A 56,792-nucleotide genomic window follows, 5' to 3' on the forward strand; every position below is an offset into this window, starting at 1 on the left:
CGGCGTCGCGGTCCCCATCGGCCCCGGCCCCCGGGTGTCCGACGCCCGCGCCGCCGCCCTCCAGGCGCCGCCCCCGGAGGCCGCCCTGGTCGCCTCCTGGTCCAGACCGCGCCCCGGTGTGAACGGCGCCGACCCGGCCGTCCCGGCCCCGCCGCCGGCCGCCCCGGAGCCGTCGGCCGGCTGGCGGCCCTGGCGTTTTCGCATGTCGAACGATGTCTGGGGGACCCCGGCCGTCGCCGACGACCTCGTCTACGTCACCTCCTTCGAGGTGCACGCCCTGGACGTGGCCACCGGCCGCCGCCGCTTCAAGACCCGGGACGTGGCCTGGTCGATGGCGGTCGCGGACGGCCGTATCCACGCCTCCGACGGCCCCACCCTGTTCGCCCTGGACCACCGCGAGGGCGCGGACCTGTGGCGGTTGCAGACCGACGCCTGGGTGTACGCGCTGCGGGCCGAGCGGGGCACCGTCGTCACCGGCACGCGCGGGGGCGGCGTCCAGGCGTGGGAGGCGTCCACCGGCCAGAAGCTGTGGGAGACCAGCGGCGCGCAGAGCGACTTCGAGACCCCGGAGGCCGGACCCGCGCTGTACGACGGCACGGTGTACGTGTGGCAGGACGCCCGGCTGCGCGCCCTGGACGCCCGCGGCGGCGAGGAGCGCTGGTCCTACCCGATCGGTGACGCCGCCTCCTGCGGCGGGGTGCCGGTGCGGGTGGCGCAGGCCCACGACGGCCACGTGTACGTCTCCGCCGGGACGCGCGTCGTCGCGCTCGACGTGATGAGCGGCCGGGTGCGCTGGCACTTCGAGGCCCCGGCGGTCTTCCTGTGCCCGCCCGCCTTCGTGCCCGGACCGGCGGTGGCCGGGGGCGGGGTCTACCTCGCCGACTACCTCGGCACGGTGTACGCGCTCGACGCCACCGACGGCCGCGACCGCTGGCGCATCGCCACCGAGGCCCGCTCCTCGGTCGAGCCGGTGCTGGTGGCGGGCGGGCATGTGCACGTGGGCAGCGGCAAGGGGCTCTACACCCTGGACGCGGTCACGGGCACGCCCAAGTGGCGCTTCCAGGCGGGCGGGGACATCGTCGGCGCCCCGTCGGTGGCGGAGGGCCGCATCCACTTCGGCTCCACGGACCATCTGCTGTACACGCTCAAGGCCGATGACGGCAGGCTCCGGTGGAAGCTCGCCACCGGCGGCGAGATCACCGGGTCGCCCGTCGTGCGCGACGGCGTGGTGTACGCGTGCAGCAAGGACCGGTGCGTGTACGCGCTCGACGCGGAGAAGGGCACCGGCACGGCACGCACCGCGTAGCCGGTCCGGTGCCGCGGGACGGCGCACGCCCGGCGGTCGAAGCCCCGTACGCCCGCGACGCCGACCGGCGGCACACGGTCGTGCCCTCGCGGTCGCCGTGCCCTCGCGGTCACCGCGTCCGGAAGTCGCGGCGGCGCCCCCGGAACAGCTCCGCCTGCCGGTCCCCCGGCAGGTTGCCCAGCGCGATCAGATGCGGCGCCTGCGCGAACGCCTGGGCGAGGGCGGCCTCCTTGGCCGCCCACAGCGCCCGTACGGTCCCCTGCACCCCCCGCGGCGGATACCCGGCGAGCACGGTGGCGCAGCCGACCGCGGCGGCCAGCGCGGCCCCCGGCTCGGTTACTTCGCTGACCAGGCCGATCTCCAGGGCCCGCCGCGCGGACAGCCGCTCGGCGCTGCCCATCAGCGCCATCCGTGCCGCCTCCCCGGGGGGCATCCGCAGCGCCATCAGCATCGACTCGTACGCGCTGACCATGCCGTAGGTGGTGTGCGGGTCGAAGAAGGCGGCGGTCGGGTCGGCGACGACGAAGTCCGCCTCGCCGAGCAGGTGGAAGGCGCCCCCGCAGGCCATGCCCCGCACGGCGGCGATCACCGGTTTCCACAGGTCGTTGGACTTGGGGCCGACCCGCAGCAGCGGATCGTCGGTCATGTAGGGCGAGTCGGGCTGCGGGACGACCGCGTCGCGGTCCAGCCCGGTGCAGAAGGCCCGCTCCCCGGCGCCGGTCAGGACGACGGCCCGTACCGTGTCGTCGAACCGTAACGCGCCCCAGACGGCGACGAGTCGGTCGCGCGTCGCGAGGTCGACGGCGTTCAGGCGGCCGGGCCGGTCGAGGGTGACGACCGCGACACCGGTCTCCTCGTCGGTGCTGACGGCGACGCTCACGGGCGCTCCAGCGTCCAGCGCGGCAGCCCGTCGGAGCAGAAGACGGCCTGCACCCGGGCGCCGATGCGGATGCGGTCCGGCGGCACGGAGTCCAGGGCGGCGTCGGGTCCGGTGACGACGTTGCCGACGAGGCGGACGCGGGGGTGGTCGGCCAGCTCCACGACCACCACGTTGTACGGCGCCCGCTCGGCGTAGCCGGGCAGCAGGGGCGGGTGCGGGACGACGTAGGACCAGACGCGGCCCGCTCCCGAGGTCCGGCGCCAGGTGCTCGCGAAGGACTGGCAGTGCGGGCAGCACGGGCGGGGCGGGAAGCGGGCCTCGCCGCAGTCGGCGCAGCACTGGACGCGCAGTTCGCCCCGGGCGGCGTACTCCCAGAACGGGGCGCCGTCGGCGTCGGTGACGGGTGAGAGCATGGGTCAACTCCTCAGGAGCAGCGCGGAGGTGGGGACGCCCTCACCGGCGGTGACGAGGCAGGTGGCGGCGCCGGGGACCTGGGCGGTGCTGGTGCCGCGCAGTTGCCTGACGCCTTCGTTGATGAGGTTGAACCCGTGCACGTAGGCTTCGCTGAGCCCGCCGCCGCCGGTGTTCAGGGGCAGCCGGCCGCCGATCTCCAGCGCCCCGCCCTCCGTGAACGCCCCGCCCTCGCCGCGGCCGCAGAAGCCGTAGCCCTCCAGCGACAGCGGTACGAGCGCGGTGAAGGCGTCGTAGATCTGGGCGACGTCCACGTCCTGCGGGGTGAGGTCGGCGTGCTTCCACAGATGCCGGGCGGCGGCCCAGGCGGGCCCGGTGAGCGGGTCGTCGTTCCAGTAGTTGACCATGCCGTGGTGCTGGGCGGGCAGGCCCTGGGCGGCGGAGTGGACCCAGACGGGCGGGCGTCGGCAGTCACGGGCGCGTTCGCGGCCGACGATCACGCAGGCCAGGGCGCCGTCCGTCTCCAGGCAGTTGTCGAACAGGCACAGCGGTTCGCTGATCCAGCGCGAGGTCATGTACATCTCGCGGGTGAGCGGCCGGTCGTACATGACCGCGTCCGGGTTCTGGTTGGCGCGGTTGCGGCAGGCGAGCGCCACGTTGAACAGGTGGTCGCGCGTCCCGCCGTACTCGTGCAGATAGCGGCGGGCGAGCATGGCGATCTCGTCGACCGGCCGCAGCAGGCCGTAGGGCCGCGTCCACTGGGCGGGGGTGGGCAGTTGGGCGGTGGTGTCGCGCCAGGGCCGGGGGCCGCTGCCCCGCTTGCGCGAGCGCCAGGCGACGCCGACCGACGCCTGTCCCGCGGCGATCGCGGTGGCCAGATGCCCGACGGTGGCGCACGAACCGCCGCCGCCGTAGCCGACCTTGCTGAAGAAGGTGAGGTCACCGAAGCCGACCGCCTTGGCCAGCTCGACCTCGTCGGTCTCCTCCATGGTGTACGAGGCGAGGGCGTCGACCTCGCCGGGCGTGATCCCGGCGTCGTCGAGGGCGGCGACCACGGCACGGCAGGCGAGGGTCCGTTCGTCCTCGCCGAGCCGTCGGGCGAAGGGGGTCTGGCCGATGCCGACGATCGCGGTGGCGTCCTTGAACCCGGGGACTCCGGACATGCTGCGCGCACCTCCGCTGGATGGAGCGGCTGCTGACAGGTCGTCAGACTACCGCTAATCTGACGGTCAGTCAGCTGACGGGTCAGGGGAGGCCGTGGTGCGCGGTGACGTGGAGTGGGGCAGCATTGCGGAACTCGTCCGGTCCGCCGTCGAGCGGTACGGCGACACCGAGGCGGTGGTGGAGGGCCGCACCAGGATCACCTACGCCGAACTGGGCGCCCGCGTCGAGCGGTCGGCGGCGGCCTGCGTCGCGAGCGGCGTCGGCCCCGGCGACCGGGTCGCCCTGTGGGCCCCCAACTCGCTGGACTGGATCGTGGCCGCGCTCGGCGCCGTGTCGGCCGGGGCGGTGCTGGTGCCGCTGAACACCCGCTTCAAGGGCGGTGAGGCGGCCGACGTGCTGCGCCGGAGCGGGGCGCGGCTGCTCTTCGTGACCGGCACGTTCCTCGGCACCTCCTACGTGGCCGCGCTGCGCCGGGCCGTCGCGGAGGGGGCGCGGCTGCCGGACCTGGAGCAGGTGGTCGTCCTCTCCGGCGACGCCCCCGCCGGCCACCGCACCTGGAAGGACTTCCTGGCGGGCGGGGACGCGGTGGACCCGGCACGGGTGCGCGGGCGCGCGCGGGCGGTGAGCGGCGCCTCGCCCTCGGACATCGTGTTCACCTCGGGCACCACCGGCCGCCCCAAGGGCGTGGTCATCACCCACGCGCAGACCCTGCGCGCCTACGAGGTGTGGAGCGACCTGGCGGGGCTGCGCCGCGGCGACCGCTACCTGATCGTGAACCCCTTCTTCCACACCTTCGGCTACAAGGCCGGTGTGATCGCGTGCCTGATGCGGGGCGCCACGATGATCCCCCAGCCGGTCTTCGACGCCGACACCGCGCTGGCGAACATCGCGGCGGAGCGGGTGTCGGTGCTGCCGGGCCCGCCCACCCTGCACCAGTCGCTGCTGGACCACCCCGCCCTGGGCGCCCACGACCTCTCCGCGCTGCGGCTGGTGGTGACCGGCGCGGCCGTGGTGCCGCTGCGGCTGGTGGAGCGGCTGCGGAGGGAACTGGGCGTGGAGACGGTCCTCACGGCGTACGGCCTCTCGGAGGCCGGCGGCATCGTCACGATGTGCCGGCGCGGCGACGACCCGGCGGTCGTCGCGTCGACGTCCGGCCGGGCGATCCCCGGCACCGAGGTGCGCGTCGAGGCGCCGCCGGGCGAGCCGGGCGAGGTCCTGGTGCGCGGCTTCCACGTGATGGGGGGCTACTACGAGGACGCGGCGGCGACGGCGGAGGTGCTGACGCCGGACGGCTGGCTGCGCACCGGGGACGTGGGGGTCCTGGACGCGGCGGGCCGTCTGCGGATCACCGACCGGATCAAGGACATGTTCATCGTCGGCGGCTTCAACGCCTACCCGGCGGAGATAGAGCAGGTCCTCGGCCTCCACCCGGACGTGGCCGACGTCGCGGTGGTCGGGGTGGCCGACGCGCGGCTCGGCGAGGTCGGCAAGGCGTTCGTGGTGCGCCGCCGGGGCGCGGTGCTCACCGGGGACGACCTCATGGCCTGGGCCCGGCGGGAGATGGCCAACTACAAGGTGCCGCGGGCGGTGGAGTTCCTGGCGGACCTCCCGCGCAACGCCTCCGGCAAGGTGGTCAAGGGCCGCCTGCGCCACCGCCCGCACTGAGCCCCCGCGCCCGGCCCGCGCCCCGGCCGCAGTGCCCCCGGGCGTCCGCACGCCGGCCGCGGCAGCCCCCCTCCGCGCCGCCGCGGCCGGATACCCGTGCGACGGGCCCTACTTCTTGGGCTTCGCGGGCTCCGACGTGGCGTGGATGTCCTTGGCCACCACCGGCTCGCCGGTGGCGTGGATGTCGCCCTGCACGGTGGCGCCGCCCTGCGCCGCCCCCGCGGCGGCGGCCTCGACCGGCTCGGACGTGGCGTGGATGTCCTCCGTCTTGAGGGGCTTCTCGTCACTCATGATCGCTCGTTCTCCAGTCGGTCGTGTGTGTCCGTGCGCTGGCGCGGCCCGCCCGGTCGCTCCCCCGTGGGCGGCCGGGCGGGCCGTGGGACCGTCACCCTGGGGCGTGTTCCGAAAGTCCCGTCTGCCCGGCGGCGTCTGGCACGCACGCTCGCCGCGTAGCCGGGAACACCCCGACCAGTATCGGGGCTACCCTCCGCCTTGCGAGCGCACGCACCAGACGCCGCCGGGCCTGCCCTTCGGGCAGACGACGCTCCGTTCGGAACACGCCCCGGTCCGCAGGGGCGCGGCCCGCTCCGCGACCCGCCTGCCCCCCGGCGCGACGGATCGACAGTCCCGAGCATGGGTCCCCGGGATAAACGAACGATGAACGCCGTCCGGGCGGCCCTCAGGCGGCCCGGACGGGGGCCAGCAGAAGCCGCACGGCCGCCGCCTCGGGTGCGTCCAGGTCGTCGTAGATGCCCACGGCCTCCTCCCAGCAGACGCGGGCGCGCCCCGTGTGCCCGACGGCGGTCAGGGCGTGCCCCAGCACGGTGAGGACGTTGCCGCGCCGCCACTGCCCGCCGATGCCGCGCAGCACGGTCAGCGCCATCTCGGCGTTGGCCGCGGCCTGCGCGTAGCGGTGGGCCGCGATGTCGACCTCGGCCAGCCGGAACAGGGTCATGCCCTCCCACAGCCGCTGCCTGCTGTCGCGGAACACCTCCAGCGCCTCCGTCAGCCGCTCCGCGGCCGGGGCGAGCCGCCCGCTCTGGGTGAGGGCCATGCCCAGGGCGTAGCGGCCGTTGGCCCCGCGCAGGGAGTTGCCCATGGCGTCGTAGATCTCCATGCCCTCCCGCGCCAGGGAGACGGCGCTGTCCGTGCGGCCCGTCGCCAGGTGGATGCGGGAGAGGTTGCACAGGGCGCTGGCCTCGCCCGGCCGGTCGGCCAGCGTACGGAAGTGGCGGGCGCCCTCGGTCAGATGCTGCTCCCCGTCCGCGTTGCGGCCCTGGTAGAGCGCGATGACGCCCCGGGCGTTGTGCGCCCAGCACACCGGCAGCAGGTCGCCGGCCCGGTGGGCGAGGGCGATGGCCTGCTCGGCCTCCTCGTCCGCCAGGTCGAAGCGGCCGCTGTCGAGGTGCGCGTGCGACAGCGTCATCAGCGCCCGCGCCTCCACCCGCTCCACGCCGACCCGCCGCGCGGCCTCCCGCAGGGTGCGGGCCGTGGCCTCGTACTCCTTGGAGTTGGCCCCCGACTCCGATATGTCGACCGCGGCCCACAGCAGGTCGACGGCGCGCGGGAGGGCACCGGGGCGCTCGGCGCACTGGCGGGCGAAGGCCAGCAGGCAGTGCGCCTCGGTGTAGAGCCAGTCCCGCGCGCGGTCGCGGTCCGCGAGCACCGCCCCGGGGTGGGTGGTGGCGCAGAGGTGGTCCACCAGCCGGTCCCCCGGCCGCTCGATCGCGTAGACCCGCGCGGCCGTCGCCAGGTAGAAGTCCAGCAGCCGCGACATCGCCGCCGCGCGCTCCCCGGGCGGGCGCTCGTCGCGTTCGGCGCACGCACGCGCGTAGAGGCGGACCAGGTCGTGGTAGCGGTAGCGGCCCGGGGCCGCCGACTCCAGCAGGGAGGTGTCGACCAGCGACTCGAGGAGGTCCTCGGTGTCCTCCGCCGCAAGGTCCAGCACCGCGGCCGCCGCGGCCAGCGAGATGTCGGGGCCGTCCGCGAGGCCCAGCAGCCGGAACGCCCGCGCCTGGGCGGGCTCCAGGGCGCCGTAGCCCAGCTCGAAGGTCGCCTTCACGGCCAGGTCCCCGGCCTGGAGCTCGTCCAGCCGGCGCCGCTCGTCGGCCAGCTTGGCGGCGAGCACCGACACCGTCCAGGTGCGCCGCGCCGCCAGCCGGGACGCCGCGATGCGGATCGCCAGCGGCAGGAAGCCGCACGCCGCGACGACGTCGAGCGCGGCCTCCCGCTCGGCGGCCACCCGCTCCTCGCCCACGATCCGGGTGAACAGCGACAGCGCCTCGTCCGGCGACATCACGTCCAGGTCGACCAGATGGGCGCCCGCGAGGCCGACCATGCGCACCCGGGAGGTCACCAGCGCCGCGCAGCCGTCCGCGCCCGGCAGCAGCGGCCGCACCTGGGCGGCGTCGCGGGCGTTGTCCAGCAGGACCAGCACCCGCCGGCCGTCCAGCACCGAGCGGTACAGGGCCGCGCGCTCCTCCAGCGAGTCGGGGACCGCCGAGTCCGGCGTGCCGAGCGCGCGCAGGAAGGAGCCGAGGACCGTCTCCGGCTCGGCCGCGCGCGGTCCCGCACCCTGGAGGTCGACGTAGAGCTGTCCGTCGGGGAAGGCCGCGCGCGCCCGGTGTGCCACGTGCACCGCGAGCGTCGTCTTGCCCACGCCGCCGATGCCGGCCAGCGCCGACACCGCCATCACCCGGCCCTCGGCCGAGGCCAGCACCGCGCCCAGTTCGCTCACGCTGGCGGTACGCCCGGTGAAGTCGGGGACAGTGGCGGGCAGTTGGGCGGGCCGCACCGGTGCCGGTGCGGGCTCGGACGCGGGGGAGGAGGGCTCCGCGAGTGCCGGGTCGGCCCGCAGGATGCGCTGCTGGAGCTCGCCGAGCACGGGGCCCGGGTCCACGCCGAGTTCGTCCGCCAGCAGCCGGCGGGTGTCGGCGTACACCGCGAGCGCCTCGGCCTGCCGGCCGCTGCGGTACAGCGCGAGCATCAGCAGCTCCCGCAGCCGCTCGCGCAGCGGGTGCGCGGCGGTCAGGGCGGTCAGCTCGGACACGGCCTCCGCGTGGCAGCCCTGCTCCAGGTCCATGTCCAGCCGGGATTCGAGGAGTTGCAGACGCCACTCCTCCAGGCGCACCCGCTGGGCCTGCGCGTACGGACCCGGCACCCCCGCCAGTGTCTCGCCGTCCCACAGCGCCAGCGCCCGCCCCAGCGCCTCGCGCGCCCGGCGCGGATCGCCCGCGCCCCGCGCCTTCTCGGCCCGCGCCGCCAGTTCCCGGGCGGTGGCCAGGTCCAGCGCGCCCTCGCGCAGACCGCGCACCGCGTAGCCGCCGGACTCGCTCACCAGGACCCCGGCGCCGAGGATCTTGCGCAGCCGGGAGGCGTAGGTGCGCAGCGCGGCCAGCGCCCGGGAGGGCGGCTCCTGGCCCCACAGGGCGTCGATCAGCTCCGCCGCCGTGGCCGTGCGGCCCTCGCGCAGCAGCAGGGCGGCGAGCAGGGCGCGCTGCTGGGGCGATCCGGTGGGCAGCTGCTCCGCTCCGCGCCAGGCCCGTACGGGACCGAGCACGCCGAAGCGCGGCGCCGCCGCCCGGTCCGCCGCGTCTGCCGAGGAGTCCGGATGCCTCTGCTCCGGCACTCGCGGTGCCCTGTCCATCGCCGTCCCCCTAGGGCCCGATTGCAACGTGGCCAGTCTGCCTTGTTCCGGACGCCGCGTCAGCCGTGGAGAGCCGCATCACAGACCGGCGCGCGGGATGTCACAAGGTCCTCACCCGCCCTTCGCGCGGAGTCCCGCACCCCGCGTAGCTGACGGGTCGTCAGATCGGCGCTACGGTGACGGACATGGACACCGAGACGACGTTTCCGCTGATCATCTCCGTGGACGACCACACGGTCGAGCCGCCCACCGTCTGGCAGGACCGGCTTCCGAAGAAGCACCTCGACACCGCCCCGCGCATCGTGCGCGCCCCCCTGCGCGAGATGACCTTCCTGGGCGGCCGGTTCAAGCCCGTCATGGGCCGCCCCGGCGAGGACGGCCCCGTCGGCGACTGGTGGGTGTACGAGGACCTGCAACGCCCCCTGACCCGCCTCGACACCGCCGTCGGCTGCGGCAGGGACGAGATCCGGCTGGAGGTCATCACCTACGAGCAGATGCGGCCCGGCTCCCACGACGTCCCCGCCCGCCTCGCCGACATGGACGTCAACCACGTCCAGTCCGCCCTGTGCTTCCCGACCTTCCCGCGCTTCTGCGGCCAGACCTTCACCGAGGCCGCCGACCACGAGCTGGGCCTGCTGTGCGTGCGGGCCTACAACGACTGGATGGTGGAGGAGTGGTGCGGCCCCGACGCCCGGGGCCGGCTCATCCCCCTGACGCTCGTCCCGCTCTGGGACGCCGAGCTGGCCGCGGCCGAGGTGCGCCGCAACGCGGCCCGCGGGGTGCGGGCCGTCGCCTTCTCCGAGATACCCCCGCACCTCGGCCTGCCGTCCGTGCACACCGACGCCTGGGACCCCTTTCTCGCCGCCTGCGACGAGACCGGCACGGTCATCGCCATGCACATCGGCTCCAGCAGCCGGATGCCCTCCACCTCCGCCGACGCGCCGCCCGCCGTCGGCTCCACCATCACCTTCGCCAACTGCTGCTTCTCGATGGTCGACTGGCTGATGAGCGGCAAGTTCGAGCGCTTCCCGAACCTCAGGGTCATGTACGCGGAGGGCCAGATCGGCTGGATCCCCTACATCCTGGAGCGCGCCGACGTCGTCTGGGAGGAGAACCGCGGCTGGGGCGGGGTCGCCGACAAGGTGCACCGCCCGCCGTCCGAGCTGTTCGCCGGGCACGTCCACGGCTGCTTCTTCGACGACGCCTTCGGGCTGCGCAACCTCGACTCCATCGGCGTCGGCAACGTCCTCTACGAGACCGACTACCCCCACTCCGACTCCACCTGGCCGAAGTCGCGCGAGGTCGGCGAGGCGCAGATGGGCCACCTCGACCCGGACACCGTCGAGCGGATCGTGCGGGGCAACGCCATCGAGCTGCTGGGGCTGACGCGCGAGGGGCTGTGGCCGGGCGGCGGTGCCCGGTGAGCCTGCGCTACGGCATCCAGCTCCCCGTCCAGTCCCAGAGCACCCTGTACGCCGAGCCCTGGGAGGCCGCGGCCGGACCGGCCGACCTCGTCGCGGTCGCCCGCGCCGCCGAGGACGCCCGCTTCGCGTACGTCGCGAGCTGCGACCACGTCGCCGTGCCGCGCCGGCTCGCGCGGGCGATGAGCACGGTCTGGTACGACCCCGTCGCCACCCTGGCCTTCCTCGCCGCCAGCACCGAGCGGACCCTGCTGCTCAGCCATGTGGCCGTGGTGGGACTGCGCCACCCCCTGCTGAGCGCCAAGCAGTACGCCACCCTCGACCACCTCAGCGGCGGCCGGCTCGTCCTCGGGGTCGGCGCCGGGCACGTGCGCGAGGAGTTCGAGGTGCTCGGGGCCGACTTCGCGCGGCGCGGCCCCGTGCTGGACGAGACGATCGACGCCCTGCGCGCCGCGCTCGGGCCCGAGGAGTTCCCCGAACACCACGGCAAGCTCTTCGACTTCGCGGATCTGGGCCAGCTGCCCAGGCCCGCCCAGGAGCGGGTGCCGGTGTGGGTCGGCGGCTCGTCGCCCGCCGCCGTGCGCCGGGCCGCGCTCAAGGGGGACGGCTGGCTGCCGCAGGGCGACCCGCGCGAGCGCCTGCCCGCGCAGATCGCCCGCATCCGCGCGCTGCGCCAGGAGGCGGGCGTGCGGGGGCCGTTCACGGTCGGGGCCATCGCCGAGCCGCTGTACGTCGGCCCGCCCGGCTGGGACGTGGGGCGCCGCACGCTCAGCGGGCCGCCGCAGCGGCTCGCCGCGTCGCTGCGGGCGTACCGCGCGATGGGCGTGGACCAGGTCCAGGTGCGCTTCCGCAGCCGCGGCCGGGACGAACTCGTGGACCAGATAGCCGCCTTCGGGGCCGAGGTCGCCCCGCATCTCGACTGAGGGGGAGCCATGGGCAAGCTGGAGGGCCGGGTCGTGATCGTCACCGGCGCGGCACGCGGGCAGGGCGAGCAGGAGGCGCGGCTGTTCCGGGCCGAGGGCGCGGAGGTCGTCGTCGCGGACGTGCTCGACGAGCAGGGCGGGGCGCTGGCGGAGGAACTCGGCGCGCGGTACGTGCACCTGGACGTCGGCAGCGAGGACGACTGGCGTGCGGCGGTCGCGGCCGTCAGGGCGGCCCACGGGCGGGTGGACGGCCTCGTCAACAACGCGGGCATCCTGCGCTTCAACTCCCTCGTCGACACCCCGCTCGACGAGTTCATGCGGGTCGTGCGGGTCAACCAGGTCGGCTGCTTCCTCGGCATCAAGGCGGTGGCGCCCGAGCTGGCGGACGGCGGGACCATCGTCAACACCGCCTCCTGCACCGGCATGACCGGCATGGCGGCCGTCGGCAGCTACGCGGCGACCAAGCACGCCGTCCTCGGCCTCACCCGGGTCGCCGCGCTGGAGCTCGCGCCCCGCGGCATCCGGGTCAACGCGATCTGTCCGGGCGCCGTGGACACCGCGATGTCCAACCCCGCGCTGCTGGACCCCGGCGCCGGCGCGGACGCCGGGGCGCTGGACGGGTACTACCGCAAGCTCGTGCCGCTGGGCCGGATGGGCCGGCCCGAGGAGGTGGCCCGCCTCGCCCTGTTCCTGACGTCCGAGGACTCCTCGTACATCACCGGCCAGCCCTTCGTGATCGACGGCGGCTGGCTGGCCGGAGTACGTATCTGACGCACCGTCAGCTATTGACGCTCCGGGCGCACGGTGCCACAGTCGGCGGCAAGCAGATCTGACGGAATGTCAGAAACGATGTGGGGACGGTGAACCTCCTTGGAATTCGGGCTCTTTGTACAGGGATACGTGGGCAAGCGCGGCGAGACCGACCCGCTCGCCGAGCACAAGGCGCTGATGGAGGAGACCGAGTACGTCATCCAGGCCGACAGGTCCGGCTTCAAGTACGCCTGGGCCTCGGAGCACCACTTCCTGGAGGAGTACTCGCACCTGTCCGCCAACGAGGTCTTCCTCGGCTACCTCGCGCACGCCACCGAACGCATCCACCTGGGCTCCGGCATCTTCAACCCGCTCGCCCAGGTCAACCACCCGGTGAAGGTCGCCGAGAAGGTCGCCATGCTCGACCATCTCAGCGAGAACCGCTTCGAGTTCGGCAGCGGACGCGGCGCCGGGTCGCACGAGATCCTCGGCTTCATCCCCGGTGTGACCGACATGAACTTCACCAAGGAGATCTGGGAGGAGACGATCGCCGAGTTCCCCAAGATGTGGCTCCAGGACGAGTACGCGGGCTTCCAGGGCAAGCACTGGCAGCTGCCCCCGCGCAAGGTCCTGCCGAAGCCGTACGGGAAGTCGCACCCGGCGATGTGGTACGCGGCCGGCTCGCCCCCCTCGTACGCCATGGCCGCGCGCAAGGGGCTCGGGGTGCTCGGCTTCAGCGTCCAGAAGGTCTCCGACATGGAGTGGGTGCTGGAGCAGTACAAGACGGCGATCGTGGACGCCGAGCCGGTCGGCGACTTCGTCAACGACAACGTCATGGTCACCACCACCGCGATCTGCGCGCCCACGCACGCCGAGGCGGTCGAGACCGCGGTGAACGGCGGGCTGCACTACCTCCCCTCGCTGGTCTTCCGCTACCACGACACCTTCCCGCGGCCCGAGGGCTTCCCCGAGTGGCCCCAGACGCTGCCGGAGTACACCGCGGAGTTCGTGGAGCTGCTCATCGAGGAGGAGCTGCTGATCTGCGGCGACCCCGACGAGGTGCTCACCCAGTGCAAGCGGTGGGAGCAGGCCGGCGCCGACCAGCTGAGCTTCGGGCTGCCGGTGGGGGTGCCGAAGGAGGACACGCTGCGCACGATCCGGCTGATCGGCGAGCACGTCGTCCCGAAGATCGACACCGACCCCGTGCACCGCACGACCCGCTTCCGGCAGTCCGCCTGACCGGCCCCGGGCCCGCGCGGGGCCCGCGGCACGGTCCGGCCCCGCGCCGCCCGCACCCAGGAACGAGGAGGAACCGTCATGCTCGATCACGTCGTCCGGGGCGCGACCGTCGTCGACGGGACGGGCGCGCCGGGCCGGGTCGCCGACGTGGGGACGCGCGACGGCCGGATCGCCGTCGTCGGCACCGTCACCGAGGACGCCCGCACCACCGAGGACGCCCGCGGGCTCGTCCTCGCCCCCGGCTTCGTCGACCCGCACACCCACTACGACGCCCAGCTCTTCTGGGACCCCTGCGCCACCCCCTCCCTCCACCACGGGGTGACCACCGTCGTCGGCGGCAACTGCGGCTTCACCCTGGCCCCGCTGAACCCGGCCCGGCCCGAGGACGCCGACTACACCCGCCGCATGATGTCCAGGGTCGAGGGCATGTCCCTGGTCGCGCTGGAGGAGGGCGCGCCCTGGAACTGGCACTCCTTCGGGGAGTACCTGGACGCCCTCGAAGGGCGTGTCGCGGTCAACGCCGGTTTCATGGTGGGACATTGCGCGCTGCGGCGCCACGTGATGGGCGCGGACGCGGTCGGCGGCCGGCCCGACGAGCGGCAACTGGCCGAGATCGTCCGGCTGCTGCACGACGCCATGGACGCGGGCGCCTGGGGCTTCTCCACCACCCAGTCCGCCACCCACTCCGACGGCGACGGCAGGCCGGTGGCCTCCCGGCACGCGGACCCGGCCGAACTGCTGGCGCTCTCCCGGGCCGTGGGGGAGCACGAGGGCACGCAGATCGAGGCGATCGTCGCGGGCTGCCTGGACCAGTTCAGCGACGCCGAGATCGACCTGTTGGCCGGGATGAGCGCCGCCGCCGGGCGCCCCCTGAACTGGAACGTCCTCACCGTCGACGCCGCGGTCCCCGAGCGGGTGCCCCGCCAGCTGCTGGCCAGTGAGCGGGCCCGCGGGGCCGGGGGCCGGGTCGTGGCGCTGACCATGCCGATCCTCACCCCGATGAACATGTCGCTGGGCACCTTCTGTGCGCTCAACCTCATCCCGGGGTGGGGGCCGGTCCTCGCCCTGCCCGTGCCCGAGCGGATCGAGCGGCTGCGCGACCCCGGCGTCAGGGCCGGCCTCCTCGCGCACGCCGCGTCCAGGGAGGCGGGCGTCTTCCGCCGGCTCACGAACTTCGCCCGCTACGTCGTCGGCGACACCTACAGCGCGGCCAACCGCGCGCTGAGCGGCCGGGTCGTCGGCGACATCGCCGCCGAACGCGGCCAGGAACCCTTCGCGTGCCTGGCGGAGATCTGCGCGGCGGACGATCTGCGCACGGTCCTGTGGCCCATGCCCACCGACGACGACCCCGCCTCCTGGGCCCTGCGCGCCCAGACCTGGCAGCACGAGGACGTCCTGCTGGGCGGCTCGGACGCCGGGGCGCACCTGGACCGGATGTGCGGGGCGCCGTACACCACCCGCTTCCTCGGGGACTGCCTGCGCGGGCGCGGGCTCATGGGCCTGGAGAAGGCCGTGAAGATGCTGACCGACGACCCCGCGCGGCTGTTCGGGCTGCGCGAGCGCGGCCGGATCCGGGAGGGCTTCCACGCGGACCTGGTGCTCTTCGACCCCGAGCGCGTCGACGCCGGCCCGGCCACCCTGGTGCACGACCTGCCGGGCGACAGCCCGCGCCTGGACTCCAAGGCCCTCGGCATACGGTCCGTCCGCGTCAACGGCGTCGAGGCGATCCGGGACGACGTGGTGAGCGGTGCCGTCGCCGGGCGCGTGCTGCGCTCGGGGCGCGACACCCGGACGGTGGCCACCCGGTGAACGGCGGCGAGGAGGGGCAGCGGCTCTTCGTCGGCGGCTCCTGGGTCGAGCCGGACGGCGGCCACTACGCCGTGCCCGACCCGGCGACCGAGGAGAGGGTCGGCCTGGCCCCGGAGGCGTCCCGGGACCAGGTGGACGCGGCCTGCGCCGCGGCCCGCGAGGCGTTCGGGCCGTGGTCGCGCACCGCGCCCGGGGAGCGGGCCGCCGTCCTCGCGCGGGCCGCGGACATCGTCCGGGCCCACCTCGTGCCCTACGCCGAGCTGGCCCAGGCCGAGACGGGGGCCACCACCGCGACGGCCCGGGGCATGCAGGTCGGCGTCGCGGCGGCCCGCTTCCGGCGCTACGCGCGCGTGGAGAGCGCCGAGTGGGCGATCCCGCCCCAGGTCAACGAGGCCGGACCGTTCGGGCGGGCGGCCGTGATGGGCGCGCTGGCCGTGCGCCAGCCCGTCGGGGTGGTCACCTGCGTCACGTCGTACAACAACCCCTGGGCCAACGCGGCGGGCAAGGTCGCGCCCGCGCTCGCCATGGGCAACACCGTGGTCGTGAAGCCGGCGCCGCAGGACCCGCTCTCCGTCTACCGGATGGCCGAGGCGCTGGAGGCGGCCGGGGTGCCCCCGGGGGTCGTCAACGTCGTCTCGGGCCGGTCCGCGGCGGTCGGCGAGGCCGCCGTGTCCTCGCCGGACGTCGACATGGTGAGCTTCACCGGCTCCACCGCCGTCGGGCGGCGCATCGCCGAGGTGTGCGGACGGGACATGAAACGGCAGCTGATGGAACTCGGCGGGAAGGGCGCCGCCCTCGTCTTCGACGACGCGGACCTCGCCTCGGCCGTCGCCGGGATCGGCACGACGTTCTCCTTCTACAGCGGCCAGATCTGCACCGCGCCCACCCGGGTGCTCGCCCAGCGCGGGGTCTACGGCCGACTGGTCGAGCAACTGGCGGCGTATGCAGGGAGGTTGAAGGTCGGCGATCCGCGCGCGGCCGACACCGCGGTCGGACCGGTGATCTCCGCACAGCACCGGGACCGGGTGGAGGCGTACGTGGAGACGGGCCGCAAGGAGGGCGCGGTCGTGGTGGCGGGCGGTGAACGGCCGCCGTACGAGAAGGGCTTCTACGTCGCGCCCGCCCTGCTCGCCGACTGCGCCGCCGACATGAAGGTCGTCCGGGAGGAGATCTTCGGGCCGGTCGTGTGCGTGCTGCCCTTCGACGACGAGGAGGAGGGCATCGCCCTCGCCGGCGACAGCGACTACGGCCTCATCGACTACGTCTGGTCCGGCGACGTCGCCCGCGCCTTCCGGGTCGCGCGGCGGCTGCGGGCCGGCGGGGTCGGGGTGAACACCGTGGGCCGCAACATGGAGGCGCCGTTCGGCGGGTTCCGGCTCAGCGGGGTCGGCCGGGACGCCGGCTCCCACGCGCTGCACGCCTACAGCGAGGTCCAGTCCCTCGTCTGGCCGGGATGACGCGCGGGCGGTGAGGGCGGGGCCGGTCAGCCGGCCAGGTCCACCCGCACGGTCATGAGGTCCGTGCCCAGCGCCCGCACGGCCGCGCTGTTCATCCGCGGCAGCCCGCGCAGCCGCGCCACCGGGTCGTCGCCGGGCAGCGGGTGTGCCGTGCCGGTGTGCCACCGCCCCCGTATCCGCACCCGCACCCGCGGGTCGGCCCTGATGTTGCGGATGTACTGGGACCGCTCCCCGAACTCCGAGACCAGCCAGAAGGAGTCCCCCTCCCGGCGGCCGCCCACCGGGGTGCGCCGGGGCAGGCCGGAGACGCGGCCCGTGGTTTCCAGCAGCGTCTGTCCGGGCAGGCGGCGCAGCACCGGGTTGATCACCCGGCGCTGGAGGGCGGTGGTGGTGCGGAACCTGAGATCTGCGGGGCGGGACATCACGGGCGGCTCTCCTGTTTCCCGCCGGGAGTCGGGGCGCGGCGGTCGCACTGTTGCTTCAATGGTCCCCCACGCGGCGTGACGAGAGCGGGTGGCTGCGGATGAGGGTCGTGACCTGGAACCTGTGGTGGCGCTTCGGCCCCTGGGAGGCCCGGCAGAAGGCCGTCCTGGGGGAGCTGAGGGAGCTGCGCCCCGACGTCGTGGGCCTCCAGGAGGTGTGGGCCGCCGACGGCGAGAACCAGGCCGAGTGGCTGGCCGGCGAACTCGGCATGCACTGGGCGTGGGCGCCCTCGCCCGCCCCCGAGCGCTGGCGCCGGCGCATCGGCGGTGCCCCGGTCGACATCGGCAACGCCGTGCTGAGCCGCTGGCCCGTCACCGACCGGCGGACGCTGCGCCTGCCCGCGCCCGCCGACATCGACGACGGCCGCCTCGCCCTCTACACCCGGCTCGCGACGCCCGCGTACGACGTCCCGTTCTTCACCACCCACCTCACCTCGGTGCCGCACGCCTCGGCGGTGCGCTGCGAACAGGTCCGGGCGCTCGCCGCGTTCGTCGCCGAGCACCGGGGCGACTCGCCCTTCCCGCCGGTGGTCACCGGCGACTTCAACGCCTGGCCGGACTCCGACGAGGTCCGCCTCTTCGGCGGCTGCCTCACCGCGCCGGCCGTCCCGGGCCAGATCTTCCTGGACGCCTGGCGGTACGCCGCCCCGGACGCCCCCGCGGCGACCTGGGACCCCGCCAACCCCCACGCCGCCAGGAGCCTGCATCCCGGCGCGCGCATCGACTACATCCACGTCGCCCCGCCCGGCCCGGACGGCCTCGGCCACGTACGCGCCGCGCACCGCGCGGGCGACGCCCCGGTCGGGGGCGTGTGGCCCTCCGACCACGCGGCGGTGGTCGCCGACCTGGCGGACGGCCCGGCTGCCTGAGCGGGCCGCCCCGCGGCCCTCAGGCCCGGCCCAGGAAGATCGGGTTCGTCAGGGCCGCCGCCGCGCCCGGCAGGGGGCCCGCCGCCGTCTCGTGGCGCAACTCCGCGCGGACGTAGGCCGCGTGGGCGGGGGTCGTGCGCCACTCCACGGTTCCCCCGCCCGACACCGGCAGGGGCGGGCTGGTCAGCAGGACGCCCTGGTCCGTGACGAGGCGGACCGTGCAGCGCGGGGCGCCCGAGACCTCCAGGCGGACCGTGACCGGGGTGTCGCGGGCGACCGCCAGCCGGCCGCCGATGCCCGCCTGCTCGCCCCGGCCGCCGGAGGCGGTGAAGGCCAGGGAGACGGTGGCGGACTCGGCGATGTAGGAGCGGCCCGCGCGGATGCCCTCCTGGACGGCCTCGCGGCTCAGGTCGTCGGCGAGGACCACCGTCTGCGGCAGCCCGACCGGGTCGGGGGCGCGGTGGGCGTCGCTGCTGCCCATCGCCGGGACCCAGCCGCGGCCCTCCTCGCGCACGGACGCCACCAGCATGCTGTCCCAGTCGGCCAGGGCCGTCTCGTCGTCCGGCGTCCACGGCCCGTTCCAGACCTCGATCGCGTCCGCCTCGCCGAAGCCGAACTTCCAGTTGCAGCCCACACAGGTGGCGTGCGGGTGGGCGGGCACGACCAGTCCGCCCGCGCGGCGGATCTGGCGGGCGTACCTGCCGAAGCGGTTGTCGCGGGCCCGGTAGCGCCAGTCGACGAAGGTGCCCGGATCGACGCCGAGCGCCACCACGTGGCCGTTGCGGGTGGTGATCTCCTCGCCCAGCATCACCAGCAGGTCCCCGCCCGCCGCGTCGGCCCAGTGCGCATGCGAGGAACTGGTGTTGTGGTCCGAGCTGTTGATGAAGTCCAGCCCCGCCGCCCGCGCCAGGTCCGCGATCTCGGCCGGGGTGCGCCGGCCGTCGGAGTGCCAGGAGTGCAGATGGCAGTCGCCCCGGTACCAGGCGCGCCCCCGCCCCCGGGCCCGCTCCGGCGGGTACACCGGCTCCGGGCGCTCACCGGCCTCGCCGCGCAGCAGCGTGACCGTGATCTCGTACGGCAGCCCCTGTGGCGCCACCGTGTAGGGGCCGAGCGCGATCCACCAGGTGCCCTCGCGGACCGGGCCCGGCAGATAGCCGGGTGTCGCCTCGTCCGCCCGGATGAAGAACTCGGTGCGCGCGCCGCCCGACCAGCCCCGGAAGCCGCGGCCGCCCGGCTCGGTGCCGCGCTGGTCGAAGAGGCCGATGTCCAGGGCGTTGCCCGGGGTGCCCGCCGGGACGGACGGCTTCCCGTAGGTGTAGGAGACCCGGAGTTCGCGCACCCCGGACGGCACCTCGACCGGCACGTACACGAAGTCGGGCGACCCGGGCGGCAGGGTGCCCCGTACCGTGCGGGTCTCGGGCTCCTGGCCGGCGTCGGCGCCTCTCGCGAAGGTCACGCTCCCCAACGTAAGCGCCGCGGCGGCACCCGTCACGAACAGGGCGCGCCGGCCCGGACCTGCGTGGTCGTCCTCGCACATGCTGCTGCTCCCCCAGGTCGTCGTGGATGACAAGGCGTGGGTGGTGCGGTGATGGTGCGTGCAACCCTGGTATTCAGTCGTGAACCGCCGTGCAAGGGAAGGCGATCGGCGGACGATCGGCAGATGTCCGGGCGGCCGGCCCGGACGGGACCCGTCAGGTGCCGACCGGTCGGTATGGACATCGCGGTACGCGCACGGTACAGATGCAGACATGCGTATCGCCGCCACGATCTTCCTCACCGACGAGACGATCACCCCGACCCGGCTGGCCCGTGAGCTGGAGCAGCGCGGATTCGCCGGGCTGTATCTGCCCGAGCACACCCACATCCCCGTGGAGCGGACCACCCCGTACCCGGCCGGCGGCGACCTGCCGCGCGAGTACGGCCGCACCCTCGACCCCTTCGTCGCCCTCGGCCAGGCCGCCGCGGTCACCGAGCGGCTGGAACTGGGCACCGGCATCACCCTGGTCGCCCAGCACGACCCGATCGCCCTGGCCAAGCAGATCGCCACCCTGGACCATCTGTCCGGCGGGCGCTTCACCCTCGGCCTCGGCTTCGGCTGGAACGTGGAGGAGGCCGCCGACCACGGCGTCGACTGGTCCGGCCGCCGCGACCTGGTCCGGGACCGGATGGCCCTGATGCGCGCGCTGTGGGCGGAGGAACCCACGGCCCACGAGGGCGAGTTCGGCTCGGTGCGGGCCAGCCACGCCTACCCCAAGCCGGTGCGCGAGCCGCGCGCGCCGAAGGTCAGCGGCCCGCGCACCCTGATCGGCGGGGCCGCCGGCCCCAAGCTGTTCGCGCACATCGCCGAGTACGCCGACGGATGGCTGCCGATCGGCGGCGGCGGACTGTCCGAGACCCTGCCCAGGCTGCGGCGGGTGTGGGCCGACGCCGGACGCGACACGGACGCCCTCCAGGTCGTGCCGTACGCCGTCTTCCCGAGCCCCGGCAAGCTCACCCACTACGCGGACCTCGGGATCGGGGAGGTCGTCGCGCAGCTGCCGCCCGCCGGGGAGGCGGAGGTGCTGCGGACGCTGGACGAGTACGCGCGCTTCCTCTAGGGCGGGTTTCGGGGCGGGTTGCGAAAGCAGCGTCGTCCGCCCGCCGGGCAGGCGGGACTTTCGCAACCCGCCCTGGTCGCGGTGACCGTGAGGGGTTGCCGGCGCGCCTTCCCGGCCGCCCGCACCGGGGCCCGCGGCGGGCGGCCGGGCCGGGCGGGCCCCCGGTCCCGCCGCACCGGCCGGGCCCGATCGTATGCTCGACGGATGACGACCTCCGCGCCCTTTGGCACCGGCTCGACGCCCGGCCCGACCGAGAACTCCCTGCGGCGCGCCCTCAAGCGCGCCCGGGACGGCGTCGCCCTCGACGTCGCCGAGGCCGCCGTGCTGCTCCAGGCCCGCGGCGCGGCCCTCGACGACCTCGCCGCGACCGCCGGCCGGGTGCGGGACGCGGGCCTGGAAGCCGCCGGGCGGCCCGGCGTCATCACGTACTCCAAGAGCGTCTTCGTCCCGCTGACGCGGCTGTGCCGGGACAAGTGCCACTACTGCACGTTCGTCACCGTGCCCGGCAGGCTGCGCCGGGCCGGGCACGGCATGTTCATGTCCCCCGACGAGGTCCTGGACATCGCCCGCAAGGGCGCCGCCCTCGGCTGCAAGGAAGCCCTCATCACCCTCGGCGACAAGCCGGAGGACCGCTGGCCCGAGGCCCGCGAGTGGCTCGACGCGCACGGCTACGACGACACCGTCGCCTACGTCCGCGCGATCTCCGTGCGCATCCTGGAGGAGACGGGGCTGCTGCCCCACCTCAACCCCGGGGTGCTGTCCTGGACCGACTTCCAGCGGCTCAAGCCGGTCGCCCCGTCGATGGGCATGATGCTGGAGACCACCGCGACCCGGCTGTGGTCCGAGCCCGGCGGCCCGCACCACGGCTCGCCGGACAAGGAGCCCGCGGTCCGGCTGCGCGTGCTGGAGGACGCCGGGCGCTCCTCCGTCCCCTTCACCTCCGGAATCCTCATCGGCATCGGCGAGACGTACGAGGAGCGCGCGGAGTCCCTCTTCGCGCTGCGCCGGGTCGCGCGCTCCTACCACGGCGTCCAGGAACTGATCATCCAGAACTTCCGCGCCAAGCCGGACACCGCGATGCGCGCGATGCCCGACGCCGAACTGGACGAACTGGTCGCGGCGGTGGCCGTCGCCCGCCTGGTCATGGGCCCGTCCGGCAACATCCAGGCCCCGCCCAACCTGGTCGCCGGCGAGTACGCCCGCCTGATCGCGGCCGGCGTCGACGACTGGGGCGGCGTCTCCCCGCTCACCATCGACCACGTCAACCCCGAACGCCCCTGGCCGCGGATCGAGGAACTGGCCCGCCACTCCGCCGAGTCCGGCTTCGACCTGCGGGAACGGCTGTGCGTGTACCCCGAGTTCGTGCGGCGCGGCGAACCCTGGCTGGACCCGCGGCTGCTTCCGCACGTCCGGGCGCTGGCGGACCCGCGGACCGGCCTCGCCCTCCCGGACGCCGTGGTCGAGGGCCGCCCGTGGCAGGAGCCCGAGGAGGCGTTCGTCTCCTCCGGCCGCACCGATCTGCACACCGCCGTCGACACCGAGGGCCGCACCGGCGACCGCCGCGCCGACTTCGACGAGGTCTACGGCGACTGGGGCGCCCTGCGCGAGGCCGCCGCGCCCGGCATGGCGCCGCAGCGCATCGACACCGACGTCCGCCAGGCGCTGCGGACGGCCGCCGACGACCCGACCCGGCTCGGTGACGACGAGGCGCTGGCGCTGCTGCACGCGGACGGCCCGGCGCTGGACGCGCTCTGCCGGATCGCCGACGACGTCCGCAGGTCGGCGGTCGGCGACGACGTGACGTACATCGTCACCCGGAACATCAACTTCACCAACGTCTGCTACACCGGCTGCCGCTTCTGCGCCTTCGCGCAGCGCAGGACGGACGCCGACGCCTACACCCTCTCCCTGGACCAGGTCGCCGACCGCGCCCAACAGGCGTGGGACGTCGGCGCGGTCGAGGTGTGCATGCAGGGCGGCATCCACCCGGACCTGCCCGGCACGGCCTACTTCGACATCGCGCGGGCGGTCAAGGAGCGGGTGCCGGGCATGCACGTGCACGCCTTCTCCCCGATGGAGGTCGTCAACGGCGCCACCCGTACCGGCCTGTCGATCCGCGAGTGGCTGACGGCCGCGAAGGAGGCGGGCCTCGACTCGGTGCCCGGCACCGCGGCCGAGATCCTCGACGACGAGGTGCGCTGGGTGCTGACCAAGGGCAAGCTCCCCGCGGCGACCTGGATCGAGGTGATCACGACCGCGCACGAACTGGGCATCCGCTCGTCCTCGACCATGATGTACGGCCATGTCGACCAGCCCCGGCACTGGCTCGGGCATCTGCGCACCCTGGCCGGCATCCAGGAGCGCACCGGAGGCTTCACGGAGTTCGTCACCCTGCCGTTCATCCACACCAACGCCCCGGTCTACCTGGCGGGCATCGCCCGCCCCGGCCCGAGCGTCCGCGACAACCGCGCGGTCACCGCCATGGCCCGGCTGCTGCTCCACCCCCACATCCCCAACATCCAGACGAGCTGGGTCAAACTGGGCGCCGAGGGGGCGGCGGAGATGCTGCGCTCCGGGGCCAACGACCTCGGCGGCACCCTGATGGAGGAGACCATCTCGCGCATGGCGGGCTCCTCGTACGGCTCCTACAAGTCGGTGCGCGACCTGGTGGCCGTCGCCGAGGCGGCGGGCCGCCCGGCCAGGCCCCGCACGACCCTGTACGGCGAGGTGCCCCAGGAGCGGCAGCGGGCGGCGGCGGCCTCCGACGGGCACCTGCCCGAGCTGCTGCCGGTGCTGGACTGAGCAGGAACCCCTCCCGGGGGTCGGTACGATGATCCGACCCCCGTACGGAGGGGTTCCCTGCTGTCCGTAGCCGAGGAGATGTGTGCCCGTGCCTGCTTCCAAGGTCTGGGTGACCACTCTGACGGTGGGAGCGATAGCCGCCGTCACCGTCCTCGCCGTACAGGCGGGCAAGGGACCGCACCCGACGGCCGCGTCGTCCCGCCCCAGCGCGTCCCCGTCCGCCGGGGCGAGCCCCGCCCCGACGAAGTCCGCCCGGCCCGCCGCCGTCCCCGAGTCCTCGGGCACGGGGCGCCGGATCGTGTACGCCCTCGGCCAGAAGCGGGTCTGGCTGGTCGACGCCGGCGAGGCCGCCCGCCGCACCTTCGCCGTCTGGCCGGGCACGGTGAGCCCCGACCCCGGCACGTACACCGTGTCCTCCCGGAACATGGCCACGACCGGCTCGGACGGGGTGCAGATCGAGAACATCGTCTACTTCACGGCGAAGGACGGCATCAACATCGCCTTCTCCAACGCCGTGGACGGCGCCTCACCCCCGCCCGCCGAAGGCAAGCGGACCGGCGGGGTCCGGATGCGCGCGGCGGACGGGGCGGCGCTGTGGACGTTCGCGGAGACCGGCACCAGGGTGACCGTGGTCGAGTAGGCCGCGTGGTCCGGCCGACGCCGGTCAGGCAGCGGTCCGCCGCGTCCCCGCCGGGAGATGGTTGACGATCAGCACGACCCCGCTGACGAGGAACACCCGCGTCGCGGCGTCGAGCCCGTTCCAGTCCGAGGACTGCCACATCGAGAACCACTCGCCGCCGATCGCGATGAACCCGGCGCCGAACAGCAGCATCAGCATGAGCAGACCGATCGTGGAGAAGCGCCGGGCGCGTTCGTCGTCACGCCGGAACCACAGCCAGGTGCCGTATATGAGGACGAGGGCCGCGACCGTCTCCCAGACGATGATCGCGACGTACGCCGCGTCCTGAAGTCCCTTGCTGGTGACGGCTCTCCACATCAGGTCGTCGTCCTTGAACGTGGTGTCCATCGCGAGCACATGCCGCACGAACTGCTGGTTCGTACCGAAGTCCGTGATGTTCCCGAAGGCGACCAGAGCGATGTAGAGGGCGACGGCCGCGGTGAGCAGCGCGGCGGCGAGGTGAAGGGGAGTGCGCGGGGGTGTCGTAGGCATGGCCGCCATCCTCCCCGCAAAACCGCCGCGCCCGAAGGCAATTGAGCCAGAACAGTGGCTCCCGGGGAGAGCGCGCCTGCGCCCGGATCACGCCCTGGCGCAGCTCCACGGCCCGGGCCTCTCGCGGATCGCTGACCACTCGGCTGTGCGGCTCCGCTGCCGAGTGCCCCAGTCGTCCCGCCGTCCCGCAGCCTCAGCGCCCGGAACGGACCCGCTGGCGACACGAGTCCGAGAACACCCGTCCAAGTCACCCCCGTCGCCCACCACTTCGCGGTGCGGTCGTCCGCGGCGCGAAGAGGTGCCCGACGGGCCCGGCTGCCCGCTGAGCGTTTGCTGGACGACTGGGGGGCTCCGGCACGAGGGGGCCGCGTACGTCGTGGCCGAGCCGGCGTCCGACGCCGTGCGGCACGAGCGCGTTCCCGGTCGCGACGTCAGGCCGGGGCTACGGCTGCGGGCCGGCGGCGTGCCGCGCGTCGAGGCCACCGACGCCCGGGGCGACCGCCTCCCGCGGGCGCGGGACGCGGGCGGCGGCGAGCCGAGTCGGGCCGGGGGCTGCTGATCGTGGCGGCGTACGCGGACCGCTGGGGCGTCGAGGCGGCGCCGGTCCGCGGCAAGACCGTGTGGGCCGCGCTCGCTCCGCGGGCACCCGCCCCGGACCGGGGATGACCGCCGCTGTCCATTCCGGGCACACCTCGCAGACTTTTCCGCCCCCTGAACCGACCGTCCCCGGTCGATTACAGTGGCGAACTGTCGTACGGACGGACGCGTGCACGGGAGGTCTCGATGGGGGCGACTGTCGGGCCCGTCTGGGGCCGGACCGAGCAGCAGGACTTTCGCAGCAGGGTGCGCGGCACGCTGCTCGGTGTCGCGCTCGGGGACGCCCTCGGCGCGCCGGTCGACGCGCTCGGCCTGGCGGAGATCCAGGAGCGGTACGGGCCCGAGGGCCTGCTGGACCCGGGGCAGGCGTACGGGCGGCGCGGTGCGGTGACCCATCTCACACAGCTCAGCCTCTTCACCGTGGACGGGCTGATCCGGGCCCAGGTGCGCCGGGACACCGGCGCCTGGCACCCGCCGACCGACGTGCACCGGGCGTACCGGCGCTGGGCGGCCACCCAGCGCGACTGGGGGCCCGACGAGCGCCGCAAGGAGGACGGGTGGCTCGCGCGCGAGGAGTGGCTGTACGCCCGCCGCGACCCCGGCCGCGCGCTCCTGCTCGGCCTCGGCGACGACACCATGGGCACGCTGGAGTCGCCCAAGAACACCGGTGAGCCGGGCCCCGAGGCCGCCGCGCGCTCCGCGCCGTTCGGACTGCTCGTCGGCTGGGAGCCGCAGCTCGTCGTCCAGCTCGCCATGGAGTGCGCGGCGCAGACCCACGGCCACCCCGTCGCCTGCCTCTCGGCGGGGGCGTACGCCGTCGTCGTGCACGGGCTCGCCTGCGGGGAGAGCCTGGACGGGGCCGTGCAGCGGGCCCTCGCGCTGCTGTCCCGGCGCCCCGGCCACGAGCCGGTGACCGACGCGCTCCAGCACGCCCTGGGTGCCGTACGGCAGGGCATGCCCACTCCGGCCCGGGTGCGCGAACTGGCCGCCGACGGCTCGGCCGACGGGCTGCTCGCGGCCGCCGTGTACTGCGCCCTGGTCGGCGAGGACATCCGGCACGGGCTGGGGCTCGCCGTCAACCACGACGGCCCCTCGGCCGCCGCGGCCGCCCTCACCGGCGGACTGCTGGGCGCGCTGCACGGCGAGACGGCGCTGCCCCCGGCGTGGCTGGCCGAGCTGGAGGGGCGCCCCACCATCCTCGAACTCGCCGACGACTTCGCCATGGAGATGACCCAGGGCCCGGCCCTGCACGGCCCGACCACCTCCTCCCCGGCCTGGCTGACCCGCTACCCGCGCGCCTGACGCCGCTGAGGAACACACGCCGCCCCGGAGCGCGTTCACCCGCCTCGGGACCGAACCGCCCCACCCCCCGCGCCGGGACGGCGGCCCCCGGTGTGCGGGGAGCCGCCGTCCCGGCGCGGGCCGGCGGGCCGGCCGCGCTGGCGTCAGTCCTTGGCGCGCACCGCGTCCTCCGGCGGGCCGGCCGGTGCCGGTACCGCCACGGCCGCGGAGTCGTCGCCGTCGGTGTTGATCCGCTCGACGACCGCGAGGCGCTCCGGGGTGTCCTCGGGCTTCGCGAAGCCGATGGCGATGTACAGCACCAGCGACACGGCCAGCGGGATGGAGACCTGGTACTGGAGCGGCACCCCGCCCTCGACGTTCCAGTTGATCGGGTAGTTGACCAGCCAGAAGGCGAGCAGGCCCATCGCCCAGCTGGTCAGCGCCGCGGTCGGGCCGGAGCGGCGGAAGGGGCGCAGCAGGCCCAGCATCATGGGGATGGCGATCGGGCCCATCAGACCGGCGACCCACTTGATCACGACGGTGATGATGTCCTTGAAGGTGGGGGAGTTGACCTGGGTGGCCACCGCCATCGACAGCGCCAGGAAGACCACCGTGGTCACCCGGGCCGCCATCAGACCGGACCGCTCGTTCCACGCCCGTGCCTGCTTGGACAGCACCGGCGCCACGTCCCGGGTGAACACCGCCGCGATGGCGTTGGCGTCGGAGGAGCACATCGCCATGGTGTGCGAGAAGAAGCCGACGATGACCAGGCCCAGCAGACCGTGCGGCAGGAGCTGTTCGGTCATCAGGGCGTAGGAGTCGGAGCCGTCCGGCTTCTGCGACTCCACCAGCAGCGGCGACATCCACATCGGGAAGAACAGCACCAGCGGCCAGACCAGCCAGAGCGCCGCCGACAGCCGCGCGGAGCGCGCGGCCTCGCGCGGGGTGGCCGTGGCCATGTACCGCTGGGCCTGGTTGAGCATCCCGCCGTTGTACTCGAAGAGCTTGATGAAGAGGAACGCCAGCAGGAAGACCGTGCCGTACGGACCCACCAACGGCTGTCCGTGGCCCTGGAGTTCCGGCTCGTCCCAGGCGCCGAAGAAGCCGATGCCCTTGTCGTTCAGCTTCATCACGACGGCGAAGAACATCGCGAGCCCGGCGAGCAACTGGATGACGAACTGGCCGAGTTCGGTGAGGGCGTCCGCCCACAGCCCGCCGATGGTGCAGTAGATGGCGGTGATGACGCCGGTGATGAGGATGCCCTGGTTGAGGGAGACACCCGTGAACACCGACAACAGGGTCGCGATCGCGGCCCACTTGGCGCCGACGTCCACGATCTTCAGCAGCATGCCGGACCAGGCCAGCGCCTGCTGGGTCTTGAGGTCGTAGCGGTTCTTCAGGTACTCCAGCGGCGAGGCCACATGGAGTCGTGAGCGAAGTCGGTTGATGCGCGGCGCGAACAGCTTCGACCCGATGGCGATGCCGAGCGCGATGGGGAAGGACCAGGTGACGAAGGACGTGACGCCGTAGGTGTAGGCGATGCCCGCGTACCCGGTGAACATCACCGCGCTGTATCCGGACATGTGGTGCGAGATGCCGGACAGCCACCACGGCATCTTGCCGCCCGCGGTGAAGAAGTCGCTGACATTGTCGACCCGCTTGTGGGACCAGACGCCGATCGCGACCATCACGCCGAAGTACGCGATGAGCACGGCCCAGTCGAGACTGTTCATGTGACCCCTTCCAGGGTTCCGCCCTGTGAACGGCTCGCCCATGTTCGATGCGCTGGCGCGGGCACGACAAGCGCATGAAGGGTCAACAGACAGTAAAATCGTTCTGAGCAGTGACCTGCATTCAGATCTATGAACTACGAAACCCGTGGGAACCCGTACGTCAGCGCATCAACTCCCCCGCGTTGACGAGCAGCGACTGCCCCGTGACGGCCCGCGCCCGGTCCGACGCCAGGAACACCGCCGCGTCGGCCACGTCCCCGTCGGTGGCCAGCTCGGGCAGCGCCATGCGCTCGGCCAGCCGCCCCAGCACCGCCTCCTCCGACGTCCCCTCGGCGTGCGCGGTGAACCGGACGAACGCACGCACCGGCGGACCCCACATCCAGCCCGGCAGCACGGTGTTGACCCGGATGCGATGCGGCCCCAGCTCGCGCGCGAGGGAGTACATGGCGCTGGTGAGCGCGCCCTTGGAGGCGGCGTAGGCGGCCTGGCGCACCTGGGAGGGCGCGGCGACGGCGGACTGCGTCCCGATGAACACGACCGCCCCGCCCCGCTCCTTCAGCGCCGGCAGGCAGGCGCGCGTCATCCGCAGCGCGCCCAGCAGGTTGACGTCCACGACCGAGAGCCAGGTCGCGAAGTCCGCGTCCTCCAGCCCGCCGAAGTGGGAGTCCCAGGCGGCGACATGGACCACGCCGTCGATCCCCCCGAACCGCTCGCGGGCCAGCGCCGCCAGCGCCTCGCACTGGCCCTCGTCGGTGACGTCGGTCGCCCGGTACGCGGTCCGGGACCCGCCCGGGTCCACCTCGCCGGCGCTCCTGGCGAGGTTGGCCTCCGTACGGGCGCCGAGCACGGCGTTCCCGCCGTCCCGTACGACCGCCGCCGCGACCTGGTGCCCCAGTCCGGCACCCACTCCCGAGACGACCACGGTCTTGCCGTCGAGCAGTGACATCAGGGCCTCCTGGCTTCGTCCCGACTCCGGCGCATCATCTGACGGAGCGTCAGAGTAGGGGCGTCCGGGGGAGGAGGGAAGGGAGGCGCCATGAGCGAGGACACCAGGAGCGAGGACACCGCGGGCGAGCGCACCGGGAGCGAGCGCACCGGGAGCGAGCACCCCCCGGCGTCGAGGTCGCCCCGGCCGGCCTGCTGTCCGCGCGCAAGATCAGCGGCCCGCCCGCACTGCCGGAAGGGTGGGCATCCCGCGCGGCACGACGAGGAAAGGGCGGGAGGCGCGAGTGCGGCGCTTCCCGCCCTTCACTTGCCTGTTCCGTCACGTTCCCGCTCACCTTCCGGAGTCTGGACGGCCCCCTGTCATTCGTGGCGCCACCCCGTAGGGCGTTGCATACCTGCACATGACTCCAGCTGTGACCCCCTGTCGCGCAGATCAGCCAGCGTTCACACCCTCGACATCCCGCCCGCCGGCCTGGCGTACGCGATCCCCGGACTCCGGGCAGAGTCGGGCGGAACACCCCTCCCCATCTGATGCCATGTCAGCTAAACCGGACCCATGACGGATGACGCGACGCACACGGGCGAAACCCGCAGCCACCTGTACGCCGAACTGGCCGCCGTCGGCCCCTACGGAGCCGACCTCGGGCACGCGCTGATCACCATGGTCGAGCCGCATCCAGGCCGGGAGCGCGAATACAATCGCTGGTACGAAGACGACCACTTCATCGCCGGTGCGATGGCCATGCCCTGGATGTTCGCCGGACGGCGCTGGGTCGCCACCCGTGACCTGCAACTCCTGCGCTACCCCGAGAAGTCCGCCGTCGCGCGGCCGGTGACGGCTGGGTGCTATATCTCCGTCTACTGGATGACCGCCGGTCGCTACGACGACCACATGCGGTGGACGGTCGGCATCAACAAGCGCCTCAACCGCGACCGCCGGGTCTTCCAGGACCGTACGCACGTCTTCACCGCGTTCCAGGACCGTGTGGCAACCGTCTATCGCGACGGCGACCAGGGTCCGCGCGACATCCATGCCCTTGATCATCCCTACGCCGGGCTCGTCGTCCAGGTCGTCGACGCCGACTCCCCCGCCAGACTCCCGGAGTTGCTCGCGTGGCTGCGGGACGACCACATCCCGAAGCAGCTGGCCGGCTCGCCTGCGGCCCTGGTGACCGTCTTCGCGTCGACCCCGCTGCCCCTGGACCGGATGACCTACGTCAAGCAGGTCGAGGGGGTCGGGATCCGGCTGACCCTGCTGTGGTTCCTCGAAGCCGATCCCCGCGAGGTCTGGCAGGACCACTTCGCGGACCTGGACACGGCGGCGGCCGCCTCCGGCCTCGGCGACGTGCAGTTCGTCGCTCCGTTCGTGCCCACGGTCCCGGGCACCGACCGCTACGTGGACGAGCTGAGATGAGCACATCAGAAGCCGGCGCGTCCACGGAGGCCGGCGTCACTTCGCGGGTGAAGGGAGGCGCGCTCGCCGTCGCGCCGATGACGGCGACGCAGCGGAACTCCAGTCCCTTCACGGCGTGCACGGTCGCCGGTCGTACGCCGCCCGTGTCCTGCCCCGGACCGTGTCGGCGGCAGGTGCCGAAAACCCCGCGTACGGCGGGGTGCCGGAACGCGAACCAGGAGTGCGTCCCGTACGGTGCGTCAGCTGACGGACAGGGCGGCGGCGGCCGGGCCGGCCGAGGCGCTCGGAGACCCGTTGCCGCTTCGGCGCCGATAGTCTGTGGAGATGTCGGAGCGTGTCATACCCGGTCGCACGGACGGCCTGATCACCCTGGGCGCCGCGGACGCTCTGTGGGTCGATCTGACGGCCGGCAGCGCGGTACCGACGGCTTCCGGGGCATTCACCTGCTCACCCGCCCACGCCCGGCTGGGGTACGTCCTGCTCGGCGGCCACGCGGTGGCGACGGTGAGGGCGAGCGGCGGTCAGTGGTGTGTCCTGCAGGCTGAGGTACGCCGGGCGGCCGTGGAACTGAACGCGGTGGGGTTGGATCGGCGGGACCTGGTTCGCATCGGTCCGTTTCGTGGGACGCCGCGGCAGGAGTACGCCGAGGAAACGCCACTGCGTTGGCGCCGGCGCATCACGGGGGAACGTGGGGAGCCGGGCGGACCCGAGACGGCAGCGCGACGCGAAGCCGGCCGGCCGCACCATCTGGCGGGGATCGACTGGCGGCGGATGCTCGTGGAGCGGACCCGAGACGGGACGCGGCGGACGTGGTGGCTGCCGCGCGCCGCGGTCATGCTGCTGGACGCGGCCGAGTATGCCGAGACGCAGTGGGTGCGGGCCGCCCGGACCCGCCAGGCGAGCGCGGTCGTCACCGAACCGCCCTCCCACCCCCGGCCGGCCCGGGAAGCCGGCAGTCGTCGCACCACGGGCGCCGAGGGCACCGCCTCACCGCGCCCATACCGCGCGGAGCTGGAAGGCCAGTTGTACTCGGTGCTCACCCGGAAGCCCGGTATGTCCCACAGGGTGACCGGGTGGGCGTGCGCCGTCTGCCGCATCGCGCCCGCGACCGTGCTCGACCACTGCCACGAACACGGCTACGTCCGTGCCCCCGTCTGCCAGTCCTGCAACACCCTGGAACGCCCCGACCACCTGTACAGCAACGACATCCGCGTGGCGAACCGCTACACACGCCTCTTCGGCACCGACACCGACGACTGGCTCCGCCACTGGCACCGCTGCCCCGGCTGCCGCGCACGCACCACCCTGCCCCTGCCGCACCTCGCCGCATGGACCGCCCACACAGCCTGCCGATCGCTGCGCCCGACCCACCGCGCCGCGCGCGGGCGCACGCCCTGCGGAATCCTGCGCGTGTCCTGGACGGGGAGCCAGAACGCGCCCCGCTCCTGCCTGCTCACGGTCGCCGTGGACTGCTGCCCCTCCGGCGAGCACCGCGTCCTGGCGCGAGTGCCCTACCGCGAAGCCGTCGACCGGTTTCGCGTCTGGCTGGCCGAGACGGCCCCCGCCGTGGCCGCCGCGGCCGGTCCCGACCGCCTGGACGGCCTCCCCGCCCAGCCCCGGCCGGTCGTCGCGGACACCAGCGGCGAGGGTCTGGCACTGTTCTGAGCGGACGGATCACTCACGTCGGTCGGCCGACGACGACCGGTGGGACTCCGCCGGAGACTCGCCGATCCTGGTGAGGACCTCCTGGGCCAGTGCCCGGAACTCCTTGAAGCACGTCTTCACGTACTGCTGGGTGCTGCCCAGGGCGCCGTCGGCCGCTCTCAGGTCGAACATGGGCTTGCGTGCGTCGTGGGCCAGGGGCATCAGGCTCCGGTAGTTCCGCAGCGTGGCGATGCGGTGGCGGTCGTCCGCGCGGGAGGGCGGCGATTCGTCGAGGACCGCCGAGGAGTAGACCCGAGGGATCCGCTGGAGCCAGCGCTCGTATGCCTTGACCGGCCGGTCCAGTCGCATCTCCGGCTGCATGATGACGTACCCGAGCGGTCGCATGTCGGCCCGGGGCGCGGAGATGTTCGGGGGCACTCTGGGGAGCACCAGTCCCTGCCAGTCGGCGCGCCACTGCCGCAGCGTCGGCCCCAGGTTGCTGAGGCCCTTGAGGGAGAACAGGTCGGCGGCCAGCGGCATCAGCACGGTGTCGGCCGAGATCAGGGCGGCGCGGTTGATGGCACCGAGGTTGGGGCCGACGTCGATGAGGACAACCTCGGCCTCGACGGACCGCGTCGCCTGCTCGATGATCCGGTGGAACGACGTCGAGGTACGGACGGCCGCGATGTCGCCCGCGTAGGCACGCGACCACTCGTTGGACAGCTTGTCCTCGAAGCGGCTGAGGTCGAGGCTGCCCGGCAGCAGCCAGAGCCCCGGCTGGAGCCTGGCCGGCTCGACGGTCGCGATGTCGCCGGTGCCCTCCAGGATGGGGCGGACGGCGTCGGCGATGGTCTGGCCGCTGCGCACCCGTCCGGCGCCCGGCAGTCCTGCCGCCGCAGCGCCCTGGTCGATGAGCTCGGAAGGGTTCTCCCACAGCTCTTCGATCTCCGTCTCCTCCAGGCACATCGAGGTGAGGTTCGCCTGAGGGTCCAGGTCGACGGCCAGCACGCTCAGGCCGAGCCGCTGGATCATGTGGGCGAGATGGTAGGTGAGGGTGGTCTTGCCCACGCCGCCCTTGTTGTTGAACAGCGCGATCGACGTCATGCGGCCCTCCGGAGGACGACGGCCCAGGACGAGGAGTCGACCTGGAACTCGGGCGGCGGGTTTCCGTTGGTCTCCAGCGCCTTCCTCACGCGCCCGATGCCGCGTCCGAACCGGTTCACATAACCCAGGCCCTTCATCGCGGCGGCCAGGGACGGGTTGCGGTAGTCGGTGACCCGATCGAAGTTGTCGTCCCGGACCTGTCCGAACGGGCCACCGGGATTCGTGATCTCGATGCGGTCGTCGAACCACACGATGCGGGTCGGCGCGTAGGACGTCTCGTAGTTGCGGTGCATGAGGGCGTTCATGCAGAGCTCGCGCAGGGCTTCGAGCGGGTAGTCCGGCTGAGGCGTCTCACGGAAACCGTGCTCCACGAGACGGGTACGCAGATTGCTGCGCAGCAGGGGTTCGAGTCTCGCGGCGAGTCCGACCAGGTTCTGGCGGAGCTCCTGCTCGTCGGAGATCGGAGCGTCGAGATCGGTGCCCTGGTAGCGGACGAACTGAACGTATGCGCCCGGTACTTGACTGCCGGGGTCGAGACCGATGGCGAGCACGCCGAGTGTGGTCGGTGAGCCTTCCGGCGTGAGGAGGCGGAGGGAGGCGAGCTGGAGCTCGGTCGGGCGGCCGTTCTCCTCGATGACGTCGGGCGCGACCATGGACGGCAGGTAGGACTGCCGGAACATGTCGAGATCCAGGTCGTCGAGGCGCGCGAGGGGCAGCGGCCGCGTGTCGTACGGGATGTCCTTGGCGCGGCGACGCTCCGAGAGTACGCGTTCGTCCTCACGGCTCGCCTTGCGTGTGGTGGGGCCGGGACGGACCCAGATGACTCCTTCGAACCTGACCGGCGGGGTCGCGGAGGCGGCGACACGGAGGCGGATGACGGGCTTGCCCTGGTAGACGGCTCGTTCGACGGTCAGGGACGGGCGGTCGAGGATCCTGCCGTCGTCCCGCAGGTCGGTGAGCTGGAGAAGCGCCCGGTCGCTCAGGTCGACGTCGTCGACAGGGCGACCGTTGTCGTCCACTCCGATGAGGATGTCGCCGCCACCGTGATCACACAGATCGTTGGCCATCGCGCACACCGCGTTGCCGATGGCGTCGCCGCGCCGGCCCTCCCGCTTGGCACTGCGCTTGAACTCCAGGCAGGCCGATTCCTGGGTACCCAGGAGATCGGCGAGGTCCTCGTCGTTGTCGCTCACGGGGCCATTCTGCCGTGCGGCGGGGCGGCTCACAGAGCCGTGTTCCCGGAGCCGTGGTCCGTGTCCCGCCGACCGGAGGTGGATACGACGGCCGCCGAACGCGGACTCGGCGTAGGCGTCCCACAGTTCGGTCTGGGCGGCGATGCCGTGCGGTACGGGCACAGCTGTTCCTCCGGTCGTCGGGATGCGGGAGCCCCCTCCCTCGGGGAACCGCGAGGACGGGGGCGGCGGTAGCCGGGATCAGCGACCAGCGACCGTCGGGAACCCTGGCGTCGCACGGTGAGCAGTGGGCGAGCTGGAAGCTACGTGTGCAAGCGACTGGCAGGTAGGGCAACGGGGCTCACCTCGGCCCAGACGGTCTTGCCGCCCGGTGGACGCGGTTCGGTGCCCCAGCGGTCGGCCAGCGCGCCGACCAGGAGCAGACCGCGGCCCGTCTCGTCGTACGTCGCCGAGCCGGTGGGTACGACGGGGAGCCGCCCGCCCTTCGCGTCGGTGACCGCGATCCGGAGGAGGCCGGTCGTGGTGTCGAGGGTGAGGGCGAGCCGGAAGTCGCGGCCCTGGACGCGGCCGTGCAGCGCCGAGTTGGCGGCGAGTTCGGCGACGATCTGCTTGGCTCGCCCGGTCACGTCGGGTGACAGGTCCCAGGCGCGGAGCTGGGCGGCGGCGAGGAGGCGGGCGAGGCGGGCTCCTCGGCGGGTGGAGGACAGGAGCTGGGCGAACGTCGCCATGGTGCCGGGTGATGGGGGAAGGGATGCGCTCATGGGACCACCGTGGCGGGCGCGCGGGGCGCGTTCCAGGAGTGACTCTCGTACGGTGCGTCAGCGTACGGACACATTCCGTGGACGGTACGTGGTGTCGTCCGTCACGCTGGGTGCTGTCAAGTGTGGGGCGACGGACAGCGCGTGTCGCGGGTACGGAAGGAAAGGTGGCCGCGTATGACGGGCGGCATCGACATCACGGTCGAGGACGGTTGCGACGGGGAGTCGGCCGGCGGTGAGCCGGATCGTGAACCCGACCCCTCGGACAGTCTGCGGACCTGGGGCGCCGTCCAGCAGGCGCTGCGCGAGCACGCGGGCTTCAGCAGGGCCGAGTTCGCGGACTTGGTGCGCTTCTCCAAGCACACCGTGGAGTCGGTGGAGCTGGGGCGGAGGATGCCCGACGACTCGTACGTGGTGCGGTCGGAGGAACTCCTGGGGAACACCGGGGCGTTGCGGAAGTCGTCGCGGTACGTGACGCGGGGGCGGGGGGATGTGGGGCTTGCGGCTTGGTTCCGGCAGTGGGCGAAGCTGGAGCGGGTGGCGGTGAGTCTGTGCACGTACGAGTGCAGGCTGGTGCCGGGGTTGTTGCAGTCGGAGGGGTATGCGCGGGCGGTGTTCGAAGGGACCGTTCCGGTGGCACCGGACGACCAGTTGGACGAGTTCATGGCCAGGCGCATGGAACGGCAGCGGATGCTGATCGAGCGGCCGACCATCCCGTTCAGCTTCATCGTCGAGGAGCACGTCTTCCGGCGCCGGTTCGGGGACGCGGACCAGATGCGGGAGATGTTCGATCGAGTGCTGGAGCTGAGCGCGCCGCGCAACGTGACGCTCCAGATCGTGCCGCTTGAGGCCGGGCTGCACGCGTGCCTGGACGGCCCTGTGCGGCTTCTGGAGACCCCGAAGGGGCAGCGGCTCGCGTACTCGGAAGGGCAGCAGAACGGCCGTCTGATCTCCGGCCCGAAAGAGGTGAGCCTCCTCTGCCAGCGCTATGGCACACTGCGCTCGCAGGCCCTCAACTCCAAAGATTCCAAGGGCCTGTTGGAGCGACTCCGAGGAGAGCTATGAGCGCGACGGAACTGGCCTGGTTCAAGTCCAGCTACAGCGGCAGCCAGGGTGACGACTGTGTGGAGGTCGCCCGCACCGAACAGGCCGTCTGCGTACGGGACTCCAAGGACGTGACTCGCCCGCACTTCGCCGTGGGGCGAGATCACTGGACGGAGTTCGTGGCGTTCGTGGGTTCGTGACCGAGTCCTGATCCCCACCGCACCTGGCAGGTCAGGGTGTTGCGCAGATGGGGACCGAGGTACCCCACGTACACCAGCCCTGTCTGCGGTCCGTCGTTGTACGGGGGTGCCGATCAGGTCGTCGGCGCCCCCTCGCCCGAGCGGCGCCCCGAGCTGCTGGAGTGGCTGCGCGCCCGCCACCTCCCCGGGCACCTCGCCGACACCCCGGCGGCCCTGGTCACCGTCTTCCGCCCGACGCCCGCCGTGCGTAATGGGCCGCTCGCCCTGCCGGGGTCCCTGTACGCGGTCGCCCCCGGCCGCCATCGAGGTGCGTACGGGGGCGCCGACGAACTGCGCCGAGCCTCAGCGCAGTTCCTCCGGGCAGGGCGTGCCGCGCGGCACCCCGTACGGGGCACCCAGCCGGTACACGCCCGCTCGCGGCGCGATCAGCGTCGTCCACGTGTCGCCCCGCGCGTCCTTCTCCGTCTCCATCAGGCAGCCGTTGACGTTGTCGTACGACTTCGGCTCGCCCTCGGGCCGGGCCCGCGACTCCCGCGTCTCCACCGGCGGGCCGAGCTTCTTGCCGTCGGCGTCGATGATGCTCAGCCAGGGCGAGTAGGGGATGCGCACGAGGATCCGGCCCGGCTTGCTCACCCGCATCGTCATCTCGCCCTGCTCCGCCCGCTCGACCGTGGCGTTCGGCTCGGCCAGCGGGGCGGGGTCGGTCACCTCGAACAGCTGCCAGTTGGCGTCGCCCCACACCTGCTTCAGATACGGCAGGCCCCGCTGCACCAGCTCCCGCTCGCGCTGCGCCCCCGTGCCGTCCGGCTCGTCCTTGGGCAGCACCACGAAGTGCACGGCCCAGCGGTTGAGCCACTCGTGGTAGTTCGCGGAGTTCAGGGTGCCGTCGTAGAAGAGCGGGTTGCGCTCCATGTCGGCCTGCCGGTTCCAGCCGCGGGCCAGGTTGACGTACGGCGCGAGCGCGGACGCCTCGCGGTGCGAACGCGCCGGTACGACCTCCACCCGGCCCTTCTCGGCGCCGACCTTCTGGAGCTCGTTGACCAGGGGGGCCAGCTCACGCGCCCAGGACGCGGCCGGGGCGGAGTGGATGACGTCGTCGACCGTCTTGAAGCCGATCCATCCGGTGAACCCCAGCAGCGCCACCACGATCGCGTACCACGCGCGCGAGCGCCGCACGGTGAACGGCAGGGCCGCCACCAGGACGACGCCCGCGAACAGCATCGCGAGCCGCGTGATGTTGGAGCCGATCTGCGAGCTGACGACCCAGACCAGCACGACCGCCAGGCCGTAGACCGCGGCCACCATGCGGACCGTGCGCCACTCGGCCGGGACGACGAAGTACACGACGGCCGACAGCAGCAGCGGCATGACCACCGAGCCGAAGCCCATCGGCTGCGTGCCCGAGAACGGGAACAGCAGCGCCGAGACCGCGACCACGGCCGTCGGCGCGATCCCCAGGGCCCAGGCGCCGGGCCTGCGCTTCTGGAAGAACAGCGCCACCGCCACGAACCCGACGAAGAGCCCGGCGACCGGGGAGGACATCGTCGCGAGCGCGGCCAGCGGAGCCGCGCACAGCGCCTTCGCCCAGCGCTTGTAGCGCCAGCGGTGCGGCCAGCAGAACACCACGGCGACGGCACCCAGCGCGAACATCGTGCCCAGGCCGAAGGTGACCCGACCGGAGATCGCGTTGGCCGCCAGCCCGAGGACCCCGGCGAACGCCGCCCACAGGGGGTTGCGCACCGACCGGCTGCGCAGCAGGACCAGCGTCAGCAGGCCCGCGGAGATCGTCCCCGCGATCATCATGGTCGTACGGACGCCCAGGAGCGACATCAGATACGGCGAGACCACGCTGTAGGACACCGGGTGCATGCCGCCGTACCAGGCGAGGTTGTACGCCGAGTCGGGATGCCGGCCGACGAACTCGGCCCAGGCGTCCTGGGCCGCGAGGTCACCGCCGCTGCTCGCGAACATGAAGAACCAGATGATGTGCAGGAGGCCGGCCAGGACCGTCATCGACAGCACCGGGCGCCGCAGCAGACGCGCACGCAGGGCGTGGACGGCGGCCGTCAGCCGGGACGGCGGTGTCTTCTCCGGTCGGCCCGGCCCCTCTCCCCGGCGTGGCGCGGGCACGCGTATTCGCGGACCGGCCCCCCGTCCGGGATCGGCGTCGTCGGCGCGTGTCGGCTCCGCTGTGGCCACGTCTGAGGCACTCCCCGTGCTGTCCTGTCCCGACTTCATGTTCCGGCCGCGGACCGGTTCCCGCGTGTCGCCCGCCCGGTCCGCGGAGGTTCACCGGCCCTGTCCCGTGCGCGGAGACCTGCCCGTTTCGTGACGCTAGCACGCGGCCCGCCGACGGGTGGTGTCGGCGGACCGCGGTGCCTGGGCGCCACACCGCCCCGGCGTCAGCCGAGACGGGTCAGCTTGTCCGAGAAGCCCGGCTCGACGAGGTCGTCCTTCAGGGCGACCGGCACCTTGACCGCACCGCTGCTGCCGTCGCCCACGGTGAGCGTGCCCACCTTGGTGCCGGCCTTCGCGGTCCGCGGGACCTCGTCGGAGGCGAAGGTCAGCCGCACCTTGAGCCCGGACCAGCCGACCGCCGTGACGTCCTTCGTGACCACGACCGGGGTGCGGCCGCCGAGCCCGTCGTCGACAGAGCCCACGACGTCGCCCTTCTTCAGGATCGTCGCCGTCTTCAGGGCGCCCTGGGCCGCCCGGATGAGCCGGTCGCCGCCGGAGAGCGCGGCGCTCAGGATGGTGTTCTCCGGACCGCCGGCGGGCTGGCGGACCACCGCGCCGACGATCATGCGCGTCTCGCCGCCGATCTCCTTCTTCGCCGCGAAGACCAGGTTGCCCAGGGCGGAGGTGGTGGTGCCGGTCTTGATGCCGACGACGCCGTTCCTGCCGACCAGCTGGTTCCAGTTGGAGTGGTTGAGGCCCTTGTAGTCGTCGTACGACATCATCCCGGCGACCTCGCGGAAGGCCGGCTCCTTCATCGCGGCCCTGGCCAGCTTCACCTGGTCCACGGCCGTGCTCACGGTGGTGTCGTTCAGACCGGAGGGGTCGGTGTACTTCGTGTCGGTCATGCCGAGGTCGTCGGCGGCGGCGTTCATCTTGGCGACGAACGCCTTCTCCGAACCGGCGTTCCAACGGGCCAGCAGCCGGGCCACGTTGTTCGCGGACGCGATCAGGATGCTCTCCAGCGCCTCGCGCTGGCTGATGCTGTCGCCCTCGGTCACCTTGACGGTGGACTCCTGGCCGGCGTCCGACTGGTCCTCGGCGGCCCGGTCGATCTTGATCTTCGGGCCCTCGGCGCCGCTCTTGAGCGGGCGGTCGCGCAGGACGACGTACGCCGTCATGACCTTGGCGACACTGGCGATCGGCACGGGCTTCCGCTCGCCCGAGGAGCCGAAGGTGCCGATGCCGTCCACGTCGAGCGCGGCCTGCCCGGCGGCGGGCCAGGGGATGTCGGCCCTGCCGCCGCCGAAGCGGTACGTCTCCCCGGCGGTCAGGTCGAGGGTGGGCGCCGGCAGCGGGCGTACGGACTGCGCGATCGCGAAGACCACCGCGAGCAGCAGGACCAGCGGCGTCCAGATCTTCACCCGCCGGACCAGGGTGCGCACCGGCGTCTCCGGCGGCGGCGGGGTGTTCGTCAGCTCGGCGAGCAGGTCCAGCGGGGGCTTGGGCGGCAGCGGCTGCTGCGTGGTGCGCTCGGGACCCACCTGCGGTACGGCGGTGGTGACGTCCGGCGGCGTCGCGGGCTGCGGGGCCCGCGCCGCCCGAGGGTCCCCGGGGGGGTCCTGCGGGAGGTCCGGCTTGAGCGCGACGAACTTGCTGGTGCGCTCGGCGGGCGCCTCGGGCCGGGAGTCCCCGGGCGGGGAGTCGTCGGACCGGGAGTCGTCCGGCCGGGGCGCGTCCGCCGGGGGAGCGTCCGGCCTGGGGGCCTTCAGCATGGTGGTCGGCTGATCCGCCGTGGGCGCGGCCGGCGGCGCGGTCCGGAAGACGGCGGTGGGCTGGTCGACCACGGGCTTCCCGGGCCCGTCGGGCTTCTTGTCGTCGCGGTCACCGCCGCCGCCGTCGCCGCTGCCTGCCTCGGCGTCGGTGGCGCTGTCGGTTCCGGCCCCGGTGGGCTCGTCCGCGGGGTCCGGCCCGGCGGTCGCGTCGGCGTCGGTGCCCTCCGGGGCCGCGTCGGCGTCGTCGGTGTCGTCGGTGTCGGTGTCCTGGGCCGCGTGCTGCTCGGCGTCCGCGGCTTCCGGAGCCTGGACGTCGTCCTGCGGGTCCTCCGCGGGGCGCTCGGCGTCCCGGTCCGCGTCCGCGGCTTGCGGGGCCCGGGTGCCGTCCTGCGGGTCCTCCGCCGGACTCCCGGCGTCCTCGGCGTCCTCGGCCCGGTCGGCAGCGGCGGCGCCCTCGTCCGCGCTCTCGTCCGCGACCGCGTCCTCCGGCTCGCTCCCGGCGGCCCCAACCTCGTCGGCGTCCGGGGCCGCAAGGGCTGACGGGGCCGGGACGGACGTGTCCTCGGCGTCGGCGTCGGCGGTCCGGGCGACCGCCGCCTTCGCCTCCCGCGCCTTGGCGTCGGCGTCCTCGGCCGCGTCCTCGGCGTCCTCGGCCTTCGCGTCCGCGCCCCGCGCCGCGGCCTCCGCCCTCACCGCGGTGCCGGGACGGGCGTCGGTGTCCGCACTCGCGTCGGTGTCCGTGTCCGTGTCCGCACCCGCGTCCTCGCGGGCGTCCGGGCCGCCGGTCGCGGACTCCTCCGCGTCGGCCCCGGCCGCCCCTTGAGCCGCCGCACCGGCTTCCGCCGCGGTCTCGGCCGCAGCCCCGCTCCCGGCCCCGGTGCCGCCCTCCGCGGGCCCCGCAGGCTCCGAGGGCCCCGCAGGCTCCGTCCGCGCCGCCTCCAGGTCCTGGCGGGACAGCACCCGCGTGGCCGTGTCGACGCCGCCCCGCGGCCCTGCGGCGTCCTCGCGGGCCATCGCCAGACGGGGGTCGCGGGCCGCGCCCGTGCCCGCCCCGGAGGTGTCCTCCGGCTCGGGCCTGGATTCGGGAACCGGTACCGCGCTCCCCGACGTCGCTTCTGCCGACGACTCGCGCTGCTTCGACCTGTCGGGGGACTCGCCCGCCACCGATGCCTCCTCCATGTGCCGCCGCACGCCCCGCGTGCGTCTGCCGAACCAAGGGCCGCCGTCCGGGCTCCGTGCCCGCACGACCCACCCCGTGCCGCTGCCCGAACCTTTTACCAGTGTCCTGTGCGCGGGCCCCTGCTGACGCGGTAGACGAGAACGACATACCTACCGGTTCCCTTACGAACCGGTCACGTCCTCTCGACAGACCAATGTGAGAGGGGTCACCCTGTCTGTCATCCACGCGGGGAGGCATGGATGGGCAGGAGCCGCAGAACAATTCCGGAGGAGCTGCTGTTGCTGGCGCTGGACCCGACCACGGGTACCACCGCACAGCCGCAGTCGCTCGATCTCGGTCTGGCCGGAGCGCAGCTAGTGGAGCTGGCGCTGGCCGGACGGATAGCCCCAGACGGGGATCGTATCGCCGTGGTGGCACCACGGCCGACAGGAGATCCAACCCTGGACTGCGCGTTGGAGTTGCTGCGAAGGCGCGGCGCTCCGGTACGGGCCGTCCACTGGATCGGCGGGCCCCGCCTGGGGCTGCGCCAGACCTACCTTTCGCATCTGGAGAGGTGCGGCATGGTCGCCGCCGTGCCGGGCCAGATGTGCGGGGTGCTGCCGACCACTCGCTATCAGGCGACGGAGACGGCCATCAGCCGGGAGATCAAGGCCCGGCTGGACGCCGCGATCCGGACCGGTGTGCCACCGGACCCACGGACCGCGGCGCTCGCCGCCCTGGCCCACGCGGTCGGTCTCGGCAAGCACCTGTACCCGGGGAACGAGGGGCGCTCCTCTCGGTCCCGGCTCAGGGACCTGATCAGGCACGACCCCATGGGCGGTCTCGTCGCGCACGCCGTGATGGACGTCCAGAACGGCGCGGGCGCACAGCCACGCCGCAGCCAGGCCCCGGCCGGCCGCCAGGCCGCCCCCGGCGGCAGGGCCGCAGCGGAACCCGCCCGCGGTGTTCCGACGCAGCAGCGCCGCGGATCCATGGCGCGCGTCGTGGCGCACTGAGCCGCAGCCCACGACCCGCTCCTGACGAACCGTCGCACGCACCATCCGATCGGCACCTCCCGATCGGTAACGCTCGACACGCTCGGCACGTTCCCTGTGCACACCACGTGCGGCGCCGCACCGCGGTCCCCGGGGCCGGTACGGGAGCCGCAGGTCCGCGCGGGGCGACGGAACCACGGGTCCGCACGGCGGACCGGCACGGGGGTTCCGTCGCCCCGCGCGGCCGCAGGTGCGCCCCCTCGTGTCCCCAACCAGCCCGTACGCAGCGCATATCCGTCGTTTGCCAGCGGTGGAAAGCACCTTGGTGGCAGTCTGCTCAACAGCAGATACGCAAAGTGGCAGCAACAAGGCGGCCAGCCGGAGGTGCACGTCCCGTGGCGTCCAATGTCAATCCCACCGTCAGGCGACGCCGGCTGGGCCAGGAGCTGCGCAGGCTCTGCGAGCTCAAGGGCATGACGGCGGAGGAGGTGGCCGAGCGGCTGCTGGTGTCCCAGTCGAAGATCAGCCGCCTGGAGAACGGGCGGCGCAGCATCAGCCAGCGCGACGTCCGCGACCTGTGCGGGGTCTACGAGGTGGAGGACCACCGGATGGTGGACTCGCTGATGCAGATGGCCAAGGACTCTCGCCAGCAGGGCTGGTGGCACTCCTTCGGCGACATCCCGTACAGCGTCTACATCGGCCTGGAGACCGACGCGGCGTCCTTGCGCGTGTACGACCCGCAGGTCGTCCCGGGCCTGCTCCAGACGAAGCAGTACGCCGAGGCCCTGATCGCCGGAGCGCTGCCCGAGACCGCGCAGGCCGAGATCGAGAAGCGCGTCCAGGTGCGGATGCGCCGACAGGAACGAATCTCCGCCGAGGAGAACCCGCTGCGGCTGTGGACCGTGCTGGACGAGGCGGCCCTGCGCCGGGTCGTCGGCAACCGCTCCCTGATGCGCGACCAGCTGGAGCGGCTCGTCGAGCAGTCCCAACTCCCGCACGTCACCGTGCAGGTGATCCCCTTCGACATGGGGGCGCACCCCGGCCTCAACGGGCAGTACGCGATCCTGGAGTTCCCGGACGCGGCGGACTCCAGCGTCGTCTACATCGAGGGCGTCACGAGCGACCTGTACCTGGAGAAGGCCAACGACGTCCAGAAGTACAGCGTGATGTACGAGCACCTGCGGGCCCAGGCGCTGAACGTCGAGCAGTCACGGCAGTTCATCGCCGACATCTCCAAGCAATACGCGCGCTGACCCACCCGCCCCGCGTCCGCCGGCGCTCGTCGCGCGGACGCACCCGGCCGGAGAAGTCGCGTACGGTACACCGTCCTCCGGTCTGGGCGGAAGACTCCAATGGAATATGCCATCCGGTCGAGTGAATAGTCGCTTCGCGCACCGATGAGGGCGAGTAGCGTCGATCACGCCACCGAGTACCACAGGTTGGCGCGAATCGCCCCGCGGATCCCGTCGGACCCGCAGGGCGGTGACAGCAACTCACCATCTGGCAATGCGGAGCGAACATGGCAATTCGTCAGGGTGCCACGGACACGTGGACCAAGTCCTCCTACTCGACGGGGAACGGCGCGTGCGTCGAGGTCAGGTCGCCGCTCGCGGCGGCCATGGCGGTGCGGGACTCCAAGGTTCCCGCGGGCCCGGTCCTGGCGTTCCCCGCGAACGCGTGGAACACCTTCGTGGCGTCGGTCAAGGCGTAAGGAGCGGGGCTGTCTGAACCGCACCCCCGGCCGGCCCGACGGCCGACAACTGCACAAGCACCACCGGAAGAGCCCTCTCGACCAGCCGCCGTCCTCGCCGAGAGGGCTCGGCCATGCCCACGGCCGGCCGGCCCCGCGCGCCGCCCGCCCCGGATCACCGCACGGGGAACGCCACGTCGCCACCGCGCGGACCGTTCCGCCCGGTGGCGACGACGCTCGGCCCCGCCCCGGGGCACGGCCGACCGCTCAGCCGAGCTGGCGCTCGACGGCCGCCACGACCCGGGCGTCGTCCGGCTCGGTCTGCGGCGAGAAGCGCGCGACGACCGCGCCGTCCCGGCCGATCAGGAACTTCTCGAAGTTCCAGCGGATGTCCCCGCTGTGGCCCTCGTCGTCGGCGAAGCCCACCAGGCGCTCGTACAGCGCGTGCCGGCCCTCCCCGTTCACCTCGACCTTCTCGGTCAGCGGGAACGTCACGCCGTACGTCGCCGAGCAGAACTCGGCGATCTCCTCGGCGGTGCCGGGCTCCTGGCCGAGGAACTGGTTGCAGGGCACGCCGAGCACGGTGAAGCCGCGGCCCGCGTACTGCTCCTGGAGCTTCTCCAGCGCCGTGTACTGCGGGGTCAGGCCGCACTTGGAGGCGACGTTCACCACGAGGACCGCCTGCCCGGCGTACTGGCCGAGGTCCGCGGAGCCGCCCTTCAGGGCGCCGATCTCGATGTCGAGGGGGGATGCGTTGCTGTCAGCAGTCATGCCCGGATGCTAGCCCCGCCCATCCCCGCCCCCTTCACCCGCACTCCGCCCCCGGCCTCGCCGTCCGCCCCCGCCGCCCGCACCAGCACCTCCCCGGCCGCCGTACGCGAGTACAGCACCGTACGCCCCGCCCGCCGCCGCTCCACCAGCCCCGCGTCCCGCAGCACCCGCAGATGGCGGCCGGCCGAGCCGAGCCCCTGCCCGGTGACCGCGACCAGCTGGGTCGTGCTGAGCGGGGCCTCCAGCAGCACCAGGACGGCGGCGCGGGCGGCCCCGAGCAGGGCGGCGAGCCCCGCCGGCACCGGCCGCGCCCCGGGATCGGTGAGCGCGCCCGCGCACGGGTACACCAGCGCGTAGCGGCCGGGGTCCTCCCAGGAGACCCAGCCGCGCCGCGGCGTCACCGGCACGAACAGCAGCTCGGCACCGGCGACCTCGCGCGGCGGATACTCGTACGGATTGACCTGGAGCCGGCTGCCGCCGAGCCAGCGGGTGCGCCCCGGCCGCAGCCCGTCCAGCGCGGCGGCCCACCCCTCCCGGCCGACCTGCGCCGTCCGCGCGACCACGTCCGCCTCCAGCACCCGCCGGCGCCGCGCCCAGTCCGGCCGTACCGTCTCCGCCCACACCCGGCGCAGCAGCGCCGCCGCCCGCGCGGGCAGGTCGTCCCGGTCCAGTACGGCGGGCAGCGGCCCGGCGAGGGACACGGTGAGCTGGGCGCGCGCCCGGAGCGGGTCGGCCGAGCGCACCCGCGCCACGGCCTCCTCGAAGCTCTCGCCCGGCCGCGGGGTCGGGGTGAGGAAGTCGGCGATCCAGTCCTTCCCGAGCCCGGCCCGCACCAGGTGCGCGGTGACCGGATCGGCGGCCAGCCGGGCCAGGTGGCGCGGCCGGTGGGCGTCGAGCCACGCCCGCTCACCGGGGTGCGCCGGCCGGCCCGAGTGCAGCAGCTTCAGCGCCGCGAACGTCTCGGCGAGCGGCGACAGCACGAACCTGCTTGCGGCCAGGGTGTCGGCGTTGACCTGCCACCAGCCCATGCCACGCCCCCCCGCACCTTTCGCCGCCCCGCGAAACAGTATCGGGCCGCCCCGCCCCCCTTCAGACTCCGCCGCATGCGCAGCTACCGCCTGCTCCTCCGCACCCCCGAGTTCACCCCGCTCCTCGCCTCCTTCGCGCTGCAGTCGGCCGCCGGCACGGTCGGCGGCCTGTCCCTCGGCACCCTGGTGTACGCGGCGACCGGCTCACCGCTGCTGTCGGCCGTCAGCATGTTCGGCCCGCAACTCGCCCAGGTGGCGGGCGCCACGACCCTGCTGTCGGCCGCGGACCGGATCGCGCCCCGCGCCGCCCTCACCGGCATCGCGCTGGCCCACGCGCTCGGCACCGCGGCCGTCGCCGTGCCCGGTCTGCCGCTCGGGGCGCTGTTCGCGCTGGTCCTGCTGCTCGGACTGATCGCCTCCCTCGGCGGCGGCGTCCGCTGGGGACTGCTGCACGAGATCCTCACCAAGGACGGCTACCTGCTGGGCCGCTCGGTCCTCAACATGGCGAACGGCCTGACGCAGATCGCCGGGTACGCAGTGGGCGGCGCCCTCCTCGCGCTGCTGTCCCCGCGCGCCGCCCTGCTGGTCTCCGCGGTCCTGTACGCGACGGCGGCCCTGGTCACCCGGGCCGGCCTCGCCCGCCGCCCGCCCCGCGCCCAGGGCCGCCCCTCGGTCGCGGCGACCTGGCGCACCAACGCCCTGCTGTGGTCCTCCCGGCCGCGCCGCCGCCTCTATCTCGCACTCTGGGTGCCCAACGGCCTGATCGTCGGCTGCGAGTCCCTGTACGTCGCCTACGCCCCGCAGGCCGCCGGCACCCTCTTCGCGAGCGCCGCGCTCGGGATGTTCGCCGGGGACGTGGCGGTCGGCAGGCTGGTGCCGCCCCGGCTGCGGCCGAGGCTGGGCGTCCCGCTGCTGGTGCTCCTGGCGGCGCCGTACACCCTCTTCGCGTTCGGCCCGCCACCGCCGCTCGCGGCCGTGGCGGTGGCCCTCGCCTCGGTCGGCTTCGGCGCGAGCCTCGTGCAGCAGGAGCGCCTCATGGCCCTGGTCCCCGGCGAACTCGGCGGCCACGCGCTGGGGTTGCACTCGGCGGGCATGCTCACGGCCCAGGGCCTCAGCGCCGCGCTGGCCGGCGCGATCGCCCAGTGGACGTCCCCCGCGACGGCCATGGCGGCGATGGCGGCGGCGTCCCTGACGGTGACCGCGGCGCTGACGGCGAGGGAGTGGGGCGTACGGGCGAGATCGGACGGCACGGCGCGTCGTACCGGTATGTCTTAATTTTTCACATTAACCTTCCGTAACTGTACGAAGTCGATCTCTCACGGATCGCACCCCACCTCACTCTCCGGAGATGACATGCACAAGCTTCGCAAGGCCGCCGTCGTGGTGGTCGCCCTCGGCAGCGCCGGCCTGCTGAGCACCGGCCCCGCCACCGCGCAGGGCCTCGACGGCCACGGCGGCAAGGGTGGCGACAAGGTCAGCGTCCTGCAGAGCTCCAACTGCAAGTCGCACGACCTGAACCTGGACATCCTCGGCCAGGTCGGCATCCTCAACGGCGCCCTGGGCAGCGCGCTCAACGGCGAGGGCGACGCCGGCGCGCAGGAGACCCGTATCGGCTCGTCGATGGGCTGCGACAACTCCGCCTTCTGAGGCCCGCCGCACCACGGGGGATCTCGCCACGCCTCGCACCGCGCCGCGCCCGGTGGGACCCGCCGGTGGAGAAGGGGCCGTGCCACACGGCCCCGGTCGGTTCCGCCGGACGCGGCGGTGCCGAGGCGAAGATCGACTCAACGATCTCCCCGTGATCCGGTGAGGGGCCCGATCCGCCGCTGCGGATCGGGCCCCGTCGCGTCCGGGGCCGTCCCGGGGAGCCGCACGGGTCCCCGCTCCGGCCCGCCCCGTCCGGGGGCAAGGCGTCCGCCGTCCCCCGGCGGCCGTCGTCACCCGTCGTCCCCCGTCGTCCCTTGTCGTCAGCGCGGGGCGAGGACGCAGAACTCGTGTCCCTCCGGGTCGGCCAGACACCGCCACGGGACGTCGCCCTGACCGAGGTCGAGGTCGACGGCGCCGAGGGCGCGCAGCCGGTCCACCTCCGCCCGCTGCCCGTCACCGGGGTACGGCATCAGATCCACGTGCACGCGGTCCGGCGCGGTCTTCCCGCCCGGCACGCGGAGGAACTCCAGACAGGGGCCGATCCGCTCGGCGGACCGCAGGACGGCGTGGTCGTCCGTCACCTCGTGCGCGGTCCAGTCCGTCGCCCCGGCCCAGAACCGGGCCATGGCCCGCGGATCGTCGCAGTCGACCACGACGGCGGCGACGGGCCCGGTGTCCCGGTACCTCTCCCGCGGCTCCAGCACGCAGAACTCGTTGCCCTCCGGGTCGGCCAGGACCGCCCACGGCACGTCGCCCTGACCCACCCGCGCGGGCGTCGCGCCCAACGCCCGCAGGCGCGCGACCAGTTCGGCCTGATGCTCCAGGGAGGCGGTGGCGAGGTCGAGGTGCACCCGGTTCTTGACGGCCGGCTTGGGCTCCGGCACGGCGACCACGTCGACGCAGAGGGCGGCCGCGTCCGGCCACACGTACGCGCCCCCGGGCTCCACGTTCGTCACGCCGGGCCCTTCGCTGGACAGCACCCACCCGAGCGCCTCCCCCCAGAAGCGGCCGACCGCCGCGTCGTCCAAAGCCTTGATGTTCACGTTGACCGGTCGCAGAGCCATGCCGGCGACCCTACGTACCCGACGGCACTTCGGCACTCCGGCGCTTCGGCACTCCGACAGTCCGATTTCCGACGGAGACCGGCGTCAGGACCGCCGGGGCGTCCGGCCGTTCACCGGCGCACGACTCGCGGGCGCCCGGCCCGTCAGCCCTGGCCCCGTGTGAACCCATGGCTGCGCTCCACCTTCGCGACGTGCAGCGTGTATTGCCGGTACCACTCGGCCCGCCCGCGCTTGCGCGCCGTGCGGTGCTCGGCGTTGCCGCGCCACTCGGCGAGCGCCTGCGCGTCCCTGAAGTACCCGACGGTGATGCCCAGCCCGCCCGGGTCTGGGCGTGGTCCATCCCCAGGAACCCGGGAACGTCCTTCACCAGCTCCTCCATACGGGCACTGGTCTCGCCGTACCCGCCCTGGTCCGGCGTCCGCACGGTGGTGAAGACAGCCACGTAGTACGGGGGTTCGAAAGCCTGGACCGGGCCGACCGGCGCCTCCTCGTGATCGCTCATGGCACCACCGTGGGACGGGCGGCGCACAGCGCCCCCGCTCGCGCGTCGACTGAGCGGGCGGGGGCGGGGGCGGGGGCGGTGCGGTGCGGTGCGGTGCGGGTGCGGTGCGGTGCGGGGTGTGTGGACGGGGGTGGTGGTGGGGCCCATCGGGCACCGGCTGTGCGGGCCGGGGCCGGCACCGGAGGGGGCGGCGCGTCAGCGGCGGACACGGCGACGGCGCAGGGTGATCCGGCCGCCGTCGGCCACCGTCAACGGCCGCCCGGATTCCGCGCAGTTCAGCGCCGGGTCGCGCCGGGCGCCTGACGGGCGGCCCGTCGGCCCGTCAGGCGCCCCGCCCCGGACGGATGGGTCAACGCAGCCCGGCGAAGAGGTCGTTCTCGGGCAGGGCGGCGCCGGTGGCGTCCTGGACCCGGACGAACGTCTCCATGCCCATGAACGCGCCGAACCTCTCCTTGCCCATCTTGAGGAAGAAGATGTTCTCGCCCTGACTGGCGTGCGCGGCCAGCGCGTCGAACTTCTGACCGCTGAACGGGGTGGTGTCCACCCACGTCGTGACCTCGTCGTCGGGGAGGCCCATCTCCGCCATCGCGGCGACCTCGGCAGGGTCCGGCTCGGGCATCTCCGGATGGAACTCGCGCATGACCTCCCCGAACTGCCGCACTACCGAGCGGGGCATCGTCGTCCAGTAGACCTTCGGCGTCAGCGTGGTCATCTCCAGCGCCGCCATCGTGATGCGGTGGGCCTGGATGTGGTCGGGGTGGCCGTAGAAGCCGTTCTCGTCGTAGGTGACGACCACGTCGGGCCGGTAGTGCCGCATGAGTTCCGCGAGCCGGGCGGCGCCTTCCTCCACGGGGGTCCGCCAGAAGGACCCGGGCGCGTCGTTGCTCGGCCAGCCCATCATCCCGGAGTCGGCGTAGTCCAGCATCTCCAGATCGCTGATCTTCAGGACGTCGCGGCTCACCTCGAGTTCACGACGGCGCATGAGGGCGACGGCGGCCGGATCGTGCCCTGGATCACCCGGCTTGACACCCCCCGGCCCATCACCGCAACCACCGTCGGTACAGGTCACGAGCACCGTGCGGATGCCTTCCGCCGCGTACCGCGCGAGCACCCCGCCGGTACTGGTGGCCTCGTCATCGGGGTGAGCGTGCACTGCCATCAGTGTCAAAGGCCGATCCGTCATGAAACAGTCCTCCAGTAAGCAACAAGTCCTGGCCCGAAGGCACGGCGGGGCGTACGCATCCCGCGGACACGCACCCTGCGGACACGGACACCCGCATGATCTCCACGCCCGCGCGCCGCAGCCCCTCGCCCGATCCAACCGCACGGACCGGCAGGACTGTTCCCGGCAACGCGCCTCCGCGCCGGCACAGGAGCAGGAGCGACAGGCGGCAGCGCGGAACGCGACAGGCGGCGGCGCGGGCGGGGGAGCGGGCGAGCGCGGGGGAGCGGCGGCGGGAGCCGGCGTAGGTCTCGACCGCCCGCACCGGCCGCCGGATACCGAGCAGAGCAACGTTCACCGCCCCTTCCCCGGCGCCGCCGAGGCTGCCGGGGCGCCCCGCGCCCGGACGGTGCGCGGGGAAGGCTTTCCACCGGGAACGGCGGATTCGCCTCCATCTGGACGCCATGCGGAAACTTCGATGGTGGTGAACTCCGCGCCGGAGGCGCGATTGACAACACACGGCTGGCAGACGCACGATTCGCCCTCCGTATTAAGGATACCCAAGGCGTTATCAAGGCTCATCTACCGCTTGAGGCCAAAGAACGAACATCAGGCAGGAGGGGCATCGAGCTGAAGCTCGAAGACCTCGGTGGCGTGGCGAAGGTTGTGGCACGGTTCGACGTTTCTGTCCATCACCCAAAATCGACTATTCGTTCCACATGCCCGAGCGCAGCCTGCCCTGCATCCTGTTGCCAGTCGTCCGTTTTCTAGCAGAGGCGAAGGAGGGCCGTGGCGCAACCTTGGTGCTTAATGGCAAGGAAATTGGTCCACCAATGGATCTACCTGCCTCGACCCAAAACGTTCAGGAGTCACTCAGGCTTCTTCGCGTCCTCGACGATATTCAGCGCATCAGCGGCGTGTACTTCCCGATCCATCAGTCCCTGACTGACTCAGCAGGACGTACGCCTCGGCAAAGCTAGAGTCTCTTACCGATGTTGCCGGTGACCCTGGCACTGAAGATACGGTTGCCGTGAAAATCGCGCCGGGCGATGACACGTCTGCGTCGGTTTCTCTCATGTAGCTGCTTACCGCTCCCGAAGCAACAGTCGCCCTCTGTCGGCCGCCGAACCGACCAGCCTACCCTTGCCACCATGCCAACCACAGACGTGAGTGTCCTCACCCTCGACGGTCTCCACCTCGCCGGCACCTTGGTTGAACCAGGGCAACCAACGTCCCGAGCTGTAGTGCTCGTTCACGGCGGCGGCGTTACCCGGGAAGAGGGCGGTTTCTTCACACGGCTCTCAGACGGCCTGGCAGATGCCGGTGTTGCTTCGCTGCGTTTCGACCTCCGCGGCCACGGGCAGAGCGAGGGTCGCCAGGAAGATCTCACCCTGTCCGCCATCCTCAACGACATCCGCGTCGTGCTGGCCTACCTTCGGGAAGCAACCGGTGCGAGCGAGCTGTTCTTGCTCGGTGCGAGTTTCACCGGCGGCGTGTGCGCCTACTACGCCGCCAAGCAACCGCAGGAGATCACGCGGCTAGTGTTGTTCAACCCGCAGCTCAACTACAAGCGGCGCACCATCGACAACCGGCCGTTCTGGGTGGACGACCATCTCACCGACGAGGCCGCCGACCAGCTCACCGCGCAGGGCTATCTTTTGCACTCGCCGACGCTCAAGCACGGGCGGGCCATCTACAACGAGGTCTTCTGGCTGCGTCCCCATGAGGCGCTCGGCGACGTCCAGGCTCCGACCCTCATCGTGCACGGCACCAAGGACACGTTCGTGCCGGTCAATGCGTCACGCGCCGCGGTGCCGCTGTTTCAGGCGCCCTGTCGACTGGTCGAAATCGAGGGGGCACAGCACGGCTTCGCTGTCCACGAAGATCCGCAGTACCTCAACCCCCAGAGCCAGGAGTGGCAGGCGTTCGTCATCCGCACCACGGCCGACTGGCTGGCCGAACGCTAGGCCCGCAGCGCTTCACGCAGTTCCCGGGGGCCAGGCCGCGTCGCCCACGGCTGGAGCGTGGCCATGGCCCGCGCGAGCTCACGTTTGGTCCGCAGTGAGTTGGTGGCGTCGGACAGCTCGACGGCAGCCAGACCAACGCTCGCGGCGTCATCCGGTCGGCCGGCCAGGGCCAAGGAGCAGGCTCGCCGAGCCAGGAAGTAGCCCTGGTCACGGCGAGACAGGGCGTCACCCTCCAAGACAGTGCCGTACAGATCAGCAGCACGTGCTGGCTGCCCCGCCTCGATGTAGCAACTGGCCGTCTGGAGCATCAGGTTGGCGCGGTTGTAATGCGGGCTGAGGTGCGGAGTAGCGTCGATGCTAGCTCCCTCGTGCTGTGTAAGCAGATGATGAGCCTCGCCCAATGCGCGCTCGACGTCGTCCATCGGGTCGCCGAGCATGGCAAACCCTCGCGCTTGTTGCTGGGCGACTTCGGCCTGCACCTTGAGCGGCAACTGCCAGTGAGGTTGACCTGCTGCTTCAGCGAGCGTCAGTACCCGGACCGCGTCGCGCTCGTCGTACGCCATCTGCGATTTCTTCAACAGGACATAGCCCTGCACGGCCTGGTCGTTGGCCTCCTGCGCCCACTCCATGGCCCGGTCATACCAATGCCCTGCCTGGAGCGGCTGGTGGATGTCGCGGTACAGCCATCCGGCGAACTCTGCACCATCCGCACCAATGGTGAGCAGCTCCCGACGAACCGCCGGCCGGACGTCGCGGGCGTGCTCCTCAATGGCTCCAAGCAAGCCGAGCATGACTGGCAGCGTCTTCTTCGGCCCGAGAGAACCGTCGTCCGACTTGCAGGCCGCGATCTGGCGACGCAGGTACTCAACGACCGGGCCGTCCATGTAGCGACGCGCATCGTCGAGGGCCGCAGCAACGTGCTGAATCTCCTCCAGCCCGAGACCGGGAAGCGCCGCGACGGCGATGCCGCCCTTGAGCACGGCGCGGCGGTTGAGCGGAGACATGGCCTCGTGTTCCTTGGAGCTGTCCGGCTGGTCGAGCAAGCTACCGAGACCGCTCTCCGCCAAGGTGCGAGCGTCGACCGGCACCATGACCGAGTGCCCGTTGATGACGACCGGCAGCAACAGCCCGCCTTGAGCGCCACTTTGTATCGGCTCCGTCTTCGCGGCTGCTGCTCGCCTCGGAGCTTGGTGCTTGGCTCTCGGCAACTTGAACCAAAGTAGATCCGCTGGAGCACCGAGGCTATGCGCCCATTGCATGAGCTTGCCGAGATCCTGCGGGGCTGCGCCGTTCTCGATCCGGCTGAGCTGCGCCTGGGTCAACCCCAGCCAGTCGGCGACAACATCCTGACTGAGCACCCGCCCGTGGTGAGGGTGCGTTCGGTAGGCGTACAGCACCTTGCCGAAGTGCCAGGTGTCGAGGGCTTCGAGCATCCGCTCGTCGCCCCAGAAAGCGGCGGGTACGGCGGGCGGCCTCGCTGCGGCGGCGACCTGGCGCTTGCGCTGGCAGGCGTGGCACTGGGCAGCGGCGTTGTCCCGGGACAGACGGGTGCCACAGGCGCAGTAACGGGCAGGTGGGGGCGTTGCCATGGCGTACTCCGTACCGGCCTGGTTGCAGGGGGCCAGGCCCAGGGTAGAGGGGCACAGCCGCGCCCGGCATGTCTATACGTCAAATACATACCTGCCCATACAGTGCTGGCCTGACATAGGCCAATGGGCCTCCGCCACCGTCGGCTTGTACGCCCTTGCGTACCCCGCCGACGACCACCAGGAGGCACCTGCCCATGACCACCGACTCCCGCCCACTGCTGTTCGGTTACCTCCGGGTGTTACCCGGCATGAACATTGACAGCGTTGTCCAGACGCACCGCCAGCTGGCGGCGTTCGCCCGAAGCCGGGGCTTCGTGCTCGGCAACGTGTTCGTGGAGACGAAGTGGCAGCAACTGACGTCGTGGGTGGCGATGACCAACCGCTGTCGGCGCGACGGCGTCCGCAACGTCGCTGTTCCCTCAACCGAGCATCTCAGCACGGTCGCTCCCCTCGCCGACATTATGTGCCAGGAGATCGAGGGCGACATTGGCGGACGACTGTGGGTCGTGCTGCCGACCGCGGGCCCGGCCGAACAGGAGGCCCGGCAATGAACGCCACCTCCTACACAAGCGAGCTGGAGCTTGCCGCGCGAACCGAATCCGTGCGGTGGGCGCGACGACACACAAGAGGCGTTCTGGGCGCGTGGCGGCTCCGAGGCGACCACATTGATACTGCTCAGTTGATCGTTTCAGAACTCGTCACGAACGCCGTGAGGCATGAAGCCGGGCGACGGGACTCGACCGACGAACCGCGTGTGACGCTGACGCTGCACTGCGAACCTGCCCAGCTCATCGTGCTCGTGAGTGACGGCAACCCGAATCCACCCGTGGGCAACGGTGCAGTGCCTCATGCCGCTGAAGGCGGAAGAGGATTGTTCATCGTGGAGGCCGTGTCGAAGGAGTGGAGTTACTACTTTCCTCCGACCGGCGGCAAAGTTGTCTGGTGCATCCTCGCGCTCGGTTCGGAGTGAAGCGGTGGCACGAGTCGAGCCAGAACCGGCGTATGGGTACCTACGCGTCATCGATCTGCCTGACGGTGAAGTCGAGTTACTCGAAAAGCAGTTGGATGAGTACGCCAAGGCGCACAACTTGGTGTTGCTCGACGTGCGCAAGGAACGGTACCGACTGCTGCGGATCGATGAATTCACTGCCTGGCTCATTGAGCTAGAGGTACAGCACCTTGTTGTTCCGTCAGTCGAACATATCACCACGCACCCGATTGCGCGGATGCTGTTCTGTCAGGCCGTGTACCTTGATGCGGGGGTGGAGCTGTATGAGGCGGGCGCTGACGGCGAACTATTAGGGTAGCTTTCCGTAACAATTTTCACTACCCACAGGAACATAATTCCTTTAATCTGGCAGCCGTGCTGGGTAGCACCCACACCCCAACCAGCCAAAAGACCCCCAGGGCGCTACGCGCCACTGGGGGTCTATCCGGGGAACCCTGGGCCCCTGTTGCCAGGGGTGAGGGTTCGAAAACAACTACTTTGGTGCCCCCGGCAGGATTCGAACCTGCGACACCCGCTTTAGGAGAGCGGTGCTCTATCCCCTGAGCTACGAAGGCGAGGAACGCGCGGATCTTTGTGTGATCCGGCGACTAGCCTAGCGGATGCGGGATCGGTCGTGCGCAGGTTCCTGTTTGTGCAGGTCAGTGGGGGTCCCCGGGGTGTGGCCGGTGGTGGGTGTGTCCTCCTGCCGCTCGGCGCGGACCCGGGGCGGGCCCACCCCCAACCCGGTCTGCGCCCCGCTCCACCCAGGCTGGGGCCTGCCCTCCCTCCCGGGCCGAGCCCGCCCCCAACCCCGGCTGCACCCCGGATCTCCCCGGGCCGAGCCGCCCGCCCCCACGGAGGGCGAGCCGCGCGCCTGCCCCGGCTGCGGCGGGCCCCTCGCCCCGGCCGCGCCGCCCGCCGCCGGTCTGGGTCCGCCGCCCTGCCCAGGTCAGATCGTCCCCTGCACAAGCCCAGCCCGGTCCCCCCGGCGGGTCCGGCCGCGCGCCGTGTCCGGGGTGGCCGGGTCAGGAGAGGGGGAGGCGGGTGAAGCGAGTCGCTACGCGCAGGTCCTTCTCCACCCGGTCCGCCGTTTCCGTCAGCGCCGGCAGGACGTCCCGTACGCATTCCCGCGCCGTTCGCCGGGCCGCGTGCGTCGGTACGCTCAGCGCGGCGACCACCCGGCCCGTACGGTCCCGTACCGGCACCGCCACCGCGCGCAGCCCCGTCTCCAGTTCGCCGTCGACCAGGGCGTACCCCCGGGTCCGTACCGCCTCCAGTTCGGCCGTCGGGCGGGCCGGGTGCGGGAGGCCGGCCAGCAGGACCCGGCCCGTGGCCGTCGCGTACGCCGGGAGACGGGTGCCCACCGCGATGTCGACGCTCATCACGCGGCGGGTCGCCGCCCGTGCGAGGCACTGGATCTCCTCGCCCGACGCCGTGAGCACCGCGAGGGACGCCGACTCGCCCAGGCGGCGCGCCAGTTCGGCGAGGTGGGGGGCCGCGAGCCGGGAGAGCGAGATGCGGGACAGGGGCGGGAAGCCGAGGGACAGCACGCGCGGCGTCAGCCGGAAGCCTCGGGTCCCCGACTGCCGTACGAGGCCCAGGTGTTCGTAGGTGATGAGCGCGCGGCGGGCGGTGGCGCGCGCCAGTCCCGTCGCGCGGGCCACGTCCGTGAGGGTCAGCTCCGTCCGGCCCGCGCCGAAGGCGGTCAGGACGGTCAGCCCGCGTGCCAGCGACTCCACGAACTCCCTGCCCAGTTCCTGCTTCGAGGCACCGGT

At 72.8% G+C, this 56,792-nt stretch carries 48 protein-coding genes, 1 tRNA gene and 1 pseudogene (1 of these 50 running past the window's edge); 27 read left to right on the forward strand and 23 right to left on the reverse strand.

Annotation, left to right across the window (positions count from 1 at the left end; all coding sequences use genetic code 11):
• On the forward strand, positions 1-1,306 hold a 1,306-nt coding region (locus tag SZN_RS07320; RefSeq protein ID WP_007492888.1), incomplete at its 5' end, for a PQQ-binding-like beta-propeller repeat protein.
• A 109-nt stretch (positions 1,307-1,415) separates the two neighbouring features.
• Here the strand turns inward: SZN_RS07320 and SZN_RS07325 are convergent.
• The 3 genes from SZN_RS07325 to SZN_RS07335 are packed head-to-tail and all read right to left on the reverse strand — an operon-like array spanning position 1,416 to position 3,760.
• Positions 1,416-2,186 carry an enoyl-CoA hydratase/isomerase family protein gene (locus SZN_RS07325; RefSeq protein WP_007492890.1) on the reverse strand — a complete coding sequence of 257 codons (771 nt, stop codon included), beginning with the start codon at positions 2,184-2,186 and terminating at the stop codon, positions 1,416-1,418.
• The gene (locus SZN_RS07330; RefSeq protein WP_007492892.1) at positions 2,183-2,599 is read right to left on the reverse strand and encodes a Zn-ribbon domain-containing OB-fold protein; all 417 of its coding nucleotides are present in this window, start codon (positions 2,597-2,599) and stop codon (positions 2,183-2,185) included. Before SZN_RS07330 ends, SZN_RS07325 begins: the two co-directional genes overlap by 4 nt.
• Before the next feature lie 3 nt (positions 2,600-2,602).
• On the reverse strand, positions 2,603-3,760 hold the full coding sequence (locus SZN_RS07335; protein ID WP_007492894.1) for a lipid-transfer protein: 1,158 nt from the start codon (positions 3,758-3,760) through the stop codon (positions 2,603-2,605).
• 97 nt (positions 3,761-3,857) lie between these two features.
• Between SZN_RS07335 and SZN_RS07340 the strand changes: the two genes are divergently transcribed.
• Complete coding sequence (locus SZN_RS07340; RefSeq protein ID WP_043729097.1) at positions 3,858-5,426, forward strand: FadD3 family acyl-CoA ligase; 1,569 nt, start codon at positions 3,858-3,860, stop codon at positions 5,424-5,426.
• Positions 5,427-5,534: 108 nt separating this feature from the next.
• Here the strand turns inward: SZN_RS07340 and SZN_RS07345 are convergent, their stop codons facing one another.
• Together SZN_RS07345 and afsR are read right to left on the reverse strand one after the other, a co-directional pair.
• Entirely contained in the window at positions 5,535-5,717 is a 183-nt protein-coding gene (locus SZN_RS07345) for a hypothetical protein (RefSeq protein ID WP_007492899.1), read from the reverse strand.
• A 388-nt stretch (positions 5,718-6,105) separates the two neighbouring features.
• Positions 6,106-9,072: an SARP-family global regulator AfsR gene (afsR, locus tag SZN_RS07350; RefSeq protein WP_043729101.1), complete on the reverse strand. Its 2,967-nt coding sequence runs from the start codon at positions 9,070-9,072 to the stop codon at positions 6,106-6,108.
• A 185-nt stretch (positions 9,073-9,257) separates the two neighbouring features.
• Between afsR and SZN_RS07355 the strand changes: the two genes are divergently transcribed.
• The 6 genes from SZN_RS07355 (at position 9,258) to SZN_RS07380 (ending at position 16,671) form a co-directional block, all read left to right on the forward strand.
• Complete coding sequence (locus SZN_RS07355) at positions 9,258-10,496, forward strand: amidohydrolase family protein (RefSeq protein ID WP_007492902.1); 1,239 nt, start codon at positions 9,258-9,260, stop codon at positions 10,494-10,496.
• 2 nt (positions 10,497-10,498) lie between these two features.
• Positions 10,499-11,416 carry a TIGR03619 family F420-dependent LLM class oxidoreductase gene (locus tag SZN_RS07360; RefSeq protein WP_050815025.1) on the forward strand — a complete coding sequence of 306 codons (918 nt, stop codon included), beginning with the start codon at positions 10,499-10,501 and terminating at the stop codon, positions 11,414-11,416.
• A 9-nt stretch (positions 11,417-11,425) separates the two neighbouring features.
• A complete protein-coding gene (locus tag SZN_RS07365) occupies positions 11,426-12,187 on the forward strand; it encodes an SDR family NAD(P)-dependent oxidoreductase (RefSeq protein ID WP_007492906.1) in 762 nt (253 codons plus the stop codon).
• 99 nt (positions 12,188-12,286) lie between these two features.
• Positions 12,287-13,405, forward strand: a complete 1,119-nt coding sequence (locus SZN_RS07370; protein WP_078508484.1) for an LLM class flavin-dependent oxidoreductase — start codon at positions 12,287-12,289, stop codon at positions 13,403-13,405.
• A 78-nt stretch (positions 13,406-13,483) separates the two neighbouring features.
• Positions 13,484-15,214: an N-acyl-D-amino-acid deacylase family protein gene (locus tag SZN_RS07375; protein ID WP_007492909.1), complete on the forward strand. Its 1,731-nt coding sequence runs from the start codon at positions 13,484-13,486 to the stop codon at positions 15,212-15,214.
• Positions 15,211-16,671, forward strand: a complete 1,461-nt coding sequence (locus tag SZN_RS07380) for an aldehyde dehydrogenase family protein (protein WP_007492911.1) — start codon at positions 15,211-15,213, stop codon at positions 16,669-16,671. Before SZN_RS07375 ends, SZN_RS07380 begins: the two co-directional genes overlap by 4 nt.
• Positions 16,672-16,697: 26 nt before the next feature.
• On the opposite strand, the gene SZN_RS07385 is transcribed toward SZN_RS07380, so the two are convergent.
• The gene (locus SZN_RS07385) at positions 16,698-17,093 is read right to left on the reverse strand and encodes a nitroreductase family deazaflavin-dependent oxidoreductase (RefSeq protein WP_007492914.1); all 396 of its coding nucleotides are present in this window, start codon (positions 17,091-17,093) and stop codon (positions 16,698-16,700) included.
• A gap of 101 nt (positions 17,094-17,194) precedes the next feature.
• Between SZN_RS07385 and SZN_RS07390 the strand changes: the two genes are divergently transcribed.
• Positions 17,195-18,022 carry an endonuclease/exonuclease/phosphatase family protein gene (locus SZN_RS07390; protein ID WP_007492915.1) on the forward strand — a complete coding sequence of 276 codons (828 nt, stop codon included), beginning with the start codon at positions 17,195-17,197 and terminating at the stop codon, positions 18,020-18,022.
• 19 nt (positions 18,023-18,041) lie between these two features.
• Here SZN_RS07390 and SZN_RS07395 read toward each other — a convergent pair whose 3' ends face one another.
• On the reverse strand, positions 18,042-19,559 hold the full coding sequence (locus tag SZN_RS07395; RefSeq protein ID WP_007492917.1) for a CehA/McbA family metallohydrolase: 1,518 nt from the start codon (positions 19,557-19,559) through the stop codon (positions 18,042-18,044).
• A gap of 211 nt (positions 19,560-19,770) precedes the next feature.
• Between SZN_RS07395 and SZN_RS07400 the strand changes: the two genes are divergently transcribed.
• The 3 genes from SZN_RS07400 (at position 19,771) to SZN_RS07410 (ending at position 24,061) form a co-directional block, all read left to right on the forward strand.
• Positions 19,771-20,619 (forward strand): TIGR03619 family F420-dependent LLM class oxidoreductase, encoded by an 849-nt coding sequence (locus SZN_RS07400; protein ID WP_007492919.1) that lies wholly within the window; start codon positions 19,771-19,773, stop codon positions 20,617-20,619.
• A gap of 204 nt (positions 20,620-20,823) precedes the next feature.
• Positions 20,824-23,421, forward strand: coding sequence for a bifunctional FO biosynthesis protein CofGH (locus tag SZN_RS07405; protein ID WP_007492921.1), 2,598 nt, complete (start codon positions 20,824-20,826; stop codon positions 23,419-23,421).
• An 88-nt stretch (positions 23,422-23,509) separates the two neighbouring features.
• Complete coding sequence (locus SZN_RS07410; RefSeq protein ID WP_007492923.1) at positions 23,510-24,061, forward strand: L,D-transpeptidase; 552 nt, start codon at positions 23,510-23,512, stop codon at positions 24,059-24,061.
• A 24-nt stretch (positions 24,062-24,085) separates the two neighbouring features.
• Here SZN_RS07410 and SZN_RS07415 read toward each other — a convergent pair whose 3' ends face one another.
• Positions 24,086-24,592: a DUF2165 domain-containing protein gene (locus SZN_RS07415; protein WP_007492925.1), complete on the reverse strand. Its 507-nt coding sequence runs from the start codon at positions 24,590-24,592 to the stop codon at positions 24,086-24,088.
• Positions 24,593-25,375: 783 nt separating this feature from the next.
• On the opposite strand from SZN_RS07415, the gene SZN_RS07425 reads away from it, so the two are divergent.
• Entirely contained in the window at positions 25,376-26,491 is a 1,116-nt protein-coding gene (locus tag SZN_RS07425) for an ADP-ribosylglycohydrolase family protein (protein WP_007492931.1), read from the forward strand.
• A 143-nt stretch (positions 26,492-26,634) separates the two neighbouring features.
• Here the strand turns inward: SZN_RS07425 and SZN_RS07430 are convergent, their stop codons facing one another.
• Together SZN_RS07430 and SZN_RS07435 are read right to left on the reverse strand one after the other, a co-directional pair.
• Complete coding sequence (locus tag SZN_RS07430) at positions 26,635-28,203, reverse strand: sodium:solute symporter family protein (protein ID WP_007492933.1); 1,569 nt, start codon at positions 28,201-28,203, stop codon at positions 26,635-26,637.
• Between the two features lie 160 nt (positions 28,204-28,363).
• On the reverse strand, positions 28,364-29,149 hold the full coding sequence (locus tag SZN_RS07435; protein ID WP_007492934.1) for an SDR family oxidoreductase: 786 nt from the start codon (positions 29,147-29,149) through the stop codon (positions 28,364-28,366).
• A 555-nt stretch (positions 29,150-29,704) separates the two neighbouring features.
• On the opposite strand from SZN_RS07435, the gene SZN_RS07440 reads away from it, so the two are divergent.
• Both SZN_RS07440 and SZN_RS07445 read left to right on the forward strand, forming a co-directional pair.
• A complete protein-coding gene (locus SZN_RS07440) occupies positions 29,705-30,562 on the forward strand; it encodes a hypothetical protein (RefSeq protein WP_007492936.1) in 858 nt (285 codons plus the stop codon).
• Positions 30,563-30,886: 324 nt separating this feature from the next.
• Positions 30,887-32,227, forward strand: coding sequence for an endonuclease domain-containing protein (locus SZN_RS07445; protein ID WP_007492938.1), 1,341 nt, complete (start codon positions 30,887-30,889; stop codon positions 32,225-32,227).
• 9 nt (positions 32,228-32,236) lie between these two features.
• Here the strand turns inward: SZN_RS07445 and SZN_RS07450 are convergent, their stop codons facing one another.
• From SZN_RS07450 to SZN_RS07460, 3 genes are all read right to left on the reverse strand, one after another.
• Positions 32,237-33,310, reverse strand: a complete 1,074-nt coding sequence (locus SZN_RS07450) for a ParA family protein (RefSeq protein WP_007492940.1) — start codon at positions 33,308-33,310, stop codon at positions 32,237-32,239.
• Positions 33,307-34,503, reverse strand: a complete 1,197-nt coding sequence (locus tag SZN_RS37870) for an ATP-binding protein (protein ID WP_106432618.1) — start codon at positions 34,501-34,503, stop codon at positions 33,307-33,309. The genes SZN_RS07450 and SZN_RS37870 overlap by 4 nt, the downstream gene beginning before the upstream one ends.
• A 302-nt stretch (positions 34,504-34,805) precedes the next feature.
• Entirely contained in the window at positions 34,806-35,264 is a 459-nt protein-coding gene (locus SZN_RS07460; protein WP_043729109.1) for an ATP-binding protein, read from the reverse strand.
• 174 nt (positions 35,265-35,438) lie between these two features.
• Here SZN_RS07460 and SZN_RS07465 point away from each other — a divergent pair, with 174 nt between their 5' ends.
• Positions 35,439-36,326, forward strand: a complete 888-nt coding sequence (locus SZN_RS07465) for a helix-turn-helix domain-containing protein (RefSeq protein ID WP_007492945.1) — start codon at positions 35,439-35,441, stop codon at positions 36,324-36,326.
• Positions 36,323-36,505, forward strand: coding sequence for a DUF397 domain-containing protein (locus SZN_RS07470; RefSeq protein ID WP_007492947.1), 183 nt, complete (start codon positions 36,323-36,325; stop codon positions 36,503-36,505). The genes SZN_RS07465 and SZN_RS07470 overlap by 4 nt, the downstream gene beginning before the upstream one ends.
• A 342-nt stretch (positions 36,506-36,847) precedes the next feature.
• On the opposite strand, the gene SZN_RS07475 is transcribed toward SZN_RS07470, so the two are convergent.
• Together SZN_RS07475 and SZN_RS07480 are read right to left on the reverse strand one after the other, a co-directional pair.
• Complete coding sequence (locus tag SZN_RS07475) at positions 36,848-38,704, reverse strand: MFS transporter (RefSeq protein ID WP_043729113.1); 1,857 nt, start codon at positions 38,702-38,704, stop codon at positions 36,848-36,850.
• 203 nt (positions 38,705-38,907) lie between these two features.
• A complete protein-coding gene (locus tag SZN_RS07480) occupies positions 38,908-41,619 on the reverse strand; it encodes a D-alanyl-D-alanine carboxypeptidase (RefSeq protein ID WP_007492952.1) in 2,712 nt (903 codons plus the stop codon).
• Positions 41,620-41,874: 255 nt separating this feature from the next.
• Here SZN_RS07480 and SZN_RS07485 point away from each other — a divergent pair, with 255 nt between their 5' ends.
• The 3 genes from SZN_RS07485 to SZN_RS07495 all read left to right on the forward strand — a co-directional run bounded on the left by SZN_RS07485 (position 41,875) and on the right by SZN_RS07495 (position 44,320).
• The gene (locus tag SZN_RS07485) at positions 41,875-42,630 is read left to right on the forward strand and encodes a GOLPH3/VPS74 family protein (protein ID WP_043729117.1); all 756 of its coding nucleotides are present in this window, start codon (positions 41,875-41,877) and stop codon (positions 42,628-42,630) included.
• A gap of 374 nt (positions 42,631-43,004) precedes the next feature.
• Positions 43,005-43,862, forward strand: a complete 858-nt coding sequence (locus tag SZN_RS07490) for a helix-turn-helix domain-containing protein (protein WP_007492955.1) — start codon at positions 43,005-43,007, stop codon at positions 43,860-43,862.
• Between the two features lie 266 nt (positions 43,863-44,128).
• The gene (locus tag SZN_RS07495; protein ID WP_007492957.1) at positions 44,129-44,320 is read left to right on the forward strand and encodes a DUF397 domain-containing protein; all 192 of its coding nucleotides are present in this window, start codon (positions 44,129-44,131) and stop codon (positions 44,318-44,320) included.
• Between the two features lie 246 nt (positions 44,321-44,566).
• On the opposite strand, the gene SZN_RS07500 is transcribed toward SZN_RS07495, so the two are convergent.
• Both SZN_RS07500 and SZN_RS07505 read right to left on the reverse strand, forming a co-directional pair.
• A complete protein-coding gene (locus SZN_RS07500) occupies positions 44,567-45,070 on the reverse strand; it encodes a glutathione peroxidase (protein ID WP_007492959.1) in 504 nt (167 codons plus the stop codon).
• A complete protein-coding gene (locus tag SZN_RS07505; protein ID WP_007492962.1) occupies positions 45,067-46,098 on the reverse strand; it encodes an ArsR family transcriptional regulator in 1,032 nt (343 codons plus the stop codon). The genes SZN_RS07500 and SZN_RS07505 overlap by 4 nt, the downstream gene beginning before the upstream one ends.
• Before the next feature lie 75 nt (positions 46,099-46,173).
• Between SZN_RS07505 and SZN_RS07510 the strand changes: the two genes are divergently transcribed.
• The gene (locus tag SZN_RS07510; RefSeq protein ID WP_007492964.1) at positions 46,174-47,373 is read left to right on the forward strand and encodes an MFS transporter; all 1,200 of its coding nucleotides are present in this window, start codon (positions 46,174-46,176) and stop codon (positions 47,371-47,373) included.
• A 78-nt stretch (positions 47,374-47,451) separates the two neighbouring features.
• On the forward strand, positions 47,452-47,745 hold the full coding sequence (locus SZN_RS07515; RefSeq protein ID WP_007492967.1) for a hypothetical protein: 294 nt from the start codon (positions 47,452-47,454) through the stop codon (positions 47,743-47,745).
• A 320-nt stretch (positions 47,746-48,065) separates the two neighbouring features.
• On the opposite strand, the gene SZN_RS07520 is transcribed toward SZN_RS07515, so the two are convergent.
• The 3 genes and pseudogenes from SZN_RS07520 to SZN_RS07525 all read right to left on the reverse strand — a co-directional run bounded on the left by SZN_RS07520 (position 48,066) and on the right by SZN_RS07525 (position 50,494).
• Entirely contained in the window at positions 48,066-48,809 is a 744-nt protein-coding gene (locus SZN_RS07520) for a VOC family protein (RefSeq protein ID WP_007492969.1), read from the reverse strand.
• Between the two features lie 143 nt (positions 48,810-48,952).
• Positions 48,953-49,311, reverse strand: a pseudogene (locus tag SZN_RS42370) (antibiotic biosynthesis monooxygenase family protein).
• Positions 49,312-49,660: 349 nt separating this feature from the next.
• Complete coding sequence (locus SZN_RS07525; RefSeq protein WP_007492973.1) at positions 49,661-50,494, reverse strand: PIG-L family deacetylase; 834 nt, start codon at positions 50,492-50,494, stop codon at positions 49,661-49,663.
• Between the two features lie 698 nt (positions 50,495-51,192).
• On the opposite strand from SZN_RS07525, the gene SZN_RS40865 reads away from it, so the two are divergent.
• Entirely contained in the window at positions 51,193-51,453 is a 261-nt protein-coding gene (locus SZN_RS40865; RefSeq protein WP_139063537.1) for a hypothetical protein, read from the forward strand.
• A gap of 171 nt (positions 51,454-51,624) precedes the next feature.
• Positions 51,625-52,440: an alpha/beta hydrolase gene (locus SZN_RS07530; protein ID WP_043729121.1), complete on the forward strand. Its 816-nt coding sequence runs from the start codon at positions 51,625-51,627 to the stop codon at positions 52,438-52,440.
• On the opposite strand, the gene SZN_RS07535 is transcribed toward SZN_RS07530, so the two are convergent.
• Positions 52,437-54,029, reverse strand: coding sequence for a helix-turn-helix domain-containing protein (locus tag SZN_RS07535; protein ID WP_244313318.1), 1,593 nt, complete (start codon positions 54,027-54,029; stop codon positions 52,437-52,439). The two genes, SZN_RS07530 and SZN_RS07535, sit on opposite strands and share 4 nt — an antisense overlap.
• Positions 54,030-54,223: 194 nt before the next feature.
• On the opposite strand from SZN_RS07535, the gene SZN_RS07540 reads away from it, so the two are divergent.
• The 3 genes from SZN_RS07540 to SZN_RS07545 are packed head-to-tail and all read left to right on the forward strand — an operon-like array spanning position 54,224 to position 55,336.
• Positions 54,224-54,580: a hypothetical protein gene (locus tag SZN_RS07540; protein ID WP_007492979.1), complete on the forward strand. Its 357-nt coding sequence runs from the start codon at positions 54,224-54,226 to the stop codon at positions 54,578-54,580.
• Positions 54,577-54,999: an ATP-binding protein gene (locus tag SZN_RS38345; protein ID WP_106432617.1), complete on the forward strand. Its 423-nt coding sequence runs from the start codon at positions 54,577-54,579 to the stop codon at positions 54,997-54,999. The genes SZN_RS07540 and SZN_RS38345 overlap by 4 nt, the downstream gene beginning before the upstream one ends.
• 4 nt (positions 55,000-55,003) lie before the next feature.
• The gene (locus tag SZN_RS07545; RefSeq protein ID WP_007492982.1) at positions 55,004-55,336 is read left to right on the forward strand and encodes a hypothetical protein; all 333 of its coding nucleotides are present in this window, start codon (positions 55,004-55,006) and stop codon (positions 55,334-55,336) included.
• A gap of 180 nt (positions 55,337-55,516) precedes the next feature.
• Here SZN_RS07545 and SZN_RS07550 read toward each other — a convergent pair.
• Positions 55,517-55,592: transfer RNA gene (locus SZN_RS07550), tRNA-Arg, on the reverse strand.
• Positions 55,593-56,042: 450 nt separating this feature from the next.
• Positions 56,043-56,792: the 3' end of an IclR family transcriptional regulator domain-containing protein gene (locus tag SZN_RS07555; protein ID WP_007492984.1), read on the reverse strand. Its footprint extends 894 nt past the window's final position; 750 of the gene's 1,644 nt are visible here — the last part of the coding sequence; its start codon lies off the right edge, out of view; the stop codon is at positions 56,043-56,045.

This window comes from Streptomyces zinciresistens K42, assembly GCF_000225525.1.
GTDB classification, from domain to species: domain Bacteria; phylum Actinomycetota; class Actinomycetes; order Streptomycetales; family Streptomycetaceae; genus Streptomyces; species Streptomyces zinciresistens.

Coding starts and splice junctions, on each gene's coding strand:
- SZN_RS07330 (WP_007492892.1), bottom strand. CDS start 2,599: ATGCTCTCACCCGTCACCGACGCCGACGGCGCCCCGTTCTGGGAGTAC.
- SZN_RS07335 (WP_007492894.1), bottom strand. CDS start 3,760: ATGTCCGGAGTCCCCGGGTTCAAGGACGCCACCGCGATCGTCGGCATC.
- SZN_RS07345 (WP_007492899.1), bottom strand. CDS start 5,717: ATGAGTGACGAGAAGCCCCTCAAGACGGAGGACATCCACGCCACGTCC.
- afsR (WP_043729101.1), bottom strand. CDS start 9,072: ATGGACAGGGCACCGCGAGTGCCGGAGCAGAGGCATCCGGACTCCTCG.
- SZN_RS07355 (WP_007492902.1), top strand. CDS start 9,258: ATGGACACCGAGACGACGTTTCCGCTGATCATCTCCGTGGACGACCAC.
- SZN_RS07365 (WP_007492906.1), top strand. CDS start 11,426: ATGGGCAAGCTGGAGGGCCGGGTCGTGATCGTCACCGGCGCGGCACGC.
- SZN_RS07375 (WP_007492909.1), top strand. CDS start 13,484: ATGCTCGATCACGTCGTCCGGGGCGCGACCGTCGTCGACGGGACGGGC.
- SZN_RS07385 (WP_007492914.1), bottom strand. CDS start 17,093: ATGTCCCGCCCCGCAGATCTCAGGTTCCGCACCACCACCGCCCTCCAG.
- SZN_RS07390 (WP_007492915.1), top strand. CDS start 17,195: ATGAGGGTCGTGACCTGGAACCTGTGGTGGCGCTTCGGCCCCTGGGAG.
- SZN_RS07395 (WP_007492917.1), bottom strand. CDS start 19,559: ATGTGCGAGGACGACCACGCAGGTCCGGGCCGGCGCGCCCTGTTCGTG.
- SZN_RS07400 (WP_007492919.1), top strand. CDS start 19,771: ATGCGTATCGCCGCCACGATCTTCCTCACCGACGAGACGATCACCCCG.
- SZN_RS07405 (WP_007492921.1), top strand. CDS start 20,824: ATGACGACCTCCGCGCCCTTTGGCACCGGCTCGACGCCCGGCCCGACC.
- SZN_RS07415 (WP_007492925.1), bottom strand. CDS start 24,592: ATGCCTACGACACCCCCGCGCACTCCCCTTCACCTCGCCGCCGCGCTG.
- SZN_RS07425 (WP_007492931.1), top strand. CDS start 25,376: ATGGGGGCGACTGTCGGGCCCGTCTGGGGCCGGACCGAGCAGCAGGAC.
- SZN_RS07430 (WP_007492933.1), bottom strand. CDS start 28,203: ATGAACAGTCTCGACTGGGCCGTGCTCATCGCGTACTTCGGCGTGATG.
- SZN_RS07435 (WP_007492934.1), bottom strand. CDS start 29,149: ATGTCACTGCTCGACGGCAAGACCGTGGTCGTCTCGGGAGTGGGTGCC.
- SZN_RS07440 (WP_007492936.1), top strand. CDS start 29,705: ATGACGGATGACGCGACGCACACGGGCGAAACCCGCAGCCACCTGTAC.
- SZN_RS07445 (WP_007492938.1), top strand. CDS start 30,887: ATGTCGGAGCGTGTCATACCCGGTCGCACGGACGGCCTGATCACCCTG.
- SZN_RS07450 (WP_007492940.1), bottom strand. CDS start 33,310: ATGACGTCGATCGCGCTGTTCAACAACAAGGGCGGCGTGGGCAAGACC.
- SZN_RS07460 (WP_043729109.1), bottom strand. CDS start 35,264: ATGAGCGCATCCCTTCCCCCATCACCCGGCACCATGGCGACGTTCGCC.
- SZN_RS07465 (WP_007492945.1), top strand. CDS start 35,439: ATGACGGGCGGCATCGACATCACGGTCGAGGACGGTTGCGACGGGGAG.
- SZN_RS07470 (WP_007492947.1), top strand. CDS start 36,323: ATGAGCGCGACGGAACTGGCCTGGTTCAAGTCCAGCTACAGCGGCAGC.
- SZN_RS07485 (WP_043729117.1), top strand. CDS start 41,875: ATGGGCAGGAGCCGCAGAACAATTCCGGAGGAGCTGCTGTTGCTGGCG.
- SZN_RS07495 (WP_007492957.1), top strand. CDS start 44,129: ATGGCAATTCGTCAGGGTGCCACGGACACGTGGACCAAGTCCTCCTAC.
- SZN_RS07500 (WP_007492959.1), bottom strand. CDS start 45,070: ATGACTGCTGACAGCAACGCATCCCCCCTCGACATCGAGATCGGCGCC.
- SZN_RS07505 (WP_007492962.1), bottom strand. CDS start 46,098: ATGGGCTGGTGGCAGGTCAACGCCGACACCCTGGCCGCAAGCAGGTTC.
- SZN_RS07510 (WP_007492964.1), top strand. CDS start 46,174: ATGCGCAGCTACCGCCTGCTCCTCCGCACCCCCGAGTTCACCCCGCTC.
- SZN_RS07515 (WP_007492967.1), top strand. CDS start 47,452: ATGCACAAGCTTCGCAAGGCCGCCGTCGTGGTGGTCGCCCTCGGCAGC.
- SZN_RS07520 (WP_007492969.1), bottom strand. CDS start 48,809: ATGGCTCTGCGACCGGTCAACGTGAACATCAAGGCTTTGGACGACGCG.
- SZN_RS07525 (WP_007492973.1), bottom strand. CDS start 50,494: ATGACGGATCGGCCTTTGACACTGATGGCAGTGCACGCTCACCCCGAT.
- SZN_RS40865 (WP_139063537.1), top strand. CDS start 51,193: ATGCCCGAGCGCAGCCTGCCCTGCATCCTGTTGCCAGTCGTCCGTTTT.
- SZN_RS07530 (WP_043729121.1), top strand. CDS start 51,625: ATGCCAACCACAGACGTGAGTGTCCTCACCCTCGACGGTCTCCACCTC.
- SZN_RS07535 (WP_244313318.1), bottom strand. CDS start 54,029: ATGGCAACGCCCCCACCTGCCCGTTACTGCGCCTGTGGCACCCGTCTG.
- SZN_RS07540 (WP_007492979.1), top strand. CDS start 54,224: ATGACCACCGACTCCCGCCCACTGCTGTTCGGTTACCTCCGGGTGTTA.
- SZN_RS38345 (WP_106432617.1), top strand. CDS start 54,577: ATGAACGCCACCTCCTACACAAGCGAGCTGGAGCTTGCCGCGCGAACC.